This window comes from Enterococcus termitis (assembly GCF_001730305.1).
In the GTDB taxonomy this organism is placed as follows: Bacteria; Bacillota; Bacilli; order Lactobacillales; family Enterococcaceae; genus Enterococcus_L; species Enterococcus_L termitis.
The window spans coordinates 1-55,997 of the sequence record NZ_MIJY01000009.1; the positions used below are offsets into that span (position 1 = coordinate 1).

Below are 55,997 nucleotides of genomic sequence, written 5' to 3' on the forward strand. Positions count from 1 at the left end.
TAAAAGAAAAATTGACTGGTATGAGTCCGGTTCAATACCGAATTCATACCAGCCAATTAGCTGGGTAATCTACGTACAACTTTTAGGGCGCACCTCAGAAACGTTTAACCCCGAGAAATAAGCTGGAATTCACGAAAATTGCCAAGCATCACAGTGAGTTTACGAACTGATGATAATTGGTACCTACCTGGTGCTCTTCAAATTTTTGTGACCAAGTAGGTACTGTGCAACATCAACTCGTTCCTCGTTGTGTTTTACAGCAATTTCAGCTTATTTCCGAAGGGGTTGTTTCTGCTTCCACCGTTTATTCGGATGTCAAGTGACTAGATTGTAACTCATAGAGTTATGTCCCAGATTCTCCGTCTTTTTTATTACTTACATTTCATTTGGTGCGTGTAAGCCCAATAGACGTAAATCTTCCTTAATGATCGTTGCCATTGCATAAACTAAGGCTAAGCGAGATTCTTTTTCAGCATCATCCGCTAAAATTTTTACGTGAGCATAATATTTATTAAAAGCTTGTGCAACATGAATCGCATGTTTAGCAATCACAGAAGGTTCGTATTTTTCTGCGGCTTGTAAAACAACCTCTGGGAATTTTTGAAGCAATTTAATTACTTCCCAGCTCTCTTTATCATTCAATGCATAATCTTTACTCTCATCGATCGTGAAATCAGCTTTCCTTAAGATACTCATCGCACGAGCATGGGTATATTGTACATACGGACCTGTTTCACCTTCAAAGCGAACAACCTCTTCCAGTACAAAATCAAAGTTATTCAAACGATCATTTTTCAGATCATGGAAAATAACGGAGCCAATCCCAACTTGTCTTGCTACCTCTTCACGATTTGGTAAATCAGGATTTTTCTCCATGATTTGATTGTTTGCCAAATTCACTGCTTCATTTAATACTTCTTCTAATAGAACAATTTTTCCTTTACGTGTCGATAATTTCTTGCCGCCTTGCGTAATCAAGCCAAAAGGTACATGATGCATATCTGCGGACCAGTCAAAATCAAGTTCTTTCAAGACTGCCTTTAGTTGTTTGAAATGATTAGACTGTTCATTCCCAACGACATAAATCGCTTTGGCAAAATCGTATGTGCGTTTACGATAAACGGCTGCGGCTAAATCACGTGTAATATAAAGGGTTGCACCATCAGATTTTTTGATTAAAGCTGGATTCAATTCATATGCTGATAAATCAACAATTTCAGCTCCCTGATTTTCTTGAAGTAAATGTTTTTCTTCAAGCATTGTAACGATCTCAGCCATTTTATCATTGTAAAAAGCTTCACCGTTGTATGAATCAAAGGAAACTTCAAGCATACCATAAATTTTGTCAAATTCTTTTAATGATTCAGAGCGGAACCATTGCCACAATTCTGTCGCTTCTTGGTCTCCTTCTTCCAACTTTTTGAACCAAGCACGTGCTTCTTCTTCTAATTCCGGCTGTGTCTCAGCTTCTTCATGGAATTGCACATATAAACGTAACAATTCTGTGATTGGCGCATTTTTTACACCCTCTTCTGATCCCCACTTCTTATAAGCAACGATCAACTTACCAAATTGAGTACCCCAGTCACCTAAATGATTGATTCGAATCGGTGCATAGCCGATTTTTTCGAGTATAAACGCTATTGAATTACCAATAACCGTTGAACGCAGATGCCCCATTGAGATGGGCTTTGCAATATTTGGCGAAGACATATCAATCGGCACATTTCCTTTGTTTCCAATAGTGCTATCTCCATAATGACCTTTTTCTTTTGCGATTTGAGTGATAACTGCTTGACTGACCTTTTGCTTATCCATAAAAAAGTTCAAATAAGGTCCAACGACTTCAATTTTTTCAAAATCTGTATGATCGATTTTTTCAGCTAAATCTGCAGCGATTTGCTGTGGCGCTTTACGATAGACCTTTGCTAATGAAAAAGCTGGAAATGCCACATCACCGTGGTCAACAGATTTTGGATTTTCTAATAATTGTGCGATTGTTTCTAAAGATAGATCATCCTTAACGACCGCATAAATTGCTTTTGCTACGATTTCTTTGTTATTCATTTTCTTCCTCCAATTGTTTTTTTATTCGATTAACGATTGCTTTAATGCAACCTTTTCCATGTCTAAATTTTGTTTTGCTTTTAAAGATAGATCTATCGGTTGATGGTAACGAAAAGGATTTGTTTGAGAGTTACGGTTCATTTTTATCATTCGCTCTGTTTCAGCAATCGCAGTGTTTCCGCTCCTTTGACACTTCGCTCTCTTCGATCGCCAAGTACTTTTCAACATCTGCTCTGCCTTCGGCAGTCGCAGTGTTTCAAAGCAAAAAGTCTCTGGTGTATAAACACCAGAGACGAGATATTCCCGCGGTACCACTCTAATTGTCTATTCCATTAGGATAGACCCACTTAATCTAATAACGGTAGATGTCCGTCTGCTTGTGCAGATTCTCTAAAGTGCGCTTCCCTTAATTTGTCACTTTCGGCTTTCACCTTCCCGAAATCGCTTTGCTGACACTCTATAAGGTACTCTCTTTTTCATCGAATCAGTATGAAACTGGGTCTATTATAGCAAAAAAATACAAATATGCCTAGTCTTAATTAGCGATTGTTTGGAAGCTCAAGCTAGGCTCTGCATTCAACTCATAGGTTGCTATGTGCCCTTTTTCAGCTTCAACAAATGCCGCAGCACCGATCATCGCTGCATTGTCTCCACATAAGCGTAGCGGCGGAACAATGAACGTTACCTCTGGAAGCTCATCTGCAAGTGCTTGAGCCAATCGCTCACGTAATCCCTGATTTGCAGCAACGCCGCCTGCCATCACTAGTTGTTTGACTGGATATTCTTTGCAGGCACGCACTGTTTTATCAACTAATACATCAATTACACTTGCTTGGAAACTAGCCGCTAAATTTTCAATATTCAGTTCCTCTTCCCGCTGCTGCGCATTGTGGACCGTATTGATAAATGAGCTTTTTAAGCCACTAAAACTAAAATCATAGTTGTCTTCTTTGATCATCGCTCGTGGAAACTCATAGGTATCTTTGCCTAGATGAGCTAATGTATCAAGCTCTTTTCCACTAGGATATTTTAAGCCTAAAACTCTGCCGACTTTATCATAGGCTTCACCTGCTGCGTCATCTCTCGTTTCGCCAATAATCTCAAAAGATCCAGTTTCTTTCATATAAACTAACTCAGTATGCCCACCACTGACAAGCAATGCCATCAATGGAAATTCGAGGGGTTCTACAAAATGCGCTGCATAAATATGGCCTGCCATATGATTGACTGGAATCAACGGCAAGTCATGAGCCCACGCGAATGCTTTTGCAGCAGAAATACCGATCAACAGTGCACCAACCAAGCCAGGTCCATAGGTCACCGCAACTCCACTTAAATCATCTGGCTTTACGTCAGCTTTTATCAACGCCTCTTCAATACATAGGGTAATTTCTTCTACATGATGACGACTGGCAACTTCTGGCACAACGCCACCAAAGCGCTGATGACTTTTCACTTGGGAAGCAACGATATTCGATAAAATCTGATCCCCATTCTCAATCACTGCAACGCTTGTTTCATCACAACTGCTTTCGATCGCCAGTATCAATTTTCTTTCTTTATAAAAAAAAGTCATTGTTTCACTTCCTTAATCGTTAAACACATTACAAGCCCATCTTCTTTGGGGCGAGTATAATAATTTTTGCGGCGGTTCAACAGCTCAAATCCTTTTCTCTCATACAATCGTCGTGCCCCTTCATTAGACTCACGCACTTCTAAGAAAACTCTGCTGATGCCTTGCTCTTTGAAAAGTAAAATAGCATGATCCAGCAATTGACTGCCCAAACCTTGCCCTTGAAACTTCTGATGAATCACCACATGAGAAATCTCGATTTCGTCTAAAATCTTTTGATAGCTGATAAATCCTTTCCACTGATCCGCTTCAATCCATATGCAATAATCGGTTAGCGCTTGTGTTAAGTCAATATCAAACTGCTCTTTCGTCCATGGCGACTTATGCTGGTAAGATTTCTCACATAATTGCCACAAATTTTCAGCAGCTGTCTCTATAGGCAGTTCCTTTTTTGAATAATACATCTCATCACTCTTCTTTTAAAGATAAAATCATTTCAAGTGCGTCTTCTTTATTTTCAGTATAGTACTCTGGTTTGATCGTACTTGATGTGAATCCTAATTTACGATACACCCGCTGCGCATTTTTATTACTGATTCTAACCTCTAAAGAAAGGCGTTCACACTTATTTAATAAAGCAAATTGTTGAATTTCACCAATCAAAAAGCTGCCGATCCCTTGCCCTTGAAATTCAGTTAAAACTGCAACATTCGTGATGTGAGCATCTTTATCAAATATACGACAACCAATAAAACCAATCGTTTTCCCTGCTTTTTGAATCAATAAGTATAAATGTGGATCTGCTGCCTGTAACTCCATCAAAAAAGCTGTTTTCGTCCAAGGCAGTTCTCCAGCATAAACTTCTCTTTCAATAGAAAGTAAATCCTTGATATCTTCAAACTTGATTGCCCGAATGAAATAGTCTTCATCTGAAATCAGCACATTTTTTTCTTCATAGGGACGATTTTTAAAAAGGGAACTTAAGATTTTATTGAAAGGATTAAATCTTTTCAACATAGTTTTCTCCTTCAAATGTATGATCTTTCAACCAGTTTTCCTCTGCTTCTACTCGTTTTAAATAATCAGGTAAAAAGCTATGAATATCGGTTAATGGTTCTTCTAATCTTCCAAGTTCTGCAAGTACCGCACCATTTGGTATTTGCCATTGAGGTATCGAACAGAACGCAGCTTTGGGTAACGCAGTCTCGATCTGCTGCTGAAATTTTGTCACGTCTTCACCAACAAAATACACATGATCAAACGACTTTAGTTGTTCCAGCCAATTTTCAAGAGCTATATGCTGATCAGCGATAACTGTTTCTAAACGACCATTTACATATTGATAAGCTCCAGTATAGACATTATTTCTTCTAGCATCAAATACTGGAATGATCACTCCATCGATTGATGCACAATTAGCCGCAATCACTTTCAAGCTGGAAACACCGACTAATTCTTTTTCTAATGTATAAGCTAATGTTTTTGCAGTGGTTACACCAATTCTCAAACCTGTATAAGACCCAGGGCCTTGCGCAATCACAATGCGATCAAGCTCTTTAGGAGTCAAATCGACAGCCTTAACTAATTGAGTAATTGCCGGCATCAACGTTAAGCTATGGTTGCGTTTCATGGTAAGTGTATATTGTCCTAATATCTTTTTATCTTCACAAACTGCTATAGATAGCGTTTGATTTGATGTATCTATTGCCAAAATACGCACAAAAAAATCCCTTTCTTTCTTAAGTAGTCGTTTTATTGTAGCACATTTTTACTCCTTCGTAAAAAAACTGAAATCTCTTATAAACAGTAAAAAAGGCTGACACAAAAGCCGCTAATCCATGGTGCTAAAAGAGCATTCACAAAAACAGCCTCACCACATTTGTGAATACTCAATTTCTTCCTATAGAGTAAACGGTTCTATCCCAGCCTGTTTAGTTATTTGTAAGTCGCTTCTAAATAATCAATCAATGGTTTGCTGATATCAGTAGCTGTATCATTTTTTCTTGAATCTTCTACCATGATCATTGCAGAAAATTTATTGTTCGTACGATCCATCGCCAGAAGGAAACTATTTTCTTTTCCGACCGTATCTTGCTTATCCTTGATTTCAGCCGTTCCTGTTTTGGCTGCCAATGAAAAGTCAGGATTGTACATATTATGCACATAACCATCTGCATCTTCAACGCTGCCAAGTAAGTCAGTAACAATTGTATTTGCTGCATTAGAGGTAATCACGTTGTCTTTGGTCTTAGTCTCTTTTGCCTGTTCAATCTTAGGATAAACTAATTTCCCTTCATTTTGGAAAACCGTATACATGGTTGCCTGCTGGATCGGTGTGATCAACAGTTGACCTTGTCCGTAACCAGTATCAGCCAATAAGATTTCTGAATTAAATGATTCTTCATTGGAAATTTGAGCTGGGTTCATCGGAATCGCTAAATCAAGTTTTTCACCAAAAATAAAGTTACCTAAACCTTTTCTAAAGGTTTCTTCCCCCATTCGTAATGTCTGTTCAGCAAAATAGATATTGTCCGAATTAACTAAGGCAGTCCGTAAGTTGACAGGGCTTGCTTCTTTCACGCGTGTAACAAAATAGTCTCCCCAAGAAGCATCCTTTTGCCATTTCAACCCATTGATCGCTATTTCTTCTTCTGGTTTCAATGTTCCTGCATCTAAACCGATGCCACCAGTGATTGTCTTAAATGTAGATCCTGGCGCATAACCAGTAGCAAATCTAGCTGTAAACGGTAGATTTTCATTGCTGGAATAAGCATCATATTCTGTTTGAGAAATGCCGTTGGCCATCTTATTGGGATCAAAAGATGGTGAACTAACAGCGGCCAATAAATCTCCTTGCTGCGGATCCATTACTACCGCACTTCCTGGGCGATTTGCAAAAATACCATATCCTTGAGATTGAGCATTTTTATCAATGGTTAATTGAACGTTTTTACCATCTTTCTTCTCTACTTTTTGCAAGGTATGTTTTTCTTGCCCGTTTTCATCAGTGATCGTGATACTACCGCCGTCTTGTCCACGAAGTTCTTTATCATATGCTTGTTCTAAGCCTACTTTTCCAACCACACCTGTACTGCTTAAGCTAGAATCTTTCTCAATATCTTCTGCTGTAACGTTGCCAACATAACCAATCAATTGCGCTGCGGCTTCCTTCAAAGGATAATAGCGAACGACTTTATCTTGAGAGGCGGCTCCTTGAGGTAAATCAGAAACAGGATCAAACGAAACTTTGATTGGGACAAACGAATCAGGCTGCACCCAGCCTTGTTTCAATTGCTGTTCAATTTCATCTACAGGAACGTTGAACTTTTGACTAAACGCCTTAATATTCGCTGTTTTCTCTTCTCCTTCTCCTAGTTTTCCTGGCACGATTCCCACCTGATCAAAAGCTTGATTTACCGCAAGTCCTTCACCATTACGATCTATGATCTCTCCACGAGCTGCAGCATCTACGCCGATCGCCACTTTGTCTTGCCCCGTCATTTTCGGAAAAATCAAACTCGGAGACCAGTTGACTTTATACTCATCTTTTTCTTTTTTGAGTGTGGTTTTATATGATAAATCCTTTAAATTACCCAAAGGAGTTGTCATTTCTAAGTTATACGTAAAGGAAAATTGACCCTCTTTTTCTTTTTTGACCTGTACATTTTTTCTTTTGATTCCTTGTGCCTGAATGCCGGTAAAAATCGCCTGATATTTATCGATCAATTTGCTATCATCATAGCCGTTTTCTTTAATTGAAGCCGCACTTAATGATGCAGGAATTTTATCAAATTCTTGTTTTGAAAGATGTGTCAAAAACGCATTTGCAGCTTTTTCTGCCTGCTTTGTTTCTTGTGTTGCCTGCCAATTACTGTAGACAAAATAGCCGCCCGCTAAACCAGCCACTAGCACAAAACCGCCGATTGCTATTATCAATGGCTTTTTCGATTTTTTCTGCTTTCTTCTTTCCATTCCTAACTCCCCCATCTCTTTCATTCAGTTCTTCTTGTCTATTATACCCTTGTCCTGTGATTTATTCATCCTAAAGAGAACAACCTTAGAAAAAAATGAAGACGTTATCCGTCCCAAGATGTATTTTTCTGTAATCGGTTTATGGTATACTATTTTTATCTATAACTTTTTTAGGAGGAATCGAAAATGGGAATTATAAAAGCAGCAACAAGTGCAATTGGCGGCGGTTTAGCCGATCAGTGGATCGAAGTCATCGAACCAGCGGATATGGGCGATACAACAGTTATGACCAAAGGCGTTTTCGTCCGCAAAAATGACAAACGTGGCTCAAATCGTAAAGGAATTGAGGACGTTTTGACGGATGGTTCTGTTATTCATGTTTATCCAAATACAATGATGATTTTAGTCGATGGCGGCAAAATTATCGATTATACAGCAGAAGAAGGCTATTACACTGTTAAAAATGATTCTGCGCCATCTGCTTTCAATGGATCACTGAAAGCAGCCATTTCTGAAAGCTTTGATCGCTTTAAATTCGGTGGCGTTACGCCACAAAAACAGCAAGTCTTTTACATCAATCTGCAAGAAATCAAAGGAATCAAATTCGGTACTTCTTCTCCACTTAATTATTTTGATAATTTTTATAATGCAGAATTGTTTTTACGTGCTCACGGAAACTATTCAATCAAAATCACAGATCCTTTACTCTTTTTCTCAAATGCGATTCCTAGAAATAAAAGTCAGGTAGAGATTACTGATATCAATGAACAATACTTAGCAGAATTTCTAACAGCACTTCAATCTGCCATCAATAAAATGTCAGCCGATGGTGAGCGTATTTCTTATGTTCCTTCTAAAAGTTTAGAATTAAGTAAATATATGGCACAAGTATTGGATGATGAATGGCGCGAATTACGAGGAATGGAAATCGTTTCAGTGGCTGTTGCTAGCATTTCCTATACAGATGATTCAACGAAACTAATCAACATGCGCAATCAAGGCGCAATGCTTAGTGATCCAAACGTTCGTGAAGGTTACGTCCAAGGCTCGATGGCGCGTGGTATGGAAGCAGCTGGCAGCAACGAAGGCGGTGCAATGAACGGCTTTATGGGTGTTGGTATGGGAATGAATACAAGTGGAAATTATTTTGCCCAAGCTTCTCAAACGAATCAACAACAAATGCAAGAAAAACAGAATCAACAACATGCACAGGGGAATTCTGACACTTGGACCTGTCCTCAATGCGGTACTGAAAATGCTGGTAAGTTTTGTTCTAATTGCGGAGCACCAAAACCAACAGACGAAAAACCCAAACTAGAAATGAAATGCAGTGAGTGCAGCGAAATCGTCGATCTTTCAAACGGTATTCCTAAATTCTGTCCGCATTGCGGCAAACCTTTCCAAGGGATTCCATTGTAAGCATTCACTAAAGGGTAGGCAACCGTGCTCTGCCCTTTTTTCATAACATTTATAGCTAAACTAAAAACAAACATTTTAGTAATCTGTGGTTTTGTGCCTCTGATTTCTAAAAGAAAGGAACTTCTATGACGGACACATTCACACACAAATGCCCCAACTGCGGTGGTCCATTATTATTTGATCCAAAAGATCAGAAATTTCACTGCGAATACTGTCTAAACGTCTATTCAGAAGCAGAAGTTACTGCCTATGAAAAAGCACAACATGAAGCACATTTAGAAGAAACTTCAAGCGAAGAAGCGTTGACCTATACAGCCGAAAGCCAAACTGGGCAAACATCTACAGAAGAAAAAGCGACTTATGCTGATGCTGCTGGTACAGATCAGGAGCAAGCAAAGCAAGAGGATATGGAGTTATTCAACTGTCCAAGCTGCGGTGCTCAAATTGTCACAGAAGCAACCACAGCTGCCACCTACTGCTATTATTGTCATAATCCTGTGGTTTTAGCTGGACGATTGAGCGGCAATTTTTTACCTGAAAAAGTATTACCTTTTGCGATTGAAAAAGATGAAGCTGTTGAAAAGTTTTTGGCTTGGACCAAGAAAAAATGGTTTATCCCTAAGGACTTTTTCAATAAAGAACAAATTGATAAAATGACCGGTGTCTATTTTCCATACTGGGTCGTTGATGCAACGATCAAAGGTCAACTAAATGCTATGGGTACTTCCCTTCGTGTTTGGCGCATTGGTGATATCGAATACACTGAAACAAAACAGTTTGATGTCACACGACAGGGGAATTTGTCTTTTAACGAGTTAATCAAAAATGCACTATCCAAAAATACACAGCAAAAAATGGTCGAAACAGTCCAACCTTTTCCTATAAACAAAGCAATTCCCTTTAAAAGTCAGTATTTAGCTGGGTTTCAAGCAGAAAAACGTGACATAGAATACGAAGCGATTCAGCACGCAGTCCAAAATGAACTAAAAGATTATTCCGAAACTCTTTTAAAAGATACAGCAGCTGGTTATACTACGTTGACAAAATTACGGACAACTATTTCTTTAGATGATGAAAAGAATCATTATATGCTTTTACCGATTTGGCTTGTTACTTATCGAAGCAATGAGCAATCAAAGAAAGTCTATTACTTTGCGATGAACGGACAAACTGGAAAAGTTAGCGGTGTTCTGCCTGTCAGTTACAAACGTTTGGGATTATTCACTTTTGGGATTTTTTCAGTCGTGCTTGCGCTCTTTATGATCGGAGGCTGGTTCCTATGATAAAAAAAGCTGCTATTAGCCTTGTAACGTGTCTGGTCTTACTGTTCAGTTTTAGTCTGAATGCTCAAGCAGCAGAAGATTCTATTGATGATCAAGCTGCTCTATTCAGCAGTGAACAAATCGATCAGTTAAAAGAACTCATTGCCCCTTTTGAAGCAAAAGCCAAAGCACGTATGTTTATTGTCACCTCTACCGATAATGAACTTGATTCGACCCGATTTGCGGACTACTATATGCTCGATCGTATTGGAAAAGATCAAAACGGTGTCACTTTTTTCATTGATATGAATCAACGAAAATCAGTCATCTCTACTTCCGGAAACATGATCGATTATTTGACAGATAAACGAAATGAGCAAATTCAAGATGATATTGGGGCTAGTCTGAGCAACGGAAATTATTTTGATGCAGCCCGTATGTTTGTAAGCGATACTAGTAACTTTTTTGACCAGGGTGTCCCTAGTGGTCATTATCGAGTTGATACTGAAACTGGAAAAATTACTCGCTATAAAGTGTTAACGGCAACAGAAATGATCATCGCCTTTGTTGCTGCGGTTATTTTAAGCGGGATCTTTTTTATCGTCAGCGTGTCGAAATACCAACTCAAATTTGGTTCCTATAGTTACCCTTTTAGAGAGAAATCTAAGCTAAGCTTAACAAGTAAAAACGACCGATTGATCAATTCGTTTGTCACTACTCGACGTATTCCCCGAAACAATTCTAACGGAGGCAGTTCTGGTGGCGGCAGTAGTACTCATTCTTCTGGAGGCGGAACTTTTGGCGGCAGCAGTCGCGGTTTCTAGTATTTATAGTCTATAGATCATCGATTTTCTATTCATCACTCAAAAACAGAAGCAACTTCTTCCCTACTCTTTAGCGAAGAAATTGCTTCTGTTTTTCTCTAATTACTACCTTGTTATTTCCTCTTATTCAAGGTAGTATATAGTTATCTGACTCAAGCTGGATCATTTCAGGCGGCTGGTCTAAAAATGAATAAAGTGAGGAAAATAGCAGTGAAAAAAATTCTAAGTTTAGGAATACTGACATTATGTGGTTTTACATTAGTCGCTTGCGGCGGCAACGACAAAGAAAGCACTACACAGACATCTGCCACCGTTGAAAAGAAAGAATCTGGTGTATATTTCAAAGATGATACTTTAAAAATCGATATGGCTACTGTTAAGATACTTTCAACTGAAGTATTGCCGGCAGATACTTCTTTATATAGAGACAAACCTCAATTAGCTCTAACCTACGAAGTGACAAATGACAGTGATGAGCCATTGTCTGCTTCAACAGTTTGGATTGCCTGCATGGAATTAACTCAAGAAGGTGAAAATACGATCAATAAATTAACCGTTGGAATGACTCCGCAAGATGAACGTTTTTCAGAATATACGGAGCATCAAATGGACGATATCAAACCTGGCGGAACGGTCAAAGCGATTATTTCTTATGATTTAGACGATACTGATACACCGGTTGTTCTAAAGGCAACACAAGGAATGGCTGGAAAAGAACTTGGCGAAAAGACAATAAACTTGAAATAAGGACGCGTCTTTTTAATTATGGATCACCAAAAAAATATTTTATAAAGCGAGGAAGCAGAAATGGCATTATTTAACAACATTATTCAAGGAGCCCTTGGAAATTATTCTGAAAAATCTCCTGAACAGTTAACGCAAGAATATGGGGATTATCTATTTGATAACGAAACGATCACTATGGGTTATCAATTAGTTCGAGATGCACTTATCTTTACAGATCATAGAATAATCTTTGTCGATAAGCAAGGCGCAACTGGGAAAAAGGTATCCTTCAAATCCATTCATCTAGATGCGATCATCGAAGTAGAGATGGAAACAGCTGGGGTTGGTTTAGATGATAGCGAGATTACGATCACTTATTTATCTAATGTTAATCAGCGTTCCAATAACGAAGTTCATCTTGACCATAAATTTGAATTTCCTAAAAAGACCGATATTCTTCCACTTTATCGTTATTTAGGTAATGTGAGTATGGCCAATAGAGCTCGAATCAACCTGTAGTTTTTATTGAACCTATGTGAACTAAAAAAAGAAAAGTCTGATGACTTTTCTTTTTTTATCTAAATAGACGATTTACTGCAAAAAAAAACAGACTCGAAAGTCTGTTGTTATGCTATTTAATCAGACACATGGCGGCACTCACTTAGTGCTGCTTCCTTCCGGATCTGACACGCTTCGTAAGCCCACCATTGTCCTAGCCTTTCGGCAAGATTTAGTATACCTCATTTTTGATTGCTTGGCTAGTCTTTCTTTTGTTTTTTTAAAAGTTTCTTTTTATCACGCAGCGTCCGAAAAAAATTAGTTAAAAGCATACCGCATTCTTTTTCCAATATACCTGCTTCCACATACGCCACATGATTGAAACGATCGTCCTCCAAAAGATTCATCAAAGTCCCTGCAGTCCCTCCTTTAGGATCTCTAGCTCCATAATAGACTTCTGCCACTCGCGACAGGATCATAGCTCCGCTGCACATCGGACAAGGTTCTAACGTCACAAATAGCTGTGCTCGTTCCAAACGCCAGTTAGCAACATTTTTACAGGCCTCTTTAATAGCATACATTTCTGCATGTGCCGTTGCATCTTGGCTCTCTTCTCTCAAATTATGTCCTCGACCCACAATTTTTCCATCAATGACCACCACTGCACCAATTGGCACTTCATTGATCATTTCTGCCTTTTTTGCTTCTTTGATTGCTTCAAGCATAAATTGCTCTTTTGCTTCTGCAGTTAAGAGAGTACTCTTTTCATTCAAGCGATTTCCGCCTTTCATTGACTATAATAATTGAACGATCTGATCCTTTTCATGGTACAATAAAAGCGTGAGGTGTGTCTATGACTATTGAAGAATTAATGAAATTATATCCTAGTGGAAAAATCCAACCAGAACCATCAATCGATGGACAACTTTCGTTGCCGATCAACGGTCAATACTTTATCATTCCTGATGATGTGATACAAGAAACCGAGCTTTATCTACTAAAAAAAATATTTTTTTCTGACGAACCATCAGAGTCTATTAAAAATCATCCTTGGTATGATTATCTGTTTGATCATATTCTTTTGGAAGCTACAGGACTGTTTCGAATCATACAATTTCAGATCAAAAAGCCAAAAGCCTTTTTACAGATTGAGTGGGAAACAAGTATCAAAGAGATATTTTCTAACTTCGTGGATTTCTTTTTTATCAACGAACTAGAAGGCTTCTTGATTGAAAAATTTAGTAACGATCAATACAGCTTAGAAGAAATGGAGAGTATCTTCTTAACACTGGATGCTGATTTTGATTCTTCTACTAAAGTTTTTATCGGAAGTTATTTTGCAGCTAACGAACAGCTTCCTGTTTTATTCCAAGAAGAACGGAAGATATTCATTGAAGAATCTGAACAGCTGCGCGGTAAATCAGCCTTTTCTTTAAGCGACGTTGCCCTGCACTATTTCACAAAGGAAAGTATGAAAAACAGTCAAGTTATCCAAGCTATTTCAAAACAGTTGGTATTTACAGCTGATTTTAAACAAATCGTTCTATCCCTCTGGCAGCATCAAGGAAATATCAGCTCCACTGCCAAAGATCTATATATGCATCGCAATACTTTACACTATCGTTTAGATAAATTTTATGAACAAACAGGTTTATCCTTAAAAAAAATGGATGATCTTATGTTTTGCTACTTATTGATTACTAAGTAAAATAGTCGACAAAAGCTCTTAGGCTTAATGTCGACTATTTTACTTTGTAGCTATTTTGTTTAACTTACATCATTTCATCAATAAAGCTGAAGAAACGATCCTTCATGTTTTCAGTATTATCCTTTAATGATTCACCATAAGAAGAAATTTTCTTGCCGCCATCTTTGACTTTGCCTAAAACATCCATCATAGAATCAAGCTCATCATCTGATAGCTTATCGACAATACTTAATAATTTTTCATTGCCACCAAATTTATCATTGACAAATTTTTTAGCTTTACAGCGATTTGTGACATGATAAACTTTTTTCGCAATTTTCTCTGATGCGATTACTGCTACAGATACGCTGGCAACTGCTGCAATACTTAATCCAATACTAATTTTTGTTGATGTTTTCATCCTGTTCAGCTCCTTCTTACTCTCTATCAATATGATAACACACTCTTAAAAATTGAGGTAATAAAAAAACTAATCCTAGTTTCTACGATTATTCCCACCGAACAAGATAACCAATCGAAGCAATTGTAAAAAAGTAGATAATGCCGCTGCGACATATGTCAACGCCGCCGCAAATAAAACTTTTCTAGCCATCGGCACTTCTTCAGCTGTTAAAATATTCCCGTCAGATAAAATTTTCAATGCACGTCGTGACGCATTAAATTCAACTGGCAATGTTACTAATTGAAATAAAAGTGCCAAAGAAAAAGCAAATATTCCCACATTGATCAAGGTCTGATTCCAACTTAGTAAAACACCTATCAAAATAATTGGAAAAGATAATGAAGAACCAATATTTGCTATGGGTACGATCGCTGCTCGGATTTTCAGTGGGCTATACCCCTTGTGGTCTTGAACCGCGTGTCCACATTCATGGGCAGCGACACCAATTGCAGCCACTGACACAGATTGAGCTGTCGCTTCAGACAAACTAAGCATCTTATTCCCAGAGTTATAATTATCCGTTAAATCCCCAGAAATTTGCTGAACACCGACATCATTGATATGCTCCGTTTGTAAAATATATTGAGCCGCTCTTGTTCCTGTAATATTATTACGGCTTTGAACTTTATCATATTTTCGAAACGTCGTATTCACATAGGCAGAAGCAGCCATTGAAATCAATAGACCTGCAATGACTAAAATATAGGTTGGATCAAAAAAGCCATACAAAGGTAACATTTCTCATTCCTCCTCTTCTTTTCTTTATTGTATCATGACTTTCTAAAAAAAGTGTATCTAGAATTTGACGATTTTATGAATACTGAACAAGCCTCCTCTAACAAAACTGTCACATTTTTTTAAGACATTTCAATGGATTCTAGCGCTTAAAACAGGCATACTACCTGTAGAGGTGAAGAAAATGAAAAAACTAGTTTTTTTTATCCTGCCGTTTATACTGTTAACAGCTGCAGCTTGGTTTGGATATAATTATTATTATGGTGGAAAAGCATACTATACGCGAGTTGGAGAACCTACTGAAATAAGCAGTGGTAAATACTCAACAGGTGAAAAATATACAGAATATGATTATACGCAAAACGCTTACGACAAAAATGGTGAAAAGTCTATTCAAAAAATGAGAGAAATTAGAGATAAACCCTTACGAATCAACGCGTATTTAAAATTGAAAGTCAACGCCCGAAAAGGGGTGGTCAGTTGGGAAGAAATCAAAGAAAGTGACGTTCCTAAAAAAGCCTTTGAGCAGATGGGTAGTTAAACGTCAACTGATTCTTTTATAAATTATAACTAAGTCTGGACAAAAACATTTAGCTCTGAAAAATAACAAGCAATGCCCGAAAATTTGAAGAACAATTTTCGGGCATTGCTTGTTATTTTCAAAAGATTTTTTATTCCTTGTTCGGATCAGTGTGTCTAGGACATAACTCCATGATTTATAATTGATTACTTATTTTTTCAATGTTCTTCAAAACGATAGATACTGTACCATCTGGATTATTTACAAATTCAATCAAATCACCGTTACGATAGACATCGATAGGAACGATCAACTCAATACCATTACTCATTTTCAATTTTTGTTTTCCGAATTTTTTTTCAGAGATTTCTCTCGCTTCTCGAACAGGAGGCGTTTTATCGACAAATTTAGATTCATTGACTTCCTCTTGATACGCCATGCGCGCTGAAATATTTTCTTTAAAAACTAATTCTGCAACTTGTTCATTATCGATTGTTCCAGTCTCTTCTATACTTTCATAAACGGCTTCTTTGACTGAAGCGATCAATTCAAACTCATCTTCATTGAATTTTTTACCGATTCGCTTGACGGCTTTTTTGATTTCTTTCATGTTTTCTTCTATGGAAGGAGCGGGTTCTGATTCAATCACCTTCTCAGAAAAATACCAAACCTTCTCTCCCGAAAATTCATAACGTTTTTCTAACAGCTCATAGGCTAAACTATCTAAGTTAACAGTCATTCCTTCATCCGGTTTTTGAGATTTAGAAGGTAAAATCGCCCGATTGATGATCAGTTTATTATAGACAGCCTCTTCTTCATAATCAACATAATGAGTGTAGCTTTCTTTGTAATTCAACTTGATCATCGCTAAGTGCATCACTGTGTCGAGTTCATACAAGATAAAAAGAACATCCGCACTAGGTGCATCTTCACTACCGGAATATACATCATACCAATGCTGAGCGAGTTGTTGACTCTTTTGAATAAAGTCATTCGGTATCCCGCGCATCTTATCGACAAATGCGCTCTCTTCCGCCAAAATTCCTGTTTTGGTTTGTGCAGTGGAAAGCTTCGTGATCTTACTCGTTAAATAAACTCGAATATATTCAGTCGTCAAATCTAATTCTTTTTGCGAAAAAACAGGTGTCCCTGTTTCACGATCAATAATATGCAAAATTGCACTCTTTAAATAAATATCCATCAATCATTCTCCCTTTTCTTAAGCCCTATTTAGTCTACCCGAAAGAACAAAAAAAGCCAACTATTTTTGTATAAAAGTTGAACAAATCGCTTTAGCAAACAGAAGATTACTTCTTTTCTTTAAACGCTGACATGCCATTCTAGATCAGTGTGAAACAACCTAAATTGCTTTTTTTAACTGAACAAAAAAAAGTAAGGCAACGAATCATCGCCTTACTTAATATAAGTTTTTAGTTTAGATTTTTATTAATTTTCTTCAACAAATAATCTACCCGTTGCTTCATCAACAGGGTCAAGTTTGTTGAAAATCCCTTTGACTCTAAAGATGTAAGTCAAAATAAATGGAATGACCACTGCGATCATCATTGCTCCGAAAAATACTAGATAGTATTGTGGAACGATTGATAAAATCCCTGGCAAACCACCAACACCGATACTGATTGCCTTAACATCTAGTAACGTAGAAAACAATCCAGCACAGGCAGAACCAATCATACCAGCGACAAATGGATACACATATTTCAGGTTGATCCCAAACATCGCAGGTTCTGTGACACCTAGATAACATGAAATCATCGCAGGAATCGACACTTGCTCTTCCTCTTTGTTTCCTCTATGCATGAAGATTACTGCTAAAACAGCTGAACCTTGTGCGATATTTGAAAGAGCAATCATCGGCCACAAATTAGTCGCTTGGAAATCTGCAATCAGCTGCAAATCGATTGCATTTGTCATGTGATGCAATCCAGTGATAACTAATGGTGCATATAAGAAACCAAACAAAGCGCCAAACAACCAGTTAAGTGAAGATGTAAGCCCAGCATTCACAACATCAGAAATCCAACTTCCGATTGCCCAACCAACAGGACCTAAAACTAAATGTGCTGCTAATACTGTCGGCACTAAAGCAAACAATGGAACGAAAATCATCGACACCGCTTGAGGAATAACTTTTCGGAAAAAGATTTCCAGATAGGCTAGTAAAAAGCCTGCCAGCATCGCTGGAATCACTTGAGCTTGGTAACCGATCATATTCACGTGAGCGAAACCAAAATCCCAAAATGGAATATCTGCTGCTGCTGTGGTTGCAACTGCGTACGCGTTTAATAGCTGTGGCGATACCAACGTAATCCCTAAAACAATCCCAAGAATTTGAGTGGTTCCCATTTTCTTCGTAATACTCCAAGTGATACCTACTGGTAAAAATTGAAAGATTGCTTCACCAATCAACCATAAAAATGAATTTACCCCGCTCCAAAATTGTGACACTTCAACAATTTTTTGTCCATCCAAAAAGCCAAATGGAATGCCTTCCAAAACATTTCTAAACCCTAAGATTAGACCACCAATAACGAGTGCTGGAATCAAAGGCGTAAAAATTTCAGCCAGTACAGAAATTGCACGCTGCACAGGATTTAAATTTTGTTTTGCGGCAGCTTTGCCTTGTTCTTTGGAAACGCCTTCAAGTCCTGAAATAGAAGAAAAATCATTATAAAATTGCGCTACCTCATTACCAATAATTACTTGAAATTGTCCAGCATTTGTAAACGTTCCCTTGACTGACGGAATTTTCTCAATTGCAGCTGTATCCGCTTTATTTGCGTCATTTAAAACAAAACGCATGCGTGTTGCACAGTGGGAGACTGCCGCAATATTTTCTTTCCCTCCAACATCTTCTAACAGTTTTTTTGCATCTTCTTGAAACTTACCCATTTTCTTTGCTCCTCTCCGGTAACTTGTATATACAATTAACCTGTATTTGTATAATACTTTATTATTTGATTTTTTACAAGCGTTTTCTTTTTAAAAAACACAAAAAATTTATCGTAGCAAAAATGATCTGCTGTTATTCCTTTAAGCTCTTTTCAAATCACTGGAATTTATTTCATAAAATGGTACACTTGAAATTATCAAATATAAAAGAAAAATGCTGTAAGATCACAACATTTTGGATGAGGAAAAGATGAAAAAGAAATTACTTGCACGTAAATTAAAAAAACGTTTATCGGCGGTTCAAATTTTAGCCCTAGGATTTATTCTGCTAATTTTTGTCGGTGGCTCCCTGTTGACGTTACCGATATTTTCACGAAGTGGGACTGCTACCCCATTCATTGATGCACTATTTACAGCTGTTTCTGCTGTTTGTGTGACTGGTTTAACCACCTTAAATACTGCACTTCATTGGAATGCTTATGGTCAGTTGCTTATCATGATCTTGATTGAGATCGGCGGACTAGGTTTTATGACTATGCCGGTACTGTTATACTTTATTCTTCGGAAAAAAATTACATTGAGTACTCGAATTTTACTTAGAGAAGCACTTAATTTAGATGACATGTCTGGGGCTTTTCGTTTGATGATGTATGTTGTCAAGCTGGCGGCGTTCATTCAATTAACAGGAGCTGCCTTGCTGTCTATTCAATTTGTTCCTGAATTTGGTTGGAAAAAGGGACTATTTTATGGACTGTTCCATTCTATCTCGAGTTTTTGCAACGCAGGTTTTGATTTACTTGGCGACAGTTTGACTCCATATCAGGCTAATCCTTTCGTTCTGCTCGTTGTCGGTGCATTGATCATTTCTGGGGGCTTAGGATTTATTGTGTGGCAAGATATCCTCCGTTTTAAAAAGAAGCGGAAATTTTCTTTGCACACTAGAATCGCTTTAATAACAACACTTTCTTTACTGATTGGTGGCTTTCTTATCTTTTTCCTTACTGAAAAAAATGCTGCTCATTTAACGGAAGGAACCAATTTTTTCGATCGTTTAGTCAATACTTTTTTTATGTCTGTTACACCTAGAACTGCCGGCTATTACTCAATCGATTATATGCAAATGACAAATGCCGGCTTGATCACAACAATCTTTTTAATGTATATAGGCGGAACCTCAGGCTCTACAGCTGGCGGATTGAAAACAACGACTTTTGCAGTTTTAGTGATTCAGATCGTTTCCATCTTTAAAGGACGTTCTAGAGCGGAATTCATGGGTAGAACGATTCGCAATAGCACTGTCTTTCGTGCATTGACCTTATTTTTCATCACGCTAACGTTATGTGTCTTATCTATCATGCTTCTATCGATTACTGAAAATATACCGGAGTCCTCTGGAATCGAATATATTGCCTTTGAAGTATTTTCTGCTTTTGGCACAGTTGGTTTAACGATGGGACTAACGCCCGAATTGACCTTTGTTGGTAAAATCATCATCATGCTTTTGATGTATATTGGTCGTGTCGGCATTTATACAGTCGGCTTCTCCTTATTGACCAAAGGACAAAAGCAACAAGCAAAATTCAAATACCCCGATGAAAGTGTAATGATCGGATAAAAAAGAAAAACATAAAGCCAAAATGGTTTTATGTTTTTTTACTCATAAAAATTTCATTTTACAAAAAAATCCCACCTTCTATTGAAGATGGGAAAAGGAGTTTTACTCTTACGAGTAAAATGAAAAAATAAAAAGGGTTGTTGTTGGTATGTTTGTATATTACTATTTATTTTTATTTTTTGCAACTAATAACACTTATAAAATTTTTTTGAAATAGAAATGAAATAATAAAAGCTAAAATTAACAACCTCTTTTAAATTTCATATCAAAAAAATCCCACCTTCTACTGAAGATGGGAAAAAGGAGTTTTACTCTTACGAGTAAAATGAAAAAATAAAAAGGGTTGTTGTTGGTATAATTGTATATTACACGGCAGACTCCCTTTTTGCAAATAATATACTCTTATTTTTTAGATTTTTTTATTTTCAAAAAAAGAAACTGAAAGAAAATTCTTTCAGCCTCTAACTATTTGGTTTTTCATTTTATCGAAACATTTTATTTTCACAAACTCTTTTATCTTTTAGTATAGAAAATCCGGTCTAACGCAATGGTTGTCAGCAAGAATACTTTGTGATCATGTGTATCATCTACTTCAATGTGATATTCATCTCCGCCTAATGTCAGCTTTCTTTTGTCTATATCGCAGATAACTTTATCCTGTAAATGAAACTGATGGCTACCAGCCATTCCATAACCGAAGCGTACATCTCCTACTACCGAATCAATAACAAAATTATAGGTAAAAACATTTAGTGAGCGGGCAATAGACATCACTGTCTCATTATCTATTGTGATATGATATTTTTTAAAATTATATCTTAAAAAAGAGCCTATTTGATTGGCACATGCTTAAGGTGGATATCACTCGAGGAGATAGTGGAAAATCGCTGATAAACAGATTAATATTTCACCGTTTTATCTGTTACACAAATATTAGAGTAATTAGAAAAATGGCTCATAAAATCCAAAGTAGCGATTTCATCAAAAATAACTGAAAATAAGTCCGCTTTTATCCGCAGCGTATATTTAGAAAAATTTATAGATTTCTCTAAAATAAGAAGATAACTACTAGTTAATTCTTTTAATTTCATCATTTTCATGACTAAACACTTTAAATGTTCTATTTTATGGATTTTCTTCGACTTTCTTTCTATTTAATAATAAATATTATGATCTCTATAAATATCCTTATAGAACATAAAAACAGCTCAAACTATATCAATCAATAGTTTGAGCTGTTTTTAATAATAAATACTTATTAACGACGAATTTCTTTAATACGAGCTGCTTTACCATGTAATGCACGTAGGTAATAAAGTTTCGCACGACGAACTTTACCATAGCGTACTACTTCGATTTGGGCAACACGTGGTGTGTGTAATGGGAATGTACGTTCCACACCAACACCGTTAGAGATTTTACGTACTGTATACGTTTCGCTGATACCAGCGCCACGGCGTCCGATAACAACTCCTTCGAATAACTGAATACGTTCGCGAGTTCCTTCGACAACCTTCGCATGAACGCGAACAGTGTCACCAGGGCGGAACGCAGGGATATCCGTACGTAATTGATCTTGTGTTAATTCTTGAATTAATGGATTCATTCTTTTTTCTCCTCATTCCAAACATTCTTATGGCACTGCCACAGCGGAATATCGTAATAGTTGAGCGCTTTACACTCACTGAAATAGTTTAACACAGCTTCTATAGTGATGTAAAGGGATTTTTCTTGATATTCTTATTTATTCTATAGGAAGTGTATCTAAATACAATTGCAGTTGATTGATCAGTTTGCCTAAATGGATTCCGTCTACCAACCGATGATTCACTTGAATAGAATAAGGTAATAATAATCGATCGCCCTGTTTTTCAAATTTTCCCCATGTTACTTTAGGAATAGAATCATCTCGGTTCAAACTCAATTCATTGCCTAAATTTGTAAAAGAAAACCAAGGCAAACACGAAAATTGGATCATGACATCTTGCTCGTATTCTGAAGTGGGAAAATATGATTGTTGCGCCGCGCTTACTCGTGTTGCTTCTTCAACAAACGCAGCCAACTCTCCTTCAAAATCAAGTGTGACGATATGAAACAGTTCACTTCCTGGCTTTAAGTCGGTAAAGCTTGGAATCAATCGTTCGGCCAAATAAACTTCGCTTCCACGAATTTTATAGCGGAAATTTTCGATTTGGTTCATCACTTTTGTTGTAGCAGCAATCAGCCCATAGTAAAAAGAAAGGTTATGCTGCTTCACATACTTATAAAAATGAGTCACATCGATTTGTGTTGTTACATCATATAGCGGTGAGTCTGTCTCTCTAGAGAAAAAATCAAAGTGCTCTTTTCGATCCCAAGTTGTCTGATCCACCCTGTTTACTGTTATCCCCATCCAAAACTACCTCCCCATAAATGAACTATCTCTATTTAAATATGACTTATTTTTCTTCCTTACGAAGTTCTTCCAGCCATTTTTCTTGCTGTGGCGTCAGTTCGATTTTTTCCAACATATCTGGTCTGCGCTGTAATGTCCGGCGTAACGATTCTTTTTGCTGCCATTCATCGATCAATTTATGGTTTCCGTTAGTCAAAACCTCTGGTACTTGCATGCCATTAAATTCAGCTGGCCGAGTATATTGCGGATGCTCCAGCAAGCCTGTTGAGTGCGAATCAGTTTGCGCAGATAGTTTGTTGCCTAATACATCCGGCAGTAGGCGAACTGTGGCATCGATCATCACCATCGCTCCCAGCTCTCCACCAGTCAACACATAATCACCCAGGGATACTTCATCTGTCACTAACGACCGGATTCGCTCATCATAGCCTTCATAGTGGCCACAAATAAAAACAAGATGTTCTTCTTCAGAAAACTCCTCCGCCATTTTTTGATCAAATGGCTTTCCAGCAGGATCTAATAAAATGATCCGTTTTTTTGTTTCAGGTGAAGTCTCATTAATACTCTGTAGATTGTCATAGATTGGCTGAACTTTTAATAGCATTCCTGCACCGCCGCCGTATGGATAATCATCTACTGATTGGTGTTTATTATCTGAAAAATCACGAAAATTAGAAACATTGATCTCCAATAAATCCTTCTCTACAGCCTTTCCAATAATCGACTCACCTAATGGACCTTCGAACATTCTTGGAAAAAGCGTCAATACATCAATCTTCATCGTCGATCAAACCTTCTGGAATTTCTACACGAACAATTCCTTCTTTTAAATCTACAGACTGAACAACAGACTCAATGTAAGGAATCAGTACATCTTTTTTCTTTGGACGCTGAACTACCCAGACATCATTCGCTCCTGGAGACAAAATCTCTTTGATTTTTCCTAGTTCTTTTTCATTTTCATCAATCACAGTCAAGCCAATGATTTCATGGTAATAAAATTCATCTTGGGGTAAATCGGTCAACTGATCTTTAGAGACTTTTAAAATTCCATCTCGATATTTTTCTACATCATTGATTGAAAAATGATCTTCAAATGTAACGATATCAAAATTTTTATGTTTGCGGTGTGTCTTGATCGTAAGCTCGATTGGTTCTTTTTTTTCTTGAAATAACGTTAAGACAGCCCCTTTTTTATAGCGAAGCTCTGGAAAATCGGTTTGAGAAATCACACGTACTTCTCCTTTTAGACCTTGGGTATTGACGATTTTTCCAACATTTAAATATTCAGTCACTTAAAACCCTCATTTCAAATTTTTGTCTTTTCCATTTTACCATTTCTTCTAACCGAATTCTATCAACTTCTATGATTCATCACACTAAGCGTTAATTCCTGTCAATGTACCGTAGATTAAGAATAAATTCAAGGCAGTTAAAATGATTGCAATGATCCAAGCTAAAATTTTGACCCACATTGGATTGGCAAATTTTCCCATAATTTTTTTATCACTTGTATATAAAGTTAAAGGGATGATAGATATTGGTAAAGCAATACTTAAAAAGACTTGTGTGTACAGCAAAAGATCTTCAACTGCTGACTCTCTACCACCATATAAGATCACACAAACGATTACTGGTACGATTGCAATCAGCCGTGTCACAACTCGACGCATCCACAAAGGCATTTTCAAATGAATAAATCCTTCCATCACGATCTGTCCAGAAAGTGTACCCGTAATCGTTGAGTTTTGCCCGGAAGCCAATAAAGCAATCGCAAATAAGATACTTAAAATCGGACTGGCGATATTCCCCACAATATCAGGATTTTTTAGTGCATCAAACAAATCCACAAATTTTCCTAAATCACTATTTGTTCCATAAAATAAAGCCCCACCCAAAATCAATAGCAAACAATTAACGATAAAAGCCACCGTCAACTGTATATTCGAATCCCAGATGGTAAAACGAATTGCTTTGGCTTTTTCTTGGTCATCATTACGATCAAATTTTCTTGCTTGAGAAATTGATGAATGCAAATACAAATTATGCGGCATTACAGTTGCACCAACAATACCTAAAGCTAAAAACAACATAGATTTGTCACTTGCAATCTTAGGGTCCGGAATGAATCCACGTAATACCTCACCGATCGCAGGATCAGCTAAAGCAACTTCATACGCAAAAACAAAAAAGATAACTGCAATCAAACAAGCAACGATTGCTTCGATTTTTCTAAAGCCAAGTTTTGTTAGTAACAATAATAAAAGTACATCAAAAGTGGTGATCAACACACCAATCAGTAATGGGAAGCCAAATAATAACTGCAAAGCAACTGCTCCTCCGATTACTTCTGCAATATCTGTTGCCATAATTGCAAGTTCTGTGATGATCCACAAAACGATCCCAGTTTTTTTGCCAGTATGTTCCCTTGTTGCCTGCGCTAAATCTCTTCCAGTCACGATTCCCAGCTTAGCAGCCATACTTTGAAGCAGCATCGCAATCAAGCTTGATAATAAAATGACACTCAATAGCGCATACTTATATTCAGCACCACCAGCAATCGATGTGATCCAGTTTCCAGGATCCATGTAGCCGACAGCTACCAAAGCACCAGGACCACTATAGGCTAACAAGGTACGGCCAAATCCAGCATTTTTCGGTACCTCGACTGTATTATTGATTTCTTCTAGGCTAGGACCATTGGCGTAATTTACTATTTTTTCAATTTCAGATTGTTCTTTCTTCATACTTATCCTTCTTCCATCTATCATAAGGGGTGTTTTATTATATTTTTAGGCGTACCATAATTCTTGATTTTATTATAATCCTCTCTTGCTTATATGTAAACATAATCGACGACTTATTTTATATTCGGACTTAAGTAGGATGTTTTTTCCATAACTTTAATTGTATAATCATTTTAGCAAGTCAATTCTTACAACTTTGTTCGCAAGAATTGAGAAATAAGAATGGTAAATTAAGCAGAAGACTTTTATACTATAGATAGTTACTTTTTAAGGAGATGATAGAATTGAGCATCGCACTTTCACGAAAAATTATTAACTGCATTTCGATCGTCGGAATTATTGCAACGATTGCTGTAACGATTTACTTTATGCGATTGGGTGTGTTTAAAGATGTTAATGCTTTGAGAGGATTAGTCGGTGACTCAGTGATCTTAGGTCCGATCATCTTTATGTTGATCCAGATCATTCAGGTCGTCATTCCCATTATTCCAGGCGGCATTAGTTGTGCTGCGGGGGTTTTGATTTTTGGTCCTTTGGCTGGTTTCATCTATAATTACGTTGGTATTGCGATTGGTTCTGTAATCATTTTTCTATTAGGTCGCCAATATGGTAAACCTTTCATTTTAAGCTTAGTCAGTGATAAAACTTACAATAAGTATATTGGTTGGCTGGACAATGAAAAACGCTTTGAACGTCTTTTTGCTTTAGCAATCTTTCTACCTATCGCGCCCGATGATGCACTATGTTTAATGGCTGGACTTACTAAGATGTCCTTAAGAAAGTTTACCTTGATCATTATTTTAGCAAAACCTGTCTCTATTTTCTTATATAGTTTAGCCTTGATTTACGGCGGTACTTTTTTAAACGGTTTACTAGGTTTTTAGTCTCTAAAAATGTATAATAGTAACGATCAAGATAGGATGCAGATTGTGTTCTATCTTCTTTTATTTTAGTTTTGTAAGGATGGATGAAGCAGTGAAGTATTTAAAAAATAGTTTTAAAAATTTGATTGATTTTTTTTCAGGAACGTCTGCGTATTTCCGCGATGTTTTATTGATGCATGGATTCATGTTGTTTATTTTATTGCCTTTTTTGGCCAGTTCCACTCGCTTTATTTTAAGGCAAGGCAACATCGATTATTTATCCTATGATACAATACCCATTATTTTTGCAAAACACCCCGGCGTATTGATTGCTCTGCTACTCATTTTGATACTGACCGTTATAGCTGTTTTTTTTGAATTTACATTTTTACTTTTAAGTATCTTTTTTATTAAGAAAAAAGAGCCTATTTCGCTGCCCAATTTGTTGAAAGGAACAATACTTCAGCTAAAAAAAATTCGTTTTAGTACGATTTTGTTTTTCTTGTTTTATTTTTTCTTAGTCCTCCCACTTAGCGGACTTGGCTTTAATTCAGATTTATTGGCAAAGATCAAAATTCCAGCTTTCATTATGGACTTTATCTTCGCAAACCGAGTGACGATTATCGCTCTTGTTCTACTAGGTTACTTACTCTTTTTCTATCTTTCTATTCGACTGATTTTTGCTTTACCAGAGATGATTTTACGAGATGTTCCTTTTCGTCAAGCGGTCAAAGAAAGCTGGCGTTCAACGAAACATCATTTCTTTCGGATTCTGGGGCAATTTGTGGTTATCGGTGGAAGTATTTTAGCCTTTTTTGTTCTGAGTTATACAGTGATTCTTAGCGCCCAAGCGATCATTGAAACAGCTTTTCCAGATTACGCGTTAGTAAGTGCTGTTGTTGCGATGACTCTATTGCAAATTATTTTGCTATTGAACATCATTTTTACAACCGTCGGGATTTTCTATATCACGATCGATTATATGGACGATGAAGGATTTTTACCAGAGATACCACAGTGGTTTACTGTTCAAGAAAAATCGTCTAAAAAAGAATGGACAGCTCTGAAAGTCGGAGTCTTTACTTTTGTTGCTACAGTTTTTGGTATTGGGCTAGGCACCTATAATACAAATTATCTAAGTCAAGCTTCATTGAAAGAACCCCTAACTCTTTCACATCGCGGTGTAGATGATGGGAATGGCGTACAGAATTCATTAAGTGCTCTCGAAAAAACGAGTGCTGAAAATCCAAGCTATGTCGAAATGGATGTTCAAGAAACAAAAGATAAGGAATTTGTCGTCTTTCATGATTTTAATTTAAAAAATTTAACAGGTGTCAATAAACGACCGAATGAATTAACCTTAGCAGAGCTTGAGAAATTGACCGTTAGCGAAAATGGGGCAAAAGCACCTATTTGTTCTTTTGATGATTACTTAGCAAAAGCGAAAGAATTGGATCAAAAACTATTAATCGAGATCAAGACAACCAAACAAGATAGCCCTGATTTAGTAGATCGTTTCATCCAAAAATATCGAACAATTATATTGGATGAGAAGCATATCATTCAAACATTGACCTTTAATACGGCAACAGAATTGAAAGAAAAGGAACCAGATTTTTACGTTGGCTATATTTTGCCGTTCAATATTGTCGGTCCGCCAATTTCAAATGTTGATTTCTTCACTATGGAATATACTACACTGAATAAACATTTTATCACTGCGGCCCACAATGACGGTAAAAAGGTCTATGCTTGGACGATCAATGATGAAGATACAATGACACGAATGATGTTTTATGGCGTTGACGGAATCATCACAGACAAGCTCAAATTACTGAACAATACGATACGAACGGATGTGGATGAATTGACCTATTCAGACAAATTACTTCATTTTGTTATTGGTATTGGATAAAAAAAGCATCGCTCTTCTTTTTTTGGAAGAGCGATGCTTTTTTCATTTTATTTTACACTCATACGAGATTTACCTTCTTGACACATATACAGAAGTGGACAAATATCACACTTTGGATTTCTTGCCAGACAATGATAGCGTCCAAAGAAAATCATTGTATGATGGGTTTTCACCCATAATTCTTTCGGGATTTTTCTCATCAGTGTATCTTCCACTTCGCGCACATTCGCATCTAATTTACAGATACGAAGGCGTTTAGACACTCGTTCCACATGGGTATCGACAGCAATCGCTGGCTCCCCAAAGGCATCTCCCATGACAACGTTCGCCGTCTTGCGTCCCACACCAGGCAGAGTAATCAATTCCTCCCGAGTTTCTGGAACCTTGCCGCCAAACTGTTCTAGTAGCTGTGCTGCACAAGCTTTGATATTTTTCGCCTTATTTCGATATAACCCGATTGTTTTGATTTTTTCTATGATTGCTTCGATTGGTGCTTGTGCTAACGCTTCTGGTGTCGGGTAGGCAGCAAACAATGCCGGGGTTGCTTTGTTTACTGAAACATCTGTTGCCTGAGCACTCAAAATAACTGCAATCAACAGTTGAAAGGGATTTTTATGTGTTAGTTCACATGCTGCTTCTGGAAACATGTCATACATGGTTTCAATTGCTTCCATCGTTTTTTCTTTGGAAAGCATGTATCTACCTCCTACTCATTATCTTCAGGATTAAGCCAATTATGAAGAGTCACTTTAGGAATCGGCTCGTTTGCAGGACTTTGGTGTTCAATTTCTTTTTGAATCAAGGCCTGTTTTCTACGTTTTTGATCTTCAGCAACTTGCTCTTTGGTTGTAATATTCTTTCGTTCCCATGCAAGCAAGATACGGTCAATGTATTTTAAACTGTAGGCTTGGTTTAAGACCGCTTCTCTTAATGCAAGCCGGATCAATTCTGGCTGATACTGATCAGTTTCTAACCATTGACCAATCATTTCCAACTCGATTGGTGACAGTTGTCGCCCAAATTCTTTTTCAAAACCTTGATATAACGCTTTGATTGATTCTTGCGAGGATTGCTCCTCGTCTTTTTCTGCTTTTTTTTGCTGTAAAAGAGTGATTTTTTCAAAAATCGGCAGTAAATCATACGTATCCATCATTTGTCCTTGCTCATTTTGCTTCGTTTCAATAATCAAAAAACCGCGTGAAACAAGTTGGTTCAATAGTTTATAGATTACATCGATCGGCTTTCCCATCATCTCACTGATCGCTGCTAGATCAGGAAATAAATCGCCTTTTGCTTGTGATCGAAACAGTTGCAGCCAAAAGAGAAACTCTTCATCAGTTAAACCGATTTTTTGATAATTTTCTATAACTAAATTGGAGACAGTCGTTTCACCGGCTTTTAAATACTCATTGATTGATAACATAACTGCTCCCTGCTTTCTATTTTGTAAACAAATGCTTATTCATCAATTTTATATACATCGTAATAAACAGATTTCATATAATCGATCAGGTATTGCGGATTTAATTCTTCACCTGTTGCATCCATAATTAACTGATTTGGTTTTCTAGAAGCGCCATACTGATGAATGTGTTGTGTCAACCAGTTTTTAATCGGTGAATAATCAGCGCCTGCTAGAATTGTATCCATATCCAGCTCTTTACTCATAGCGTGACGCAATTGAGCAGCGTACATATAACCTAATGCATAAGAAGGAAAATACCCAAAGCTGCCGCCAGACCAATGTACATCCTGTACAATCCCTTCAAGATCATTTTCAGGTCGAATCCCTAAATATTCCTCATATTTATCGTTCCAAATTTTCGGTAATTCATAAATCGAAACATTCTCATTAAAAATCATTTTCTCGATCTCATATCGAATAATGATATGCAGAGGATAGGTTAGACTATCTGCTTCAATACGGATCAAGCTAGCTTTCGTCTCTTTTAAAGAATCATAAAAAGTATCTACATCGATATCGTCAAAGGTACCTTCCGTACATTCTTTAAAGAAAGGAAATTGCTTTTGCCAAAATTGTTTGTTGCTTCCGATGATGATTTCATTGAACAGAGACTGTGATTCATGGATCCCCATCGAAGCACCTGTTGAAAGTGGCGTATAATCGTATTTAGGATCGATACTTTGCTCATAAATCCCATGTCCAGCTTCATGAATCACACCAAATGTAGCCATAGAGAAATTTGTTTCATCCCAGCGTGTCGTGATTCTAGCGTCATTGCGGTTTAAATCCAGCATGAAAGGATGCACAGTATCGTCTAAACGTCCGCGAGAAAAATCATAGCCTAGATCCTTTGCAACACCTGTAACAAACGTTCGTTGTTGCTCTTTGGTGACTGTTCTCGATAAAAAGTCTGTTCTTGGCGCAGTTCCCTTCTCAGCAATGGTTGCTCGGATGTCCATAATACCATCCTTGACCTGAGCAAAAATCTTATCCAATTTTTCAACAGTCAATTCTGGTTCATATTGATTCAGCAGCACATCATAGCTTGTGGCTTCATCTTTTTTCCAATAAGGAATAAATTCTTTGAGAAAATCAATGATTGTTTGAATCTCTGTTTTCATTTGATCAAACTCTTTTTCTTTTCTCGCTTTAAGCCATGCCGAGTGCGCATTGGTCAACGCCGTGGTGTATGCTTGCATTCGTTCAGGCGGAATACTGTGGTTCAACTCATATTCTTCTTTGATTTTGCTATAAACAGCTAAGCCGACTTCTGATAATTCTTCTAAATGTGTTTCAAAATAAGTCAACGCTTCTTGGATTTTTGGTCCTACGCTGCGCTCAAAAGACATGCCTGATAAATAGCCCACTGTTTCACCGCGAAACTCACTTCCAGCCTCTGGCATTCCTGTCTGACTATCCCATTCTAACAACCCTAATGCAGAGTTCAATAACTCGATTTCTTTTACTTCTTGTAGAAATTCTTGTTCTTTCATACTTGTTCACCTACTCATCTCTTGGTTTTCTTGGCGGACGTTCTCCCCAATATTGGAATAAATCCGTTCGTAATGCACCGTTGTATAGCTTACGTTTTTTTGTTGCTTTTGCCCCGTAGTACTGCTCAAAAGTCAAATCACTAGTCAGAATGTACTTACTCCACGTTTTGAGTGGACGGAACACATCGCCCATTTCTTTATACAGTTTACGTACAGACTCTTCTTCACCTAAACGTTCACCATAAGGCGGATTCGCAACGATAACACCGTATTCTTTTTCGGTTGTAAAATCTTTTAACGCTAATTGCTTAAATGTGATGGAACCGCCTAATCCGATTTCTTCAGCATTCGCTTTTGCGATTTCAATCATCTTACCATTAATATCAGAGCCGGTAATATCTAGTTCGATATCATAATCTGCTTTTTCATCTGCTTCTGTACGAACTTTTTCAAAAACTGCCGGATCAAACCAATTCCATGTTTCGCAAACAAATTCTCGATTAAAACCTGGAGCAATATTATGCCCCATCAAAGCTGCTTCAATACAAATCGTTCCAGAACCGCAGACAGGATCATAAAAGGGACGATCTTTTCTCCAATTAGTCAACATAACCAAGGCTGCCGCCATATTTTCTTTTAAAGGTGCTCCACCTTTTTCCAAACGATAGCCGCGTTTAAATAGACTTGGTCCTGTTGTATCGATCGTCAAGGTCACATGATCTTTCAACAATGCTACTTCTAACTGGAAAAAGGCGCCTGATTCTGCTAAAGGCACTGATGCTGGTCGATGATATACTTCTCTTAATCGATTAACGATTGCCTTTTTGGTAATCGCCTGACAGTCAGGTGTGCTGTATAGCTTAGACTTGATTGATTTTCCAGCAACCGGAAACTCTGCATCCATCGGTAAATAATCTTCCCAAGGCAACGCCTTGACCTTTTCAAATAATTCATCAAAGGTAAACGCATCAAATTCTCCTACAATGATCTTTACTCGATCCGCTGTACGTAACCATAAATTGGCAGTAGCAATCGTTTCCATCGTACCTTCAAACAGAGCTTTTCCATTTTCGACTTGGCAAGGAATACCAAGATCGCGCAGTTCTTTTCCTACTAATGCTTCTAAACCGCTCGCAGCTGTAGCTACAAGCTTAAATGTTTTTTCTTTTGTCATTATATCTCCTCTTGAGGTTATCGTTAAAAACAGTGAGTCTATTGCTTTTTTCTCCTCGTTTGTCAGAATTTCTACTCTTTCACTCATACTTTAAAAAAAGCCTTCACAACAAAGTTGGAAGGTCATCCTGATTACATGTAATTTTCTGTAAGCCATGTTCTGTATCACTTATTTCTCAGGGAAAAACAAGTGATGGTCATCATCTATCTGCAGAAATAAATCTGCCTCTTCTACTCGTTCATTTCCTTTAGAAGAGCGCCCCTACCATTGTTTGGGTTGCTCGCTCGAGGGGTTTACCGCGTTCCACCAATTCCGTTTCCAAAATTGCTTCGTCACTGTGGCACTTTCAAGGGTACTTTGACATAGCCGTAGCCTTAGTCATTTTTCCTGCCGTTACTTTATATAGTGAAATCAGCTGATTTCACTGGATTAAGTACCTTAGCTTATGATTTCGCTAAGCACGAACACTACAGACATCTCAGCCTGTGCGAGCATGGACTTTCCTCAGCTTGAAAAATCAAACCGCGATCACCCGAAAATTACACATGTATAAAAAACGGTCAATTAAAATTGACGTGTTTCTGAATTATCGATTTCACGATGGAAATTACTTTCGTATGAATTAGAATGATTCATTCCTGACATTGGATTTGATACAGGTGTATCATCTAATTTTTTTCCAAAGACTTCACGTTCTAAATTAGATAAACGTTTTAGAATATCAAAGTTTGTGACAGCTGCACTCTTAGGCACTTCTTGGCTGCTGCGAGAAGGCATTGCTTGTTGGACTTTAGATGCTTGGTCAAGTTTAGCTAATAGACGGTTGTTTTCTTCTTGCAGTGTCAAAATCTCTTTATTATAGGCTTCATAATCTTTGATTACGTTATCTAAAAATTCGTCAACTTCAACTGGATCGTACCCGCGCATTTTTGTTTTAAATTCTTTTTGTAAAATATCTTTTGGACTGTATACTAAATTTGCCATATTTACACCTCATTATTTTCTTTGATTAGGATAAAAGTTCATAGTTCAACAGCATTATTGTATAGGAAAATCGTCAGAAAATCAAACAGATTCTCATGAATCTAACGAGTTTTGTAAATCATCCATCGTAATTAGTCGGATTTCATAAGGATATTGTTCTGAAAATAGCGTCGCATCTTTTAAGAAATACTCCGTTTTACCGGGATATTCCCGGTCATAGATAAGCAAGCTGGCGCCTGTGTGCTCTAGTAAAAAACGAGTATGCATTTTTAATTGTGCAGGTGATTGATACGGTTGATGGCTAACGGAATCTACAAAATCTGCCAACCGTTCGATTTTTTCTAAATTTCCTTGATTTTTTTCATTCCAATTACTGCCAAATTCTTTAAATGGATAAATGATCCCTAATTTTAATTCGGGGTAATCGTTTTTCAATTCAGCAACGACTTCTGCTGCCCAAATCTCTGTTCCAAGGTTGCCTGCTACCAACACCCACTCTAAACCAGCCTCTAAAAACCCGATAATTTCTTTTTTTAATACATTTTTAATAACTGCTATTTTAGGGTCATTGTCTTGAAAAACCCCGATTTCAAAGCTTTTATATCCAGTAACATAAAGAGTTTTTACGTTTTCCATAGACATTCCTTTTCTTTCATAAAGATTTTTTGTTATAATATTTGCTAGGAGTGTGATAGAAATGGCTTTTCATTATCCTAATGGTACTCCCTATAACAATCATGAAGCACCGAAATCAAAAAAACAAGTAAAAAAACAAAAATCAATTCAATTTGGGAAACGCGGAATGGACTTTGAAGAAGAGATCAATAAAAGTAATGCCTATTACTTATCTCGCAATACTGCTGTCATCCACAAAAAACCAACGCCTGTCCAAATTGTCAAAGTTGATTATCCTAGTCGAAGCGCCGCAGTGATTAAAGAAGCTTATTTTAGACAAGCCTCCACTACTGATTATAATGGCGTTTATAATGGATTTTATCTGGACTTTGAAGCCAAGGAGACGAAAAATAAAACCTCCTTCCCTTTTAAGAACTTTCATCAACACCAGATCGATCATATCCGACAATGTTTGGCACAAAAAGGGATTTGCTTTGTTCTCTTGTGGTTTTCATCTTTGAATAGATGTTTCTTTTTTAGCGGGGAAGCTTTAGTCACCTATTGGGCAGAGCAAGAAACAACTGGGAAAAAATCTTTGCCTCTAGCTATTATTGAAAAAAATGGGATTGAAATCCAGATTGGGATTGCACCAAGAATCCCTTATTTGGACGCAGTAGAACAATACATACAATCAAAAAAAGGAGTTGCAATGAATGACAACTGATGAAATAGGGTCACGTGCTGCAAGACATGGACATCCGCCTGCTTCCAGCAGCACTTTAAACACTCAGCCTCCTACTGGTGGGAAAAAACCAAAGAAAAAACGAATTCTACTAAAGATTTTCTTAGGTCTCGTTTTATTAGGGATCATCGGTTTGCTTGCTGGGTTAGGTCTCTTTTGGTCTTATGCAAAAGATGCGCCCAAATTGGACGATGAAAAACTAAGCGCCACAGTCTCTTCAAAATTATATGATATCAATAATGAAGTTTTTGAAGAGTTAGGAGCAGAAAAACGTGAAATGATCAAACCGACAGATGTACCACAAACACTTAAAGATGCGGTAGTTTCAGTTGAGGATAAACGTTTCTATAAACACAGTGGCGTTGATCCGATTCGTATTTTAGGCTCAGCCTTTTCTAACTTTAAGACTGGCGGACTTCAAGGCGGTAGTACCTTGACACAGCAATTGATCAAATTATCTTATTTCTCCACTTCTGAAAAAGATCAAAATCTTAAGCGAAAAGCGCAGGAAGCTTGGTTGGCTGTAAAACTGGAAAAAGAGAAATCAAAAGAAGAAATACTAACGTATTATATCAATAAAGTGTATATGGCTAATGGTCTATATGGGATGGAAACAGCCGCTCAAACCTATTATGGTAAACCTTTAGCTGAGCTATCTCTGCCACAAACTGCTTTATTGGCTGGAATGCCTCAAGCACCTAATGATTATGATCCGTATGTAAAACCAGATATTGCCAAAGAACGACGTGATGTTGTTTTATACACAATGAAGGAAAACGATAAAATCACGCAACAACAGTACGATGAAGCAAAAGCAACGCCGATTGACGACGGTTTACAGCCGTTAAAACAATCGAATGAAAATCGCAAGATCGTAGACAACTACATCAGAGAAGTTATCGATGAAGTTGAAGGCATGGGTAAAAATATCTATACTGATGGATTAGACATTTACACTAATCTTGATATGAATGCGCAAAAACGATTATATGATATCGTTAATAGTGATGAGTATGTTGAATACCCAGATGCTGATTTCCAAGTTGCTTCGACTGTCATCGATGTCAAAACTGGTCAAGTCAAAGCGCAAATCGGTGGACGAAATATTCCAGATGATGTTCAACTGGGAACCAATTTAGCCATTGAGACCGACCGAGATGTCGGTTCAACCATGAAGCCGATCGCCGATTATGGTCCTGCCATTGAAAACTTAAATTACTCAACTGGACGAATCATGATGGATAGACCGACAACCTATGAAGGCACAAATATTCCTGTAACAAACGCGGATATGCAATATTACGGAGCGCTCACAATGCGTAAAGCAATTATGTATTCTCGAAACACTACGGCAATTCAAACCTTTGATGCTGTGGGCAGTGATAAGTCAGCAGAATTTTTGAAAAACTTAGGTATTGAATTTAAAGAGATCGTTGCTGCTAATGCAATCTCTAGTAATACCAGTGAACTTGGCGGAAATAAATATGGTGTTTCTTCCTTGAAACTAGCTGCAGCTTATGCAACCTTTGCGAATATGGGTGTCTATAACAAACCTTATTATGTCAATAAAGTTGTCTATCAAGATGGCTCTGAGGAAGTCACTCAAACGGAAAGTCATCGAGCTATGAAGGATTCAACTGCTTATATGATGACGGATATGCTTAAAGATGTTATCAATGGCGGAACTGCCTTTAATGCTTCGGTACCAGGCTTGATCCAAGCAGGAAAAACAGGAACAGCAAACTACACAGATGATGACCTAGTTAAAATAGGTGCTTCAGAAGCGTCTAGTATCGCTCCTGACAGTACTTTCGTTGGTTATACACCTCATTATGCCGTTTCAGTCTGGACGGGCTATAAGAATCGTTTAACCCCTATTCCTTTCGAGTACTGGGGCACAGCATCTTCGGTTTATCGGGAAATGATGACTTATCTTTCTGAAGGTGTAGACAATGAAGATTGGGTTATGCCTGACAGCGTGCTTCGCTCTGGCAGTGAATTGTACGTCAAAGGCGCGTATGAAGAACAATTGTTACCTTCGAATACTGGCTATACTTCTTCAACATGGGAAACTCCTGTAAGTTCTGAACCAACAGAAAATACCTCTACTTCAACATCAGAGGTACCACCAAGCGATGCACCTGAACCAACTAGAGAACCAGTTCCAGACCCGGAACCAGAGCCTGAGCCTGAACCAACGCCACCAGATAATGAGAAACCTACGGATTCGTCGGATCGACCGACAACAAATACTTCAACTCCTCAGAATCCAAATAATGCGGCTCGAGCCGGTCGGTCTCCTTCTGGATAACTAAAAAAGTATCTGAGCCTTGACTTTATTAGTCAAGGCTCAGATACTTTTTCTATTGATTATTCAAAGCAGCTTCTACAAACCCTTTAATCAAGTGTTGCGGTCTGTTTGGTCTAGAAATCAATTCTGGATGGAATTGACAGCCAACAAAGAATTTTTTATCTGGTAATTCAACGATTTCAACTAGACGATTATCTGGTGAAACTCCTGAAAAGACCAGTCCATTTTCCTCAAATAATTGACGGTATTTATTGTTGAATTCATAACGATGACGGTGACGTTCCTGTACGACTTCCTGTTCCTCATAGGCTTTAGCAGTCACAGTGCCCTTTTTAATTTTACATGGGTATAAGCCCAGACGTAATGTGCCGCCAAGATTTTCAATATTTTCCTGATCTGCCATCAAATCGATAATATTGTTTTGTATTTCAGGATTGTTTTCTGCTGAACCAGCATCTTCTAATTGAACCACGTTACGAGCGAATTCAACACAAGCCATTTGCATCCCTAGACAAATTCCTAAAAATGGAACATCATTTTCACGAGCGAAACGAATAGCCTCGATTTTGCCTTCTACCCCACGATCACCAAATCCGCCAGGAACTAAAATGCCGTCCGCTTCTTTTAAGATTTCATCAACATTTTCTGCAGTCAGCTCTTGAGAATCGATCCAATCGATCGCAATATCTGAGTCAAATGCAAAACCAGCATGTTTTAATGCCTCAACGACTGAAAGATAAGCATCTGGAAGCTCAACATATTTTCCGACTAAAGCAATTCTTGTCGTTTTCTTCAATCCAAGTACTTTTTCTTCTAATGCACGCCATTCTGTCATATCAGCTTCTGGTACGTCTAATTTTAAATGATCACAGACGATTTGGTCCATGTTTTGTGCTTGAAGTGCTAACGGAATGGAATACAATGTTTCCACGTCACGTGATTCAATCACAGCTTCTGGTGCAACATCACAAAATTGTGCTAATTTATTTTTAGTGCCTTGAGAAACAGGTAATTCTGTACGAACAACTAAAATGTTTGGTTGGATGCCCAGACTACGCAATTCTTTCACACTATGTTGAGTAGGTTTGGTTTTCATTTCACCAGCAGCTTTTAAATAAGGAATCAATGTCGTATGGATATACATAACATTATCACTGCCTACTTCTGCCTTCATTTGGCGTAATGCTTCTAGAAACGGTAAAGATTCGATGTCTCCTACTGTACCGCCTACTTCTGTGATAATAATATCTGCGTCAGTCAAATTTGCCGCCCGCATGATTTTATCTTTGATTTCATTGGTGATATGAGGAATTACTTGAACTGTTGCACCTAAATATTCACCTTTACGCTCTTTTCTCAAAACTTCTGAATAGATTTTCCCAGTTGTCACATTTGAGTATTTATTCAAATTGATATCAATAAAACGCTCGTAATGACCTAAGTCTAAATCTGTTTCGGCACCATCATCTGTGACAAAAACTTCTCCATGTTGGTAAGGACTCATTGTTCCTGGATCCACATTGATGTATGGATCAAATTTTTGAATCGTTACTTTTAAGCCGCGATTTTTTAATAAACGTCCTAATGATGCTGCGACAATTCCCTTACCAATCGAAGAAACCACGCCGCCTGTAACAAAGATATATTTTGTCATAATATAAAAAAACCCTTTCTCTAAATAGATTTGTAGAGAGAAGCAAACGAACCCTGTATTGTTTTCTGACTAAAAAACAAAAGCTCCCTATCCAAAATGAATAGGGAGCTGGAAATTCGTTACAAGCTTCTGACCTTCTTAAAGGTGCCCAAGTAGTATAATACAAGCAAATTTGTTTAAGGTCAAGTATTTCTGTAAGAAGATTTTCTGTTTTTCAGTAAATTTCTTTGTGTGTTTTCTCAAAGTAATAACTATTCCGTAATGTAAGCATATTTATAGGTACATGTCGCACCAAAATTATGATATTGAATGCCCTCAACACCTGGACGAACTAATTGTCCTCTTGCTTGTTGATACAATGGAATCAAGGCTACATCTTCTTCAACTAAAACTTTTTCAGCAGCAATCAATGTTTCCCAACGTTTTTCAGGATCATTGGCATATTTATTGGACGCATCATCGATCAACTGATCGAATTTTTCACTACGATAGCTGGTTTTATTTTTACTGCTGACAGAACTTTCCAAGAAAGTCATTGGGTCTTGGTAATCTGGTCCCCACATGCTGACAGAGAGTTCATAATCACTATTTCTCATTAACTCGATCGAGTTATTTAGAGGAACTGTTTTAACATTGATCTTTAAGCCAGGCAATGCTTTCTCTAATTGACCTTGAATGAATTCTGCAACTTTTTTATCGCCGTCACCATCTTTAGACAATAATTCAATCGTCACATCACCGTTTAATTCTTTTTTCGCTTTATCTAAATACTCATTTGCCAATTTTTCGTCAGTTTTGACTAGATCGCCTGCTTCTTTACGGAAATCTTCGCCAGTTTCTGGATTTGCAACAAAATCTTTCGGAATGTATCCATAAATATCTGTTGAGCCATCTGCTAAGATATTTTCAACTAAACTCTTTTTATCTAACGCATAAGCAATGGCTTTGCGTACATTCTCATTGGCAAAAATCGATGGTTTGTCATTTCTTTTTTGATTCATTCTAAGTGAGTAAACTTTTGAACGCTGAATCGCTTCATAGTCAGGATTGTCTTTGTTTTGCTTTGCAAAGTCACCTGTTAGGACAGCTACATCTAATTCACCAGATTCATAAAGATTAAAGGCTGTGTTTGTTTCTTTCAATACTTCAAAATGAATTTTTTCAGATTTTACCTTATCTGCATCATAATATTCCGGATTTTGAACTAAATCCCAAGACATAGATGACTGATCCCAATTTTCCATCAGGAACGGACCGTTAGAAACGATATTTTCGCTAGAAGTGCCGTATGCCTTGCCTTTTTCCGTTACAAATTTTTCATTTTGCGGGAAGAAAGGTGAAAATGCTAGTAATGAAGTAAAATAAGGAACTGGTTTTTCCATTTGAATTTCAAGGGTATAATCATCTAGTGCTTTAACCCCTAGCTCGTCTGCTGATTTCTCTTCATTGACGATTTCTGTTCCGTTAAGGATCGTTCCGTCCATTAAAAAGAAGTAGTTTGCTTGATTTTTAGGATCTGCCATTTTTTTCCAAGCAAAAACAAAATCCTTCGCCGTTACTGAATCGCCATTTGACCATTTTGCATCTTCTCTTAATTTAATCGTATAGGTTTTCCCATCTTCTGATATTTCCGGTAACTCCTTAGCAGTTGCTGGAATGATTTTATCTTTCTCATCTAATTGATACAGACCTTCAAAAACATTAGACTGAGCATTTACACTTGGCTCATCTTGGGTGAAGATCGTGTCCATCGAACCTATTTCTGATGCTTCCATTAGATTGAGCACTCTTGATGATTGCTTTTCTGTTTTGTTTTCTTTTCCCGAACCGTCTGTTGCTGATTTTCCTGCGTTCCCGCCGCAAGCTGACAATAACAATACTGTTGTCAGTAATACAAGACTCTTTTTAACCCCGTTTTTCATACATTCCACCTTAACCTTCTTTTTTATTTTGCAATTTCTTCCATTTTGATCAATTCTTGTTTAACTTCTAAGTAAGCATATGGAAGTCCTTGGTTTTCATATTCAAACTCGCCTCTTTGATTGTCGATCGGATCTGCTCTTAAAAACGCTTTTGGCGGATTGAAATCCGTTTGGATCTCACTGTTTGCCGGCATTCTGAAGACATCAAGATTCCCAAAATAATAATTCCAGCGATCCAAATCACCTGTTCTTTTAGCGCCTCCGCCAAAAGAAAGATCTGCAAATACCCAACCGTACGGCGCTACGTAAAACTGTGCCCAGTCATGACAGCCAGTGTAATATTGAGAGACATACAAGCCAGATTGCCATTTTGCTGGAATTTTTGCCATTCTACAGAGTGTGATAAACAAAATTGCTTGGACACCGCAATCGCCTTTCAAATTGACAGCCGCATATTCAGAAATATTTTCAATCGTAAAATATTCTCTCATAAAGGAGTAATTGACTCGCGTTGTAATGAAATCATAGATTTTACGTGCCTTTTTGATTGGGTTGCTTTCTCCCGCTATTATTTCTTCGAGTAACTGCTCTAGATACGGCGTAAACTGAATATGAGGTAATTGCTCATGCAACTCAAATTCCGGCTGCTGCTCGGCTGCTTTTTCTGGATCCAAATCAACATAATTGACATGATTAATATACGTATACTCTACGCTAAAAACCTGATTTTCTTCTAAAATCGTTTCGAAAAAGATGGTTCGTTGCGCTTCTTCTTCCGTTGCAATAATCGTTGCCTCAGGAGTTGTCTGTACTATCTGAATATCAGAAACTTGCTTACACGCTTTTGGAAGCGGTAAGTAAACGCGAACTTTTTCTCCCGGCCGTTCGTATTCTTTTTTTACTTTGATACTGCTTTTTAGATGGATTTTAACCGTTCTGCTGCCGTTTGCTTTCATTAATTGTACATTTTGAGTTAGTTCCTGCTTTCTCAAGCGATCAACTTCGTTGTCCTCTTTAACAAGCAATCGTGATTCATACTCTGCCTGTGTTTTGATCAAATTCATTAAAAAGCGACGTTGAAAATGAACCTTTCCGTCAATGTAAAGCCAGTCTACTTTTCCTGATTCTTTCAGTTCTGTTAACTCTTGCTCATCGTAATTTTTGAATGTATCTTTCATCATTTTATTTGCTTCTTTAAAATCAAAGGGGTATTCATTGATTCCCACAATGCGAATAATATCTTGTTCAATTTCTAGTCTTTTTTGTAATGCTTGAGGTAATTCTTGGGATAATAAAAACTGAATCAGCTTTTCTGCTCCGTTAAAATCACCGTAACTCTTTAATTTAATGACATCTTCTGGTAATGGGACACTCATATATTTCAAATCATAATACATGCAAAAAACTCCTTTACTTATTTGCTCAAACCTAAACCACCTTGATTTGTTAATGTGATCATACTTGTGGCTTCTAACCCAACACCTCCTGGGATCGCTACCTCATGTAAGCCGAATGTAGCGTCAAGATCTGCCCTAGTAATATTTTTAGTTGCAGCTGCCAAATGCGCCGCTGCTGTAACGCCAATATTTGTTTCCTCAACCATACAGCCGATCATACATTCAACTCCCGCAGCTTCACAAATACTGTTTATTTTAAGTGCCTCATGGATACCGCCGCATTTCATTAACTTGATATTCACGTAATCGACCGCACGAGCTTTGATCAATCGTAAGGCATCTTTTGAATTGAAGCAGCTTTCATCAGACATGATCGGTACTGCAACTTGTTTCGTCACAAATGCCAATCCATCAATATCATGATAAGCGACAGGCTGCTCTACCAACTCAATACCAAACTCTTCTAAGCGATTGATCATAGTCACAGCTTCTTTAGGTTGCCAGCCTTGATTGGCATCGAGCCGCAATTTGATTTGACTGCCAACAGCGAGACGGATTGCTTCGATTCGGGCAAGATCCTGTGAAATAGTAGTTCCGACTTTTATTTTCAATGTGTCAAAACCTAGTGATACTGCTTGTTTAGCTTTGACAGCCATAATCTCAGGCGTATCTATCCCAATGGTTAAATCGGTTTTGACCGAGGAAGCATATCCACCTAAAAGCTTATAGACAGGTAGATTGGCTTTTTTACCAAGTAAATCATAGCAAGCAATGTCAATAGCCGTCTTAGCAGAGGGAGCATGGGCAGCTACAGTATTCATAATACTGTGAACTTTTTCGATATCCAACGGATCAACACCAATCAACTGTTTTTCAAATAATTGAATACATTCTGTCGTTCCTTTTAACGTTTCTCCTGTAATCAAAATTCCTGGTGATCCCTCACCATAGCCTTTAATACCTTCGTCCGTTTCAATTTCAACAATCGCACTCATCGAATGCTCGATCGTTCCCAGTGCAATGGTGATTGGTTCTTTTAGTTTGACTGCTTTTGCTTCTACATTGATCTTCGTTATCTTCATTTTTACTTCCCCCAATAGTATTTACTACACTCCCCATCTGGTCAGCATTCCTCATAAAACGATATACTGTTCCAAAAGAAAAAATAAACACTCTTTTTTAAATCTTCAGTTCAAATTTCGTTTTTAATTTGAATTAATTGTTACAATTTTAAGTTTACTCTATGAAAATGTCAATACAATAATGAGAATTTTCTGTATATTTTTTCATTAAACGTTTAGTACTTGTAATTTTTTGGCGAATTCGAGATAATATGAAGAAAAAAAGATTCTAATATAAAGGACGGCTATAGATGGAATTTAGAGAAATCAAGAATTTAAGGAAAGAAAAAAAGATTACATTGACTGCACTAGGACAAAAGACTGGTTACTCCGCTAGCTTCCTATCACAAATTGAGCGCGGCGCTAATCGTCCCTCTTTAGAAGCTTTACGGAAAATTGCTGACGCTTTAGATGTTACAGTTGCTTCTCTTTTAGCCAATGAAGCCCCTCAAGTCATTCATGAGGACGAAACGATTGAAAAAGGCTACAAGGTCATCCGGAACACTTCAAATACGAAATACAACCCTTGGCAAACAAATTCTACTTACTATGATACTTTGTTCAATTTACCTGTACATACAAACAATATGGTCATTTCAAAGATTTACATTGATGCTCAATCTTCTTCCAGTGGCAAAAAAATTGCTCATAATCTTTGTGAAATAAATTACGTAATAAAGGGGGAGGCAACAGTGGAATTGAAAGATGACGTTTTGCTCTTACATGAAGGAGACGCCATTTTCTTAGAAGCTTTTACACAACATAATATTATGAATGCAACGGAAAATGAGCTGATGCTTTTTACGCTACAATTTTAAAAACGTCTCTCTAGACTTGAATGAGTGACAGACTCTACTCTGCTTCGTTCACATCAACACACAAGAGCCTTTTTCTGTGATTTTTTCTCACCTTATTGAAAAAGATTCTCATTTACAAAGTATTTAAAAAAAGGTATTATATGGGAAGAACGAACTGTAAGGTATGCACCTTTTACTTCTTGCACAAAAAGGCTGCATGACCAAGAAAAGGAGTAGATACAATGACTGAAACAAATCAAGAATGGTCTGCTGAAGAAATCGAGGACATCAAAGAACAAATTTTAACTGCACTAGAAACTGTTATTGATCCTGAACTGGGGATCGATATCGTTAATCTAGGTTTAATTTATGAAGTGGACTTTGCTCAAAACGGTGATACAGTCATCAAAATGACTTTGACAACAATGGGTTGTCCTTTGGCAGATGTATTAACAGATCAAATCCACGAAGCGCTAAAAGAAATTCCTGAAGTGAAAAATCCAGAAGTAAAACTTGTTTGGTATCCTGCATGGACTACTGATAAAATGTCACGTTATGCTCGGATTGCTTTAGGCATTCGTTAAGAATTAGTTGATTATCGATAAAAATACAGAAATAGAGTGAAACTCATTCACTCCATTTCTGTATTTTGTTATCTCTAGTTACACCGCTAAAACCAGAATGCTAGAAACCAGCTACCAATGGATAATCCCAACTTTTCTGCTTCTCTTTCTCAAATAACGAAAAGTCTGGAAAAAAGAGTTTCATGCTTAAATGGTCTGAAGAATAACTCTAAGAGTTATTCCTCAGACCATTATTTTTATCAACTCAAATGATTTTTTTCCTCAATTTCTTTTATGTTTCAAAACGGCACTCAACATGAATACCCCTGTCATGATCGTTGTTAAAGCTTGTAGTAATTTGATTTTATCAATGCCATTTGTAGTACGTTTCATGTTTATCCCTCCTAGTAGTATAGTTCTATCTTACCTCTTGCATCCATTCTACGCCACTCACTTGCTTATTGACTAATAATAAAAACTCCAGCAATGATCAGCAGAACAGCTAAAATTTTTCTAACTGTCAATTTTTCTTTGAAAATAAAATAGGAAATAAAGACTGTCCAAACATAGGTCAACGAGGTCATCGGAAACGCAATCGAATAATCTAAAAATTTAAGCAATAAGATATTTGTACCTGCGCTTAACAAATATAAAAAAGAACCTAAATAAATCCAGCCATTCATTAAAACCAGCTTAAGACTTAACGTTGATAAATCATTCATCCCTTTTTTCAACGCAAGTGCGCCGATGCTACCAGACAAAGTCGATACGATCAATATAACAATAATAGCAAAATAATCCATCAGCCCGTCCCCTCATTTCCTTCAATCCCCAAAAGAACTGATCCAGCTACGATAAATCCTGTACCTAACAGCTTATACCAAGTAATGGATTCATTTAAAAATACAGCCCCTAAAACAATCGAAAGCGCGAAACCTAAACTCATCATAGGTTGTAAAATCGATACCTCTCCGTAACGAAACCCAGCCATCATAAAAAACATCCCTGCACCAGCTGCGATCAAACCAATAATGTATAAACCAATTGCGTAATTCCCTGTTCCATCTGCACCAAACTTCCAAGCCAACTGTCCTAAACTGCTCAATGTCGCAGCAATAACGATCAGTAATATACCCAAACTTAGCTTTTTCTGCTGTTTCTTTTCATCCATAATTCCCCTCCTCATTCACAATAACGTCGTAAAAACTCAAATACCGTATCAAAATAATGTTCCGGTTCATAAATAAAGGAAGACAAGTGCGGTGCTTTTTCTATTATCAAACTCTCTTTAACACCAGTAGCTGCTTCCATATTTTCATAAAGCATCTGATGAGGAACAAATTTATCTCCAGTCCCATGAATCAATAGCAGCGGCAATTTATTTTTAGCTAACTGCGAAACTGCCGAAGCTTCTTTCAATGAATAACCAACTTTTTTACGTGCGATCAAATCAGCAATCGTTAAGATAGGAAACGCTGGCAATTTAAAAGCAGAACGCAGCATCGCACCAAATTCGTTGTACACAGAAGAATAGCCACAATCTGCGACTATCCCTTTCACCTGTGCGGGTAGACTTTCCCCGCTAGTCATCATAACTGTAGCCGCACCCATTGAACCGCCAAATAAAATAATTTCTGCCTGCGGTTCGATCGTCAGTACTTCTTGAATCCATTTCAATAAATCCAAACGATCCAGCCAGCCCATACCGATCACGTTCCCTGAGCTCTGCCCGTGCGCTCTAAGATCTGGAATTAAGCTATTATAGCCTTGTTTTGAAAACATAAAAGCTGGAAAAGCCATGTCACGTTGACCATATGAACGATAACCATGGACACAAATCACCCATTTTTTACTATTAGGGTGAGGTTGAAATAAACGGCTGTATAAACGCTCTCCCTCCATATTCAGCCAATAATCTTGGGCGTAAGACTGTTCCCAAAATTCTTTTCCTAACTGAATTTGTTTTTCTTCAGTTATATCATACTGAGAACGTCCTTTATTAAAATTATCCGGATTCATCATTTTATGTCCGGTCGTATGGTACCATTGATTTTCTCTGAAAAGTGCCACATTGATAAAAAAATTAGCCGCATACACTATTAATGCTGCAATCACAACTACTAAAATAAGTATGACCAAAATGATCCACTTCACTCCCATCACCTCTCATTCAAAAATATAACTCCTAAAATAAGTATACTACTATGTCGCGAAAAAGAGTATCGATGCCCTCAACTATACGTTTTCTCTATAAAAAGAACACCGAACAAAACCAGCTGTGCTTTGTTCGGTGTTCCTTTATTCACAATCCAACGAAATCAAGTCTTCGTATGTCTCACGGCGAATCGCTAATTTTTCATGTCCATCTTCTACAAATACAACTGCCGGTTTTAAATTACGATTATAGTTATTAGCCATTGAATACCCATAAGCGCCTGTACTTGTCACTGCAAATAAGTCTTCTGGTCTCAATGTCGGCAATTCAATATCTTTGATTAAAACATCTCCAGATTCGCAATATTTTCCAACAATCGTTTTCGGCGATTGTTGTTCGTTGCTGATTCTATTTGCTAAAAAGCCGTCATATTTTGCTCCATACAAGGCAGGACGAATATTGTCTCCCATTCCGCCGTCGACAGACACATAATGTCTGACTTCGGGAATGACCTTTTCAGAACCTACCGTATAAATCGTTGTGCCTGCTTCAGCAATAATGCTCCTACCAGGCTCCAGCCAGATTTCAGGAAACGCATAATCCAACAACGCACATTGACCCTTTACACTATTGACGATGGCTTTAACAAATGCTTCCGGTTCTAACGGATCATCTGCTTCGGTATACTGAACACCAAAACCGCCCCCCATATTTAAGACATCGACAGAATAGCCAAATGCTTGTTTCCACTCGTTCAAAATAGTCAGCATCTTTTCAACTGCTGCTAAAAAGCCTTCGGCAGAAAAAATCTGTGAACCAATATGACAGTGAACCCCTTTTAAAACCAAATGATCATCAGCTAAAATCCGTTCTAATGCTTGAGTTGCTTGTCCACTATTTACATCAAATCCAAATTTTGAATCGACTTGACCGGTTAAAATATAGTCGTGCGTTTCCGCATTGATTCCTGGTGTAATTCGAAACAGAACATGTTGCTTTTGATTTTTTTCTTTCAGAATGGCACTCAATAACTCAATTTCGTAAAAATTATCGATAATGATTGTTCCAACACCTTGTTCTACTGCGTAAAGAAGCTCTTCTTTGGTTTTATTATTCCCATGAAATTCGATATTTTCAGGCGACATCCCTGCTTTTATTGCGGTATAAATCTCACCAGCAGAAACGACATCACAGCCCAGTTCTTCTTCTTCTAATAATTTATACATTGCCAAACAGCAAAAGGCTTTGCTGGCATAGATGACTTTATTTTTTACACCTAAACTGTTTAAGGTTTGTTTGAATCCTCTCGCTCGTTCACGAATATGTGCAACATCATAAATAAACAAGGGTGTTCCATATTTTTCTGCTAATGTGACTGTATCACAGCCGCCTATTGTTAAATGTTCACTTTCATTGAATGTTGCCGTTCCAAATAATAATGGCATTTCTTCACCTTCTTCAATTGATTTATTAAAAATAATAGCATAAAACTAAGGAACTTCCTATCTCTTTTTCATCATTTTCACAAACAAATCATTCCTCTGCTGGTAGCAACTGATATAATTGTTGACTCAACTCGCGCATTCCATACTCCCCTGACTGATTAGCAAAGAGAATCACCATTCGTTGTTTGTCTTGATCACCGTAAATCACTGTATTGTATCCGCCCAAACTTCCTTCAGAATAGTTCAAGTTATCAAAGTAAATCATACCGGATCGATAGCCTTCTTTTTTTACTTGCGCCAACTCCTCATATTCATTTTGAGTATACAATTGACCATTTACTAGGCTTTGTGTAAAGAGCCAAAAGTCTTCTACAGACATATACATGTTTCCAGCACCAAGTAAACTTGAAAATAGTTTTTTGCTGGACGGAAAAGAATCTGGCTGATAATCCTGCGTTGTATGAATATAAGGAACTGGTAAAGACTCTGACTCCGGCAAATGATCCCAAAAATAAGTATGCTTTAACGCCAGCTTATCGATCACCCGTTCTTGAATCACTTCTTCATAAGGCTGCTTTAAACTAGCTGAAATGATGCCAGCCAAAAGAGTATAATTACCATTTGTATACAGAAATTCCTTATTCTGATTTACAGTGAGTTCTTTTAATGCATAGTTGATTTGACTTTTTTGATCCTTCAATAGATATTCCGGTTCTTCTTCCGGCAGGTCTATGCCGGACGTATGGCTCAACAGATCATTAATCGTGATTTGTCCACTCCGCTCTATTTCTGGATAAAACTTATCCAGAGTCATGTCAAGCGTGAGTATGCCGTCTTTTACTAATTCCAGTACTACAGCTCCTGTTATGATTTTTTGTAAAGAAGCAATTGGATAGATACTCTCATTTCTATTTTTCTTTTGGTGTTTCTGGTCTGCGTAACCATAGCTTTTTTCATAAAAAATCGTGCCTTGATCAATCAGTAAGACGGTTCCTTTAACATGCGCCTTGTCGATCAAAAGATCGATATTCGCTCTATCCTCTTTAGTCGCTGACTGAACCACTTTAGGCATTTTAGCAGGTTCGACATGCTGAACACTAAAAAAATGCACACCTAAAAGAAAAAATAGTCCGCATACTGCACCAATCGCCAGCCATCTTTTTGATTGCTTGGTCAAGTTACTCACTTCCTTCTCAAACAGTTCTATCAAATTATACCACTTAGATACAAAAACGGAGATTTACAACACTAAAAAATAAAGGAAAAACTCACCACTAAGTGACTTTCTCCTTTATCCTTTTTAAGTTATTGACGTGTCAAAGCTGATCTTTCACATGATTTATTTGACGTTTGCGGAGCGAAACTGAGCCCTTTTTTTGACTGAATTTATTGTGCACTTTCTTGAGCGATCGTTAAGATTGCTGCTGGAATTCGGTAAGGTGAACATGACACGTAATCCACACCAATCTTCTGTAAAAAACGGATCGATTGAGGGTCTCCGCCAACTTCCCCACAGACGCCAATTTTGATTTTTGGATCATATTTTCTGATTTTTTCGACGGCGATTTTCATCAATACACCGACGCCTTCTTCATCAATATGCTGAAATGGATCCGCCTTTAATAATTTTCTTTCTTCATACGCGCCAATGAATTTCACTGAATCATCACGTGAAAAACCATAGGTCAACTGTGTTAAATCATTCGTGCCAAAGCTAAAGAAATCTGCGGTTTCCGCAATCTCGTCTGCGGTTAAACAAGCTCTTGGTATTTCCAACATCGTACCAATTTTATAAGGAATGATTTGCTGTTTTTCTTCAAAAATTTGTTGAACCGTTTGAACTAAACGTTCTCTTAGCCAGGCCATTTCTTCCTTACTTCCAATCAGAGGAATCATGATTTCAGGAACAACAGTCAGCCCGATTTCTTGTGAAACAGCCATCGCACTTTCAATGATTGCAGCTGCTTGCATTTCATATATTTGTGGTGTGGTAATGGCTAAACGACAGCCTCGATGCCCTAACATCGGATTTTGCTCATGAAGTTCGGCAATTCGATGCTTGATCTGCCCCACTGTCCGCTCTGTTTCATTTGCTAAATGTATGATCTCTTCTTCTGTTTGAGGTAAAAATTCATGTAGTGGCGGATCTAGCAAACGAATCGTACATGGCTTATCTTTTAGCAACTCGAACATCGTGCGAAAATCTTCTTTTTGAAATTCTTTTAATTTGTGCAACGGAGCCAAAAGTGATGGCTCATCCTCAGCCAAAATCATTTTTCGCATTTCAAAAATGCGTTGTTCGCCAAAAAACATATGCTCTGTTCTTGCTAGACCAATTCCCTGCGCTCCTAATTTTAGTGCCATTTTAATGTCTGCTGGGGTTTCTGCATTTGCTTTTACATCTATCCTCGACATTTCTTTGCCCCAATTTGTGACCGTTTCTAACAACTGCCATTCGTCCCCTTGAACATAGGGAATACTGCCTCTATAGATGGTTCCTGTTGTTCCATCGACAGAAATCGTGTCCCCTTGCCGTAAAGTGACGTCGCCTACCGTTGCCTGTTCCAAAAATTCATCTACATAAATCTCTTCACAGCCAGCTACACAGCAAACACCCATCCCTCTGGCGACGACTGCCGCATGAGAAGTCATTCCACCTCTTGACGTCACGATAGCTTCGCTAACGACCATTCCTTCAATATCTTCCGGCGAGGTTTCTTGACGCACCAGAATGACTTTTTCACCTTGCTCACTCGCCTTTTTCGCTTGTTCAGCTGTGAAGTAGATTTTTCCATTTGCTGCGCCAGGACTTGCTGGTAATCCTTTGGCAAACACCTCAGCCTGTTTTAATTGCTCTGGCTCAAACACTGGATGAAGTAATTGAGTGATCATTGTTGGATTGATTCGCTGAAGTGCTTCTTTTTTGGTGATGATTCCTTCTTCTACCAATTGAAGACACACTTTGAATGCCGATTTTGCTGTACGCTTCCCATTCCTTGTTTGCAAAAGATATAATTGTCGATTTTCGATCGTAAATTCAATATCCTGCATATCTTTGTAATGACGCTCTAATAATCCGCTCAACTTCAAAAATTTCTCATACACTTCCGGCATTAGATTTTCCAGCTCACTAATCGGTTGAGGTGTTCTAATCCCAGCTACAACGTCTTCTCCTTGAGCATTCAATAGAAATTCACCAAAAATCCCCTTTTCACCAGTCGCAGGATTACGAGTAAAAGCAACGCCAGTTCCACTTTCTGATCCAAAATTTCCAAAAACCATTTCTTGAATATTGACCGCCGTTCCTAGTTTATCAGAAATATCGTGTAATCGGCGGTATGTAACAGCTCTGCGATTGTTCCACGAACGAAAAACAGCTTCTACAGCTAAAGTCAACTGCTCATATGGATCTTGAGGAAACGCGTGATGTGTCACTTCTAAAAATATATCCTTATAAATACTCACTAATGCCTGCCAATCCTCTGCCATTAAATCCGTGTCAGAGCGATAGTTCTTTTTCGATTTATAAAAATCCAGCTGTTCCTCAAAACGATTTTTGTCGATCCCACAAACCACATCCCCGAACATTTGTAGAAGTCTTCGATAACAATCATAAGCAAAACGTGCATCCCCAGTTTTTTCGATCAAGCCAAGTACCGTCTCATCGTTTAAGCCCAAATTTAAAATCGTATCCATCATGCCCGGCATAGAAAATTTAGAACCACTTCTGACGGAAACAAGGAGAGGATTCACCGCTGAACCAAACGTCTTTTTCGTACGTTCTTCCATACGTTGGATATGTTGCTTTATCTGTGCCTCTAACTTGTTTGATAGCTGCTCTTTTTTCTCCAAATAGGCCAAACACGCCTGTGTTGTAATGGTAAAACCTGTTGGAACAGGCAAATTCAATTTTGTCATTTCTGCGAGATTCGCCCCTTTACCACCTAGCAAATCCGCTTGTTCTTTACTTCCTTCTGAAAAATCAATTACATAATTCACGAGTAAACACTCCTTCTCTTTTAATAGTGTATCACATTTAAGATAAATCGATTATATTGTGTATCACATTTAATGTCAATAGATAATATAAGTTCTTTTATTTATGGTTGATTTATTTTTATAAGAAATATATAATAATTAGTGTGTCACATTTAGAAAGTAGGTCGATAAAATGAAACTCACTTCAAGACAATTGGAGATCATCAAGATCGTCAAAGAGAATGAGCCAATCAGTGGTGACAGCATTGCCGGAACACTTGGTTTAAGCCGAGCAACTTTGAGAAGTGATTTAGCTATTTTGACAATGACTGGCTTACTTGATGCCAGACCCAAAGTTGGTTACTTCTATACCGGTCAAACGATTGAGCCATTACTCTATGAAAAACTATATAAGAAAACCGTCCAGGATATTCTCTTACCACCTATTCTTATTCATCAAGGAACCACCGTTTATGATGCCGTCACAAATTTATTTATGTATGATGTCGGTTCGTTGTATGTAAAAGACGATAAGGATGAATTGATCGGAGTTCTCTCACGTAAGGACTTGCTTCGAGCTGCTATCAGTAATCCTAATACTGAAAAAACACCTGTAGCGATGATCATGACTAGAATGCCCAACGTGATAACAATTACAAAAGAACGAACGATTTTAGAAGCTGGCGGTTTATTACTTCAACATAGTATCGATACACTACCTGTTGTAGAAAATGATCACCCGAAAAAAGTCATTGGTAAGGTCACAAAAAGCAGGATCATGGCTTATTTTATCAATGCGGGACATGAAATCGAAAAAGAAAACTACTAGACCTTGGTTTAGGTTTTTATAGTGTATGTGTCACAATAAAATTAACTGCCGTAAGTTGCAGCAAAGGAGAGCTTATTCATGAAAGAAAACAAAATCAAAATTTATTTAGTCTCTGATTCCGTTGGAGAAACTGCCCAAAAAATCATATCAGCAGTTTCAGCTCAATACCCAGATATTGATATGAGTGATGTACAACGCTTTCCATTTATCACAGATGAAACTCTATTACAACCGATCTTAAAGGATGCCTTACATGATAAGGCAATTGTCGTTACTACTCTAGTCAACAAAGCGTTGGTTCAACTAGTCAAAGACTTCGCTGAACGCACAGGATTGCAGTTTGTTGATTATATGAGCCCATTAAGCAACATTGTTGAAGGAACATTTGGTGTTCAGCCTTTACAGGAACCTGGCGCACTACATAAATTGAATGAGCAATATTTTAGTCGAGTTTCTGCTATAGAGTTCGCTGTTCGGTACGATGACGGAAAAGATCCAAAAGGTTTCTTAGAAGCCGATTATGTTCTTTTGGGTGTATCTCGTACCTCTAAAACACCCTTGAGCATGTATATGGCAAATCGTAATCATAAAGTTGCAAATCTACCGTTGATCCCTGAAGTTGCTTTACCGGTAGAATTGGATCAGATTGATCCTAGCAAGATCATTGGTTTGACAACTACGATCGATAGTTTAATGGGCATTCGTAAATCGCGTTTACACTCACTTGGTCTTAAAGAAGACTCTGCCTATACTAATCCTGAACGAATCCAAGAAGAGCTGGACTATGCAGCCAGTGTTTTCGAAAAATATAATGCGATAGTCATCGACGTGAATAAAAAATCAATTGAAGAGACAACTACGATCATTGAAGATTTGACGCAAAACAAATAATAAGGAGTCTTGCAGATGAGAGCGTTTCAAGCAGAAGAACTAATTGCTGAGATCATTAATTTGGAAGCTATTTTGAATTTACCAAAAGGAACCGAGCATTTTATCAGTGATCTTCATGGTGAATATGATGCCTTCAATCATATTTTAAGAAATGGCTCTGGAAGTATTCGCGCGAAAGTCCATGCCCTGTTCAATCAAGAACTATCTGCTGCACAAATGGATGAGCTGTGTTTTTTGATTTATTATCCTGAAGAAAAAATCAGCTCCTTACAGCTTACTCATTCTTTGACAGCCGATTGGTGGTTCGATACGATCGAACGACTACTGATTATTGTTCGTTTTTCATCAAGTAAATATACACGGTCCAAAGTTCGTAAAGCTTTACCGAAAACATATGCTTATATTTTAGAGGAGCTGATTTATCAATATGATGAAGCAACAGATAAAAAAGCATACTATCAGCAAATCATCAAAAAGATTATTGCGCTTGACACTGCTGATCATTTTGTCATTGACTTAGCTTATTTAGTGCAACGCTTTGTCGTTGATCACCTTCACGTGATTGGAGATATCTATGATCGCGGACCTCATCCTGATAAAATCATGGATGCATTGATCGCTTATCATTCTCTTGATATTCAATGGGGCAATCACGATATCATCTGGCTAGGAGCTGTCAGTGGGTCAAAAGCCTGCTTGGCAAACGTGCTGCGCATTTCTGCACGATATGGTAATCTTGATCTTTTAGAAGAAACTTACGGAATCGATTTAACTGCTTTAAGAACCTTTAGCCGAACACATTATAAGGAAAATCTTCAATTTAAACCAAAAAAAAATCCTTACCGTGATCTTAGCGGCATAGAAATAAGTGATGCTATGAAAATCCAGCAAGCAATGGCGATCATTCAAGAAAAATTGGAAGGACAGTTGATTAAAAGAAGACCTGAATTTTTAATGGAGCATCGGTTACTATTAGACAAGATCGATCACGGACAAATAACGATCGATCATTCTAAGCATTCTTTGATCAATGATTGCTTTCAAACAATCGACTGGTCTGATCCTTATCACTTAACATCAGAAGAAAATAAGTTGATTACAGATTTGCTTGAACAATTTCAACAAGCTGAAACATTGAACCGGCATATGGCATTTTTAATCGAAAAAGGTTCGCTATACCTGTCTTACAACCACAATTTATTGATCCATGGTTGCCTACCTTTAAACGAAGACGCTAGCTTTCAATCGATTACATTTGCTGGTCAAACTTATGCTGGGAAACAATTACTTGATTTCTTCGAAAAGAACCTTAGACTTTCATTCAGTCAACCTTGGCAAACGGAAGACTTCGCTACTGATTTAGTGTGGTATTTATGGTGTGGCGAATGTTCGTCCTTGTTCGGAAAAAAAGCGATGAAAACCTTTGAACGCTATTTTATCAAAGAAAAAGCAACTCACTTCGAAGAAAAAAATGCTTACTATACATTAAGAAATGAGTCAGATGTCTGCCAAAAAATACTGAATGCCTTTGATTTAACCTATAGTGATGCTCATATTATCAACGGTCACACGCCTGTTAAACTCGTCAAAGGAGAATCTCCAATCAAAGCGGATGGTAAAATGCTTGTCATCGATGGCGGCTTTTCACGTGCGTATCAACACGTGACTGGAATTGCGGGCTACACCCTTTTATACAATTCTTTTGGCATGCAGTTAGCTGCCCACAAACCATTTACCAACAAAAAAATAGCTATCCAACGAAACGATGATATTCTTTCTACCCGTCAAATCGTTGCACGCCAAACCAAACGTTTAAAGGTCAAAGACACAACGATCGGTTTATCATTACTCAACGAAACAGCTCGACTGAAAAAAGATTTAGAACACTTACAATCAAAAGGAAATGAGATTGAAGGACTTGCTTATTGGGACTAAACATTTCTGTTCTGTCCTTAACTTCCTAAATCTGAATTAAAAAGAGTCTGAGACATAGCTCTATGAGTGACAATCTAGTCACTTGACATCCGAATAAACGGCGGAAGCAGAAACAACCCCTTCGGAAATAAGCTGAAATTCACAAAAATTTGAAGAACAATTTTCGTGAATTCCAGCTTATTTCTCGGGGTTAAACGTTTCTGTCCCTGCCTCTTTTCCTACGATTAGTCAAGTGGAAAATAGAGAAATAATTGAAGGTATTGTAGTGATTTATAAATTAAAATGTTTTTTTGGAACAAAGTCCGCAGTAAATAACCCTGATGAAGATGTAT

General features: G+C 37.6%; 50 protein-coding genes, 2 other RNA genes, 1 pseudogene and 1 other annotated feature. Of the genes and pseudogenes, 17 read left to right on the forward strand and 36 right to left on the reverse strand.

Going from position 1 to position 55,997, the window contains the following annotated elements; all coding sequences use genetic code 11:
* Window positions 1-375: 375 nt before the first annotated feature.
* From argS to pbp4, 7 genes are all read right to left on the reverse strand, one after another.
* Entirely contained in the window at window positions 376-2,067 is a 1,692-nt protein-coding gene (argS, locus tag BCR25_RS06605) for an arginine--tRNA ligase (protein WP_069662833.1), read from the reverse strand.
* Between the two features lie 21 nt (window positions 2,068-2,088).
* Window positions 2,089-2,382, reverse strand: a complete 294-nt coding sequence (locus BCR25_RS06610; protein WP_139124541.1) for a hypothetical protein — start codon at window positions 2,380-2,382, stop codon at window positions 2,089-2,091.
* Window positions 2,353-2,556 (reverse strand) — a binding site (T-box leader). (Overlaps the previous gene by 30 nt.)
* 46 nt (window positions 2,557-2,602) lie before the next feature.
* A complete protein-coding gene (gene tsaD / locus BCR25_RS06615) occupies window positions 2,603-3,643 on the reverse strand; it encodes a tRNA (adenosine(37)-N6)-threonylcarbamoyltransferase complex transferase subunit TsaD (RefSeq protein ID WP_069662835.1) in 1,041 nt (346 codons plus the stop codon).
* Window positions 3,640-4,104: a ribosomal protein S18-alanine N-acetyltransferase gene (rimI, locus tag BCR25_RS06620; RefSeq protein ID WP_069662836.1), complete on the reverse strand. Its 465-nt coding sequence runs from the start codon at window positions 4,102-4,104 to the stop codon at window positions 3,640-3,642. The genes tsaD and rimI (BCR25_RS06620) overlap by 4 nt, the downstream gene beginning before the upstream one ends.
* Window positions 4,105-4,108: 4 nt before the next feature.
* Window positions 4,109-4,657 carry a ribosomal protein S18-alanine N-acetyltransferase gene (rimI, locus tag BCR25_RS06625; protein ID WP_069662837.1) on the reverse strand — a complete coding sequence of 183 codons (549 nt, stop codon included), beginning with the start codon at window positions 4,655-4,657 and terminating at the stop codon, window positions 4,109-4,111.
* Window positions 4,641-5,360, reverse strand: a complete 720-nt coding sequence (gene tsaB / locus BCR25_RS06630; protein WP_069662838.1) for a tRNA (adenosine(37)-N6)-threonylcarbamoyltransferase complex dimerization subunit type 1 TsaB — start codon at window positions 5,358-5,360, stop codon at window positions 4,641-4,643. Before tsaB ends, rimI (BCR25_RS06625) begins: the two co-directional genes overlap by 17 nt.
* Before the next feature lie 215 nt (window positions 5,361-5,575).
* Window positions 5,576-7,612: a penicillin-binding protein PBP4(5) gene (gene pbp4, locus BCR25_RS06635; protein ID WP_069662879.1), complete on the reverse strand. Its 2,037-nt coding sequence runs from the start codon at window positions 7,610-7,612 to the stop codon at window positions 5,576-5,578.
* 186 nt (window positions 7,613-7,798) lie between these two features.
* Between pbp4 and BCR25_RS06640 the strand changes: the two genes are divergently transcribed.
* The 5 genes from BCR25_RS06640 (at window position 7,799) to BCR25_RS06660 (ending at window position 12,362) form a co-directional block, all read left to right on the forward strand.
* Window positions 7,799-9,031 (forward strand): SPFH domain-containing protein, encoded by a 1,233-nt coding sequence (locus BCR25_RS06640; RefSeq protein WP_069662839.1) that lies wholly within the window; start codon window positions 7,799-7,801, stop codon window positions 9,029-9,031.
* Between the two features lie 125 nt (window positions 9,032-9,156).
* Window positions 9,157-10,314: a TFIIB-type zinc ribbon-containing protein gene (locus BCR25_RS06645; RefSeq protein ID WP_069662840.1), complete on the forward strand. Its 1,158-nt coding sequence runs from the start codon at window positions 9,157-9,159 to the stop codon at window positions 10,312-10,314.
* Window positions 10,314-11,117 carry a TPM domain-containing protein gene (locus BCR25_RS06650; RefSeq protein WP_069662880.1) on the forward strand — a complete coding sequence of 268 codons (804 nt, stop codon included), beginning with the start codon at window positions 10,314-10,316 and terminating at the stop codon, window positions 11,115-11,117. Before BCR25_RS06645 ends, BCR25_RS06650 begins: the two co-directional genes overlap by 1 nt.
* A 210-nt stretch (window positions 11,118-11,327) precedes the next feature.
* Window positions 11,328-11,864: a DUF5067 domain-containing protein gene (locus BCR25_RS06655; protein ID WP_069662881.1), complete on the forward strand. Its 537-nt coding sequence runs from the start codon at window positions 11,328-11,330 to the stop codon at window positions 11,862-11,864.
* A 60-nt stretch (window positions 11,865-11,924) separates the two neighbouring features.
* Window positions 11,925-12,362, forward strand: a complete 438-nt coding sequence (locus BCR25_RS06660) for a PH domain-containing protein (protein WP_069662841.1) — start codon at window positions 11,925-11,927, stop codon at window positions 12,360-12,362.
* Between the two features lie 113 nt (window positions 12,363-12,475).
* Here the strand turns inward: BCR25_RS06660 and ffs are convergent.
* Together ffs and tadA are read right to left on the reverse strand one after the other, a co-directional pair.
* An RNA gene (ffs, locus tag BCR25_RS06665) (signal recognition particle sRNA small type) lies at window positions 12,476-12,562 on the reverse strand.
* 39 nt (window positions 12,563-12,601) lie between these two features.
* Window positions 12,602-13,114 (reverse strand): tRNA adenosine(34) deaminase TadA, encoded by a 513-nt coding sequence (gene tadA, locus BCR25_RS06670; RefSeq protein WP_281247214.1) that lies wholly within the window; start codon window positions 13,112-13,114, stop codon window positions 12,602-12,604.
* A gap of 80 nt (window positions 13,115-13,194) precedes the next feature.
* On the opposite strand from tadA, the gene BCR25_RS06675 reads away from it, so the two are divergent.
* Entirely contained in the window at window positions 13,195-14,049 is an 855-nt protein-coding gene (locus BCR25_RS06675; protein ID WP_069662843.1) for a helix-turn-helix domain-containing protein, read from the forward strand.
* Window positions 14,050-14,113: 64 nt separating this feature from the next.
* Here the strand turns inward: BCR25_RS06675 and BCR25_RS06680 are convergent, their stop codons facing one another.
* Both BCR25_RS06680 and BCR25_RS06685 read right to left on the reverse strand, forming a co-directional pair.
* Entirely contained in the window at window positions 14,114-14,449 is a 336-nt protein-coding gene (locus BCR25_RS06680; protein ID WP_069662844.1) for a hypothetical protein, read from the reverse strand.
* 75 nt (window positions 14,450-14,524) lie between these two features.
* On the reverse strand, window positions 14,525-15,229 hold the full coding sequence (locus tag BCR25_RS06685; RefSeq protein ID WP_069662845.1) for a zinc metallopeptidase: 705 nt from the start codon (window positions 15,227-15,229) through the stop codon (window positions 14,525-14,527).
* Between the two features lie 181 nt (window positions 15,230-15,410).
* Between BCR25_RS06685 and BCR25_RS06690 the strand changes: the two genes are divergently transcribed.
* The gene (locus tag BCR25_RS06690; protein ID WP_069662846.1) at window positions 15,411-15,767 is read left to right on the forward strand and encodes a YxeA family protein; all 357 of its coding nucleotides are present in this window, start codon (window positions 15,411-15,413) and stop codon (window positions 15,765-15,767) included.
* A 175-nt stretch (window positions 15,768-15,942) separates the two neighbouring features.
* On the opposite strand, the gene BCR25_RS06695 is transcribed toward BCR25_RS06690, so the two are convergent.
* Entirely contained in the window at window positions 15,943-16,947 is a 1,005-nt protein-coding gene (locus BCR25_RS06695; RefSeq protein WP_069662847.1) for a nucleoid-associated protein, read from the reverse strand.
* A gap of 245 nt (window positions 16,948-17,192) precedes the next feature.
* Window positions 17,193-18,659 (reverse strand): PTS system trehalose-specific EIIBC component, encoded by a 1,467-nt coding sequence (gene treP / locus BCR25_RS06700; RefSeq protein ID WP_069662848.1) that lies wholly within the window; start codon window positions 18,657-18,659, stop codon window positions 17,193-17,195.
* Window positions 18,660-18,909: 250 nt separating this feature from the next.
* Between treP and BCR25_RS06705 the strand changes: the two genes are divergently transcribed.
* Window positions 18,910-20,274 carry a TrkH family potassium uptake protein gene (locus BCR25_RS06705; RefSeq protein WP_069662849.1) on the forward strand — a complete coding sequence of 455 codons (1,365 nt, stop codon included), beginning with the start codon at window positions 18,910-18,912 and terminating at the stop codon, window positions 20,272-20,274.
* Window positions 20,275-20,787: 513 nt separating this feature from the next.
* On the opposite strand, the gene BCR25_RS06710 is transcribed toward BCR25_RS06705, so the two are convergent.
* The 6 genes from BCR25_RS06710 to BCR25_RS06735 form a co-directional block, all read right to left on the reverse strand.
* The gene (locus tag BCR25_RS06710; protein ID WP_069662850.1) at window positions 20,788-21,045 is read right to left on the reverse strand and encodes an LURP-one-related/scramblase family protein; all 258 of its coding nucleotides are present in this window, start codon (window positions 21,043-21,045) and stop codon (window positions 20,788-20,790) included.
* Between the two features lie 487 nt (window positions 21,046-21,532).
* Complete coding sequence (rplS, locus tag BCR25_RS06715) at window positions 21,533-21,880, reverse strand: 50S ribosomal protein L19 (RefSeq protein WP_069644564.1); 348 nt, start codon at window positions 21,878-21,880, stop codon at window positions 21,533-21,535.
* A gap of 138 nt (window positions 21,881-22,018) precedes the next feature.
* Window positions 22,019-22,666, reverse strand: a complete 648-nt coding sequence (locus BCR25_RS06720) for a chloramphenicol acetyltransferase (protein ID WP_069662851.1) — start codon at window positions 22,664-22,666, stop codon at window positions 22,019-22,021.
* Between the two features lie 46 nt (window positions 22,667-22,712).
* Window positions 22,713-23,450 carry a tRNA (guanosine(37)-N1)-methyltransferase TrmD gene (trmD, locus tag BCR25_RS06725; RefSeq protein ID WP_069662852.1) on the reverse strand — a complete coding sequence of 246 codons (738 nt, stop codon included), beginning with the start codon at window positions 23,448-23,450 and terminating at the stop codon, window positions 22,713-22,715.
* Window positions 23,440-23,964, reverse strand: a complete 525-nt coding sequence (rimM, locus tag BCR25_RS06730) for a ribosome maturation factor RimM (protein WP_069662853.1) — start codon at window positions 23,962-23,964, stop codon at window positions 23,440-23,442. Before rimM ends, trmD begins: the two co-directional genes overlap by 11 nt.
* A gap of 84 nt (window positions 23,965-24,048) precedes the next feature.
* Window positions 24,049-25,416, reverse strand: a complete 1,368-nt coding sequence (locus BCR25_RS06735) for an Nramp family divalent metal transporter (RefSeq protein WP_069662854.1) — start codon at window positions 25,414-25,416, stop codon at window positions 24,049-24,051.
* Between the two features lie 494 nt (window positions 25,417-25,910).
* On the opposite strand from BCR25_RS06735, the pseudogene BCR25_RS06740 reads away from it, so the two are divergent.
* Window positions 25,911-26,300: pseudogene (locus tag BCR25_RS06740) on the forward strand (TVP38/TMEM64 family protein); the annotation flags it as partial.
* Window positions 26,301-26,391: 91 nt separating this feature from the next.
* Window positions 26,392-28,194 carry a glycerophosphoryl diester phosphodiesterase membrane domain-containing protein gene (locus tag BCR25_RS06745; RefSeq protein WP_069662856.1) on the forward strand — a complete coding sequence of 601 codons (1,803 nt, stop codon included), beginning with the start codon at window positions 26,392-26,394 and terminating at the stop codon, window positions 28,192-28,194.
* Between the two features lie 47 nt (window positions 28,195-28,241).
* On the opposite strand, the gene nth is transcribed toward BCR25_RS06745, so the two are convergent.
* The 7 genes from nth to BCR25_RS06780 form a co-directional block, all read right to left on the reverse strand.
* The gene (gene nth, locus BCR25_RS06750) at window positions 28,242-28,889 is read right to left on the reverse strand and encodes an endonuclease III (RefSeq protein ID WP_069662857.1); all 648 of its coding nucleotides are present in this window, start codon (window positions 28,887-28,889) and stop codon (window positions 28,242-28,244) included.
* A gap of 11 nt (window positions 28,890-28,900) precedes the next feature.
* Window positions 28,901-29,617: a DnaD domain protein gene (locus BCR25_RS06755; RefSeq protein WP_069662858.1), complete on the reverse strand. Its 717-nt coding sequence runs from the start codon at window positions 29,615-29,617 to the stop codon at window positions 28,901-28,903.
* Window positions 29,618-29,652: 35 nt separating this feature from the next.
* Window positions 29,653-31,152, reverse strand: a complete 1,500-nt coding sequence (locus tag BCR25_RS06760; protein ID WP_069662859.1) for a carboxypeptidase M32 — start codon at window positions 31,150-31,152, stop codon at window positions 29,653-29,655.
* Between the two features lie 10 nt (window positions 31,153-31,162).
* Window positions 31,163-32,326 (reverse strand): THUMP domain-containing class I SAM-dependent RNA methyltransferase, encoded by a 1,164-nt coding sequence (locus BCR25_RS06765; RefSeq protein ID WP_069662860.1) that lies wholly within the window; start codon window positions 32,324-32,326, stop codon window positions 31,163-31,165.
* 143 nt (window positions 32,327-32,469) lie between these two features.
* Window positions 32,470-32,866: RNase P RNA component class B (rnpB, locus tag BCR25_RS06770), an RNA gene on the reverse strand.
* A 24-nt stretch (window positions 32,867-32,890) separates the two neighbouring features.
* A complete protein-coding gene (gene gpsB / locus BCR25_RS06775; RefSeq protein ID WP_069662861.1) occupies window positions 32,891-33,310 on the reverse strand; it encodes a cell division regulator GpsB in 420 nt (139 codons plus the stop codon).
* A gap of 93 nt (window positions 33,311-33,403) precedes the next feature.
* Complete coding sequence (locus BCR25_RS06780) at window positions 33,404-33,946, reverse strand: SLOG family protein (RefSeq protein WP_069662862.1); 543 nt, start codon at window positions 33,944-33,946, stop codon at window positions 33,404-33,406.
* Between the two features lie 61 nt (window positions 33,947-34,007).
* Between BCR25_RS06780 and recU the strand changes: the two genes are divergently transcribed.
* Both recU and BCR25_RS06790 read left to right on the forward strand, forming a co-directional pair.
* Entirely contained in the window at window positions 34,008-34,649 is a 642-nt protein-coding gene (gene recU / locus BCR25_RS06785; RefSeq protein ID WP_069662863.1) for a Holliday junction resolvase RecU, read from the forward strand.
* Window positions 34,639-36,978, forward strand: coding sequence for a PBP1A family penicillin-binding protein (locus tag BCR25_RS06790; RefSeq protein WP_069662864.1), 2,340 nt, complete (start codon window positions 34,639-34,641; stop codon window positions 36,976-36,978). The genes recU and BCR25_RS06790 overlap by 11 nt, the downstream gene beginning before the upstream one ends.
* A gap of 52 nt (window positions 36,979-37,030) precedes the next feature.
* Here the strand turns inward: BCR25_RS06790 and pyrG are convergent, their stop codons facing one another.
* The 4 genes from pyrG to BCR25_RS06810 form a co-directional block, all read right to left on the reverse strand.
* A complete protein-coding gene (gene pyrG, locus BCR25_RS06795) occupies window positions 37,031-38,632 on the reverse strand; it encodes a CTP synthase (RefSeq protein ID WP_069662865.1) in 1,602 nt (533 codons plus the stop codon).
* A 251-nt stretch (window positions 38,633-38,883) separates the two neighbouring features.
* Entirely contained in the window at window positions 38,884-40,554 is a 1,671-nt protein-coding gene (locus tag BCR25_RS06800; protein WP_069662866.1) for a peptide ABC transporter substrate-binding protein, read from the reverse strand.
* A 23-nt stretch (window positions 40,555-40,577) separates the two neighbouring features.
* Entirely contained in the window at window positions 40,578-41,951 is a 1,374-nt protein-coding gene (locus BCR25_RS06805; protein WP_069662867.1) for a transglutaminase-like domain-containing protein, read from the reverse strand.
* Window positions 41,952-41,968: 17 nt separating this feature from the next.
* Window positions 41,969-43,033, reverse strand: a complete 1,065-nt coding sequence (locus tag BCR25_RS06810; RefSeq protein ID WP_069662868.1) for a dipeptide epimerase — start codon at window positions 43,031-43,033, stop codon at window positions 41,969-41,971.
* Between the two features lie 290 nt (window positions 43,034-43,323).
* Between BCR25_RS06810 and BCR25_RS06815 the strand changes: the two genes are divergently transcribed.
* On the forward strand, window positions 43,324-43,890 hold the full coding sequence (locus BCR25_RS06815; RefSeq protein ID WP_069662869.1) for a helix-turn-helix domain-containing protein: 567 nt from the start codon (window positions 43,324-43,326) through the stop codon (window positions 43,888-43,890).
* 221 nt (window positions 43,891-44,111) lie between these two features.
* Window positions 44,112-44,453 (forward strand): metal-sulfur cluster assembly factor, encoded by a 342-nt coding sequence (locus BCR25_RS06820; RefSeq protein WP_069662870.1) that lies wholly within the window; start codon window positions 44,112-44,114, stop codon window positions 44,451-44,453.
* Between the two features lie 437 nt (window positions 44,454-44,890).
* Here the strand turns inward: BCR25_RS06820 and BCR25_RS06825 are convergent, their stop codons facing one another.
* The 6 genes from BCR25_RS06825 to ppdK form a co-directional block, all read right to left on the reverse strand.
* A complete protein-coding gene (locus BCR25_RS06825; protein ID WP_245792255.1) occupies window positions 44,891-45,235 on the reverse strand; it encodes an EamA family transporter in 345 nt (114 codons plus the stop codon).
* Window positions 45,235-45,603 (reverse strand): EamA family transporter, encoded by a 369-nt coding sequence (locus tag BCR25_RS06830; RefSeq protein WP_069662872.1) that lies wholly within the window; start codon window positions 45,601-45,603, stop codon window positions 45,235-45,237. Before BCR25_RS06830 ends, BCR25_RS06825 begins: the two co-directional genes overlap by 1 nt.
* Window positions 45,604-45,614: 11 nt before the next feature.
* Window positions 45,615-46,586 (reverse strand): alpha/beta hydrolase, encoded by a 972-nt coding sequence (locus BCR25_RS06835; RefSeq protein ID WP_069662882.1) that lies wholly within the window; start codon window positions 46,584-46,586, stop codon window positions 45,615-45,617.
* Window positions 46,587-46,730: 144 nt separating this feature from the next.
* Window positions 46,731-48,032 carry a diaminopimelate decarboxylase gene (lysA, locus tag BCR25_RS06840; RefSeq protein ID WP_069662873.1) on the reverse strand — a complete coding sequence of 434 codons (1,302 nt, stop codon included), beginning with the start codon at window positions 48,030-48,032 and terminating at the stop codon, window positions 46,731-46,733.
* An 88-nt stretch (window positions 48,033-48,120) separates the two neighbouring features.
* Window positions 48,121-49,209: a serine hydrolase domain-containing protein gene (locus BCR25_RS06845; protein ID WP_069662874.1), complete on the reverse strand. Its 1,089-nt coding sequence runs from the start codon at window positions 49,207-49,209 to the stop codon at window positions 48,121-48,123.
* 209 nt (window positions 49,210-49,418) lie between these two features.
* On the reverse strand, window positions 49,419-52,031 hold the full coding sequence (gene ppdK, locus BCR25_RS06850) for a pyruvate, phosphate dikinase (RefSeq protein WP_069662875.1): 2,613 nt from the start codon (window positions 52,029-52,031) through the stop codon (window positions 49,419-49,421).
* A gap of 172 nt (window positions 52,032-52,203) precedes the next feature.
* Between ppdK and ccpN the strand changes: the two genes are divergently transcribed.
* The 3 genes from ccpN to BCR25_RS06865 all read left to right on the forward strand — a co-directional run bounded on the left by ccpN (window position 52,204) and on the right by BCR25_RS06865 (window position 55,665).
* Window positions 52,204-52,839: a transcriptional regulator CcpN gene (gene ccpN / locus BCR25_RS06855; RefSeq protein ID WP_069662876.1), complete on the forward strand. Its 636-nt coding sequence runs from the start codon at window positions 52,204-52,206 to the stop codon at window positions 52,837-52,839.
* Between the two features lie 78 nt (window positions 52,840-52,917).
* Complete coding sequence (locus BCR25_RS06860; protein WP_069662877.1) at window positions 52,918-53,730, forward strand: pyruvate, water dikinase regulatory protein; 813 nt, start codon at window positions 52,918-52,920, stop codon at window positions 53,728-53,730.
* 15 nt (window positions 53,731-53,745) lie between these two features.
* A complete protein-coding gene (locus BCR25_RS06865) occupies window positions 53,746-55,665 on the forward strand; it encodes a fructose-bisphosphatase class III (RefSeq protein ID WP_069662878.1) in 1,920 nt (639 codons plus the stop codon).
* Window positions 55,666-55,997: the final 332 nt, after the last annotated feature.

Excerpts from the sequence above, each read along its gene's own strand:
- nth (WP_069662857.1), bottom strand. The coding sequence starts at position 28,889 with ATGCTTTCCAAAGAAAAAACGATGGAAGCAATTGAAACCATGTATGAC.
- BCR25_RS06815 (WP_069662869.1), top strand. The coding sequence starts at position 43,324 with ATGGAATTTAGAGAAATCAAGAATTTAAGGAAAGAAAAAAAGATTACA.
- lysA (WP_069662873.1), bottom strand. The coding sequence starts at position 48,032 with ATGCCATTATTATTTGGAACGGCAACATTCAATGAAAGTGAACATTTA.
- pyrG (WP_069662865.1), bottom strand. The coding sequence starts at position 38,632 with ATGACAAAATATATCTTTGTTACAGGCGGCGTGGTTTCTTCGATTGGT.
- BCR25_RS06805 (WP_069662867.1), bottom strand. The coding sequence starts at position 41,951 with ATGTATTATGATTTGAAATATATGAGTGTCCCATTACCAGAAGATGTC.
- argS (WP_069662833.1), bottom strand. The coding sequence starts at position 2,067 with ATGAATAACAAAGAAATCGTAGCAAAAGCAATTTATGCGGTCGTTAAG.
- BCR25_RS06685 (WP_069662845.1), bottom strand. The coding sequence starts at position 15,229 with ATGTTACCTTTGTATGGCTTTTTTGATCCAACCTATATTTTAGTCATT.
- trmD (WP_069662852.1), bottom strand. The coding sequence starts at position 23,450 with ATGAAGATTGATGTATTGACGCTTTTTCCAAGAATGTTCGAAGGTCCA.
- BCR25_RS06720 (WP_069662851.1), bottom strand. The coding sequence starts at position 22,666 with ATGGGGATAACAGTAAACAGGGTGGATCAGACAACTTGGGATCGAAAA.
- tsaD (WP_069662835.1), bottom strand. The coding sequence starts at position 3,643 with ATGACTTTTTTTTATAAAGAAAGAAAATTGATACTGGCGATCGAAAGC.
- BCR25_RS06760 (WP_069662859.1), bottom strand. The coding sequence starts at position 31,152 with ATGAAAGAACAAGAATTTCTACAAGAAGTAAAAGAAATCGAGTTATTG.
- treP (WP_069662848.1), bottom strand. The coding sequence starts at position 18,659 with ATGGGTAAGTTTCAAGAAGATGCAAAAAAACTGTTAGAAGATGTTGGA.
- ccpN (WP_069662876.1), top strand. The coding sequence starts at position 52,204 with ATGAAACTCACTTCAAGACAATTGGAGATCATCAAGATCGTCAAAGAG.
- BCR25_RS06735 (WP_069662854.1), bottom strand. The coding sequence starts at position 25,416 with ATGAAGAAAGAACAATCTGAAATTGAAAAAATAGTAAATTACGCCAAT.
- BCR25_RS06695 (WP_069662847.1), bottom strand. The coding sequence starts at position 16,947 with ATGGATATTTATTTAAAGAGTGCAATTTTGCATATTATTGATCGTGAA.
- BCR25_RS06820 (WP_069662870.1), top strand. The coding sequence starts at position 44,112 with ATGACTGAAACAAATCAAGAATGGTCTGCTGAAGAAATCGAGGACATC.
- rimI (WP_069662837.1), bottom strand. The coding sequence starts at position 4,657 with ATGTTGAAAAGATTTAATCCTTTCAATAAAATCTTAAGTTCCCTTTTT.
- BCR25_RS06865 (WP_069662878.1), top strand. The coding sequence starts at position 53,746 with ATGAGAGCGTTTCAAGCAGAAGAACTAATTGCTGAGATCATTAATTTG.
- BCR25_RS06690 (WP_069662846.1), top strand. The coding sequence starts at position 15,411 with ATGAAAAAACTAGTTTTTTTTATCCTGCCGTTTATACTGTTAACAGCT.
- BCR25_RS06755 (WP_069662858.1), bottom strand. The coding sequence starts at position 29,617 with ATGTTATCAATCAATGAGTATTTAAAAGCCGGTGAAACGACTGTCTCC.
- BCR25_RS06860 (WP_069662877.1), top strand. The coding sequence starts at position 52,918 with ATGAAAGAAAACAAAATCAAAATTTATTTAGTCTCTGATTCCGTTGGA.
- BCR25_RS06710 (WP_069662850.1), bottom strand. The coding sequence starts at position 21,045 with ATGTCTATTGCCCGCTCACTAAATGTTTTTACCTATAATTTTGTTATT.
- BCR25_RS06830 (WP_069662872.1), bottom strand. The coding sequence starts at position 45,603 with ATGGATGAAAAGAAACAGCAGAAAAAGCTAAGTTTGGGTATATTACTG.
- recU (WP_069662863.1), top strand. The coding sequence starts at position 34,008 with ATGGCTTTTCATTATCCTAATGGTACTCCCTATAACAATCATGAAGCA.
- BCR25_RS06640 (WP_069662839.1), top strand. The coding sequence starts at position 7,799 with ATGGGAATTATAAAAGCAGCAACAAGTGCAATTGGCGGCGGTTTAGCC.
- rplS (WP_069644564.1), bottom strand. The coding sequence starts at position 21,880 with ATGAATCCATTAATTCAAGAATTAACACAAGATCAATTACGTACGGAT.
- BCR25_RS06705 (WP_069662849.1), top strand. The coding sequence starts at position 18,910 with ATGAAAAAGAAATTACTTGCACGTAAATTAAAAAAACGTTTATCGGCG.
- BCR25_RS06680 (WP_069662844.1), bottom strand. The coding sequence starts at position 14,449 with ATGAAAACATCAACAAAAATTAGTATTGGATTAAGTATTGCAGCAGTT.
- BCR25_RS06790 (WP_069662864.1), top strand. The coding sequence starts at position 34,639 with ATGACAACTGATGAAATAGGGTCACGTGCTGCAAGACATGGACATCCG.
- BCR25_RS06780 (WP_069662862.1), bottom strand. The coding sequence starts at position 33,946 with ATGGAAAACGTAAAAACTCTTTATGTTACTGGATATAAAAGCTTTGAA.
- BCR25_RS06660 (WP_069662841.1), top strand. The coding sequence starts at position 11,925 with ATGGCATTATTTAACAACATTATTCAAGGAGCCCTTGGAAATTATTCT.
- gpsB (WP_069662861.1), bottom strand. The coding sequence starts at position 33,310 with ATGGCAAATTTAGTATACAGTCCAAAAGATATTTTACAAAAAGAATTT.
- BCR25_RS06765 (WP_069662860.1), bottom strand. The coding sequence starts at position 32,326 with ATGACAAAAGAAAAAACATTTAAGCTTGTAGCTACAGCTGCGAGCGGT.
- BCR25_RS06825 (WP_245792255.1), bottom strand. The coding sequence starts at position 45,235 with ATGGATTATTTTGCTATTATTGTTATATTGATCGTATCGACTTTGTCT.
- BCR25_RS06675 (WP_069662843.1), top strand. The coding sequence starts at position 13,195 with ATGACTATTGAAGAATTAATGAAATTATATCCTAGTGGAAAAATCCAA.
- rimI (WP_069662836.1), bottom strand. The coding sequence starts at position 4,104 with ATGTATTATTCAAAAAAGGAACTGCCTATAGAGACAGCTGCTGAAAAT.
- BCR25_RS06810 (WP_069662868.1), bottom strand. The coding sequence starts at position 43,033 with ATGAAGATAACGAAGATCAATGTAGAAGCAAAAGCAGTCAAACTAAAA.
- BCR25_RS06800 (WP_069662866.1), bottom strand. The coding sequence starts at position 40,554 with ATGAAAAACGGGGTTAAAAAGAGTCTTGTATTACTGACAACAGTATTG.
- pbp4 (WP_069662879.1), bottom strand. The coding sequence starts at position 7,612 with ATGGAAAGAAGAAAGCAGAAAAAATCGAAAAAGCCATTGATAATAGCA.
- BCR25_RS06645 (WP_069662840.1), top strand. The coding sequence starts at position 9,157 with ATGACGGACACATTCACACACAAATGCCCCAACTGCGGTGGTCCATTA.